This window comes from Actinoplanes sp. DH11 (genome assembly GCF_020873875.1).
GTDB lineage: Bacteria > Actinomycetota > Actinomycetes > Mycobacteriales > Micromonosporaceae > Actinoplanes.
The window spans coordinates 1-57,206 of sequence record NZ_JAHWGU010000043.1 but is presented as its reverse complement, the minus strand read 5'-3'; the positions used below and the strand labels follow the sequence as shown (position 1 = coordinate 57,206).

Below are 57,206 nucleotides of genomic sequence, written 5' to 3'. Positions count from 1 at the left end.
GGGCCGAGGTGCTCGGCTTCGGGACCGGGCTGCTCAACGTCGGCCTCCTGGTGCGCCAGCACATCCTGAACTGGCCGCTCGGCATCCTCAACGTCCTGCTGCTGATGGTCGTCTTCTGGAGCGCCGGCCTCTACGCCGACGCGGGCCTGCAGGTCGTCTACGTGCTGCTCGGCCTCTACGGCTGGTGGGCCTGGCTGCACGGCGGCCGGGACCGGTCACGGCTGGTGGTCCGGCACACGACCCGCCCGGAGTGGCTTGGTCTCGCCCTGGCCGGTCTGGTCCTGACCGGCGGCCTCTGGCTCTTCCTGGACCGGCTGACCGGCTCCACGGTCCCGCTCGCCGACGCGCTCACCACCGCGCTCTCCCTGCTCGCGACGTACGGCCAGACCCGCAAGCTGGTCGAGAGCTGGTGGATCTGGATCGCCGCCGACCTGATCTACATCCCGCTCTACGGCCACAAGGGGCTGTGGCTGACCGCGATCCTCTACGTGGCGTTCCTCACCCTCTGCGTCCTCGGGCTGCGCTCCTGGCGGGCGGCGCTGCGCGACCGGCGGGCGGTGGCGCCGGCATGAGGTACCGGCACGGCCTGATCGTCGGCAAGTTCTACCCACCGCACGCCGGGCACCACGCGCTCATCGAGACGGCCGCGGCGCTCTGTGACCGGCTGACCGTGGTGGTCGCCCCGTCGTCCGGCGAGAGCATCCCGCTGTCGCTGCGGCTGGCCTGGCTGCGCGAGGCGCACGGCCCGCACGTCCGGTTCGCCGGCGTCCACGACGACCACCCGATCGACTACGCCGACCCGGCGGTCTGGGAACTGCACATGACGGTCTTCCGGGCGGCGGCCGGCACCGACCGGGTGGACGCGGTCTTCTCCTCCGAGGCGTACGGCGCCGAACTGGCCCGCCGGTTCCATGCGCAGGCCGTGCTCGTCGACCCGGAACGCACCCGGGTGCCGGTCTCCGGCACGGCGATCCGGGCCGACCCGGTGGCGCACTGGGACCGGCTCGGCCCCGGCGCCCGTGCCTGGCTGGCCCGCCGGGTGATCGTGGTGGGCGCGGAGTCGACCGGCACCACCACGACCGCTCGTGCGCTGGCCCGGCACTACCGGCTGCGCGGCGGTGTCTGGGCGGCCACCCGCTGGGTCCCCGAGTACGGCCGGGAGCTCACCGAGATCAAGCTGCGGGAACTACGGCGCAGCCGGGCCGAGGCGACCGTGTCGACGTCACCTGGGACCGGTCGGACTTCGTGCGGGTCGCTGCCGAGCAGAACGCGGCCGAGGACGCGGCCGCCCGGGCGGGTTCGCCGGTGCTCTTCGGCGACACCGACGCGTTCGCCACCACGATCTGGGAGGAGCGGTACCTGGGCAGCACCTCGGCGGACGTCCGTGCGCTGGTTCGTGACCCGGACCTCTACCTGCTCACCGAGGCTGACGGGGTGCCGTTCGACGACGACGGGCTGCGCGACGGCGAGCACCTGCGGCACTGGATGACCGGCCGGTTCCGCACCGAGCTGGCGGGGCGCGGGGTCCCGTACGCCGTCCTCGCCGGAAGTCATGCGCGGCGCCTGCGCACCGCGATCCGTGCCGTCGACGACCTCCTGGCCGGCGGCTGGCACCTGGCCGCGCCGCTGACGCCCGGCGGCGTGGCGGGGAACACCGCTAAGGGTGCGGCGGTCCAGGTCGATCAGTAGGGGACATCGACCTGGGGGACGGATGCGGAAGACCACGATCGCGATTGCTCTGTCGGCGCTGCCGTTGCTGCTCGGCGGCTGTGCCGCGCTCGGTCTCGGTGACGGGCCGGGCTCGTCGGCGGCGGACGGGAACGCCGGGGAGCCGTGGATCGAGGTGGCGGCCGGTGCGGCGACACCGAGCCCGGTCCCGACCCGTGGCAAGGCGGCAGCGACGGCCGAGCCGGCCGTCTCGACGCCCGCTCCGGACCCCGCCTGCACCAAGATCTGGCCGCGCACCGAGCCGGTTCTCATCCCGGTCGAGGTCACCCCGGGCGCGGGCTCGCTCAAGGTCGAGTGGCCCCGGCAGTACGACTCCGACTACCGGGTCACGGCGGTGCCGCAGGAGCTGGTCAGCGGCCCGCAGCCGGAGCCGGAGTGGCAGGCCGTGGCCCCCGGCACGGGGTGCTCGGTCAGCACCACGATCACCGGGCTGATCCCGGGTGCGGCCTACATCGTCTGGCTCGACGCGCCGAACACCGGCTACGACACCGACGGCACCCGGCACCTCTACAGCGGTCGCTCCGGAGTCGTCTACCCGAACTAAGCCAGGCCCGGCAGTCATCACCGGCTGCGCCCGGCCCGGTCGTCACCACTCGCTGCCGGCCCGTTCGACGGTGAGCACCTCCAGCCCGGCCGGCCCCAGCCGGTACTTGGTCATCGTGGTGAGCGCCGGCCCGTAGACGTGCACGCTCACCGCCGGCCGGTTCGACCGGTTGGTCATCCGGTGCACGTGGTGTGCGCCGAACCGGCGGCCGGCGCCTTCGCCGAGCTCCCGGGAGTGCACCCGGGCCCCGCCCGCACCGGTCGCGACGGTGTCCTCGGTCAGGCTGCCGCGCAGGACGTGGAACGCACCGGCCGAGCCGCCGTGGTCGTGGATCTCGGTGCCCTGCCCGGGCATCCAGGTGAGCAGCCAGACCTCGTGGTCGTCGGCGCCCGCGAGCCGGTGGTACCAGCGCTCGGAGCGCTGGAAGCGGGGTGCCACCGGCCACTGCTCGGGGGCGGCGGCGAACTGCCGGGCGACGGCGAGGTGGTCGAGACGGAGATCGGTCACGGTCACGGTGTCCTCCTTGACATACATACTCTATAGACCTGATAGGTTTTACCACACGATCGGGTGCCCCGGTCCCGGACTCGCGGGATTGCTCCCGAGAAGGCCGGAGTGCGTACCGAAAGAGGCTTGGAGAACTTCGCCTCTTTCTCGGACTGGCGCGAAAACTTCGTTGCGCAACGACGCCGACACGCTGCGTCGAAACGGCTGGGCGTTCTGTCACCGAAACGGCCTACCCCGTCCGCCGTAACGGTGGAAATACCTGCTCAGGGCGGTCCGTGCGGCATCGAGGCGGCTATATGGTGAGGCGCGCCGCCGAGAGCCGGTTGCCGGGAGTGCCCGCCTCGCGGCGCTCCGAAGCCCCGATGAACGAGGACGGACACGTGTTGAAGTCACGCCGCGGTCTGCTCGCGGCCGGTCTGACCGCAGCCGTGATCGGCACGATCGGAGTCGTGTCGACGCTCAACGCCGGCGCCGAACAGATCCCCGCCGCGCCGGAGCCCGCCGCGGCGCCGGCCGACCCGGCGGACGCGGCCTCGGAGGCGCCGCCGGCCCTGCGGCCGCCGGCCAGCCTGCCCTGGGGTGGGCGGCCACACAGCGTCCGGACCGGGCGGGACGGCGCCAGCAGTAAATCGCTCAAGGCGGCCGGCCTGACCGCGGCGGCCCCCGACGAGGTGACCGAGGAACGCGGCGAGGAGCACGCGCCGAAGGGCCGCACGTCGCGGAACACGTTCCTCAAGTCGGCGAAGACCGACGTGGTGCCGCCCGAGCCGCCGCCGACCGGCAGCCCCGGCGCGGAGGTCGGCAAGCCGACGGTCAACTTCCTCTACAGCGTGGGATCGCAGGCCGCCGTCTCCGACGGTGCTTACGCCAACCTCACGATCAGCAAGCCGAAGCTCGCGAAGACTGATTACCACTCCCTCGCCGAGATCGCCGTGCAGTCGGCGGACGGCGCCCAGATCGTCGAGGTCGGCTGGACCGTCGACCGGACGGTGAACGGCGACGACGACCCGCACCTGTTCGTCTACCACTGGGTGGACCGCAAGCCGACCTGCTACAACACCTGCGGCTTCGTGCAGTACAGCAAAAACATCGCGCCCGGCGACGTGCTGGCGCAGGACCGTGCCGCGCGGTTCGGGATCCAGTTCTTCAACGGCGCCTGGTGGGTGGCGTTCGACAGCGAGTGGGTCGGTTACTTCCCCGGCCAGATCTGGGACGACACGTTCACCAAGAGCGGACTGGTGCAGATCTTCGGCGAGGTCGCGGCGGCCAGCCCGAAACCGTGCACCGAGATGGGCAACGGCCGGGCCGCCGGCGACGGCGGCGCGGCCCGGATCGGCAGTGTGTCCTACCTCAACGGTCCCGCGATCGAGATGAACGTACGCGCTACGAGTGACGTTTACGCGGTGTCCAAGATGAGCACCCGGACGTTCCGGTACGGCGGCCCCGGAGCCTGCTGAGCAGCACCTTCGCCCGATGCCCGGCCCTCGCACGAGGGCCGGGCATCGTCGGTACCGGCTTCCACGGGACAGCAGGTGAACCGGACCGCGTGCCACGATGTACACCCGGGTGGCCGAGGGGAACCCGATGGGAGCTGGCGCCGATGAAGCGACGGGTGAGCCCCGACGAGCAATTGATGACCGCGCTCTACACCGAGCACTACGCAGTTCTGATCAACTTCGTGTCGCGCTACGTGTCCGACCGCCACAAGGCCGAGGACCTGGTGCAGGAGACACTTCTGCGGGCCTGGAAGCACATCGACCATCTGGATCCCGAACCGGGACGGACCAGGTCGTACCTGCTGACCATCGCCCGCAACGTGGTGACCAACGCCTGGCGTGCGGAACAGCGCAGGCCCCGGCTGGTCGCCGACGAGAACGCGGTCAATTCGGTGCCGTCGGCGGACAACGTGGATCAGATGGTGGAAGGCTGGCTGGTGGCGGAGGCGCTGGAGCGGCTCTCGCCGGAACACCGGGCGGTGATCCAGGCGATGTATTACGAGGGGCAGAGTGTGGCCGACGCCTCGCGAAAACTGTCGGTGCCGGAGGGGACGGTCAAGTCGCGCGCCTACTACGCGGTCCGCGCGCTGCGAACCGTCTTCGAGGAGATGGGGATGCTTCGATGAGCGCCTGGAACGAAGCGGAGGGGCGTCATGAGCGATCTTGACGAGCACGGCAGCCTGCACCGGCTGCTCGGCGGCTACCTTCTCGGCGGCCTCGATGAGGCCGACACCGACCGGCTCGACGAGCACCTGCGGGACTGCGCCGACTGCCGCGCCGAACTGGACCGGCTGGCGCCCGTACCCGAGATGCTCCAGCACCTGCCGGACGCGCGGCACCTGGGCGGTGGCGTCCCGCTCGCGGTCAGTCCGGCCGCGCGGCCGAGCTCGCAGAACATCGAGGGCCTGCTGAGCCGGATGCGGGCCGAGAAGCACAAGGAGGTCCGGGTCAACCGGACGCGCTGGCTGGTGGCGGCGGCCGTGGTGCTGATCGCCGCCGCGGCGATCGGTTACGGGGTCTTCACCAACACCGGCGCGCAACAGCAGGGCCCGCCGGAGGCGTTGCCGAGTGTGGAACTGCTCACCGCCCGGTTCGAACCGGCCGCCGGCAGCAGCGTGACAGGTTCCGCGGTGATCACCCCGAAGGTGTGGGGGGTGTCGGTGGCGCTGGATGTCAGCCGGATGAGCGGCGAGGCGCCGTTCCTGTGCCTGGTGCGCACCAAGGCGGGCGCGACCGAGCAGGCGGCGGTCTGGGGTGACACGCCGGACGACAAGGCCAAAGTGGTGGGCGGCAGCTCGGTCAAGGTCACCGACCTCGATGCCATCCTGATCACCGACAAGAACGGCAAACTGATCGGCACCGCCCCGGTGGTGTGATCAGGCGGCGTGGCCCGCCGCGGCGGACTGCTCGCCCCGCCGCGGCACCGCGCCGGGCAAGGATCGCCGGGCGGCGAGCGCGGCCGCTCGGGCCAGGGCCGCCGCGCGCAGCGCGGCAGCGGCGCACGGCCGCATCAGCGCATCCATCCGGTCGGTGAGTTCGGCCCGGCTGAACGGTTTGGGCAGGAAGTCGTCGGCGCCCTCGCGCAGCGCTGTCATGATCAGCTCTTGCTGCACGTCGGCGCTGATGATCATGACGGGCATCGCTTCGGTGCGCGCGTCCGCCCGGATCCGCCGGCACAGCTCGACGCCGGACTGACCGGGCATCCGCATGTCGACCAGGGCGGCGTCGATGCCGCCGCCGGCCAGCGCGGCGGACGCCTCGGCCACATCGGCCGCGGCCACCACGTCGTGGCCCATCCGGCGCATCGCCAGGGTGAGCAGTTCCCGATGGTCGACCTCGTCGTCAACGATCAACACGGTGGGCACGTCGAACCTCCGGGACGTCTGGCCTGGCTGCCATCCCATGTTCGGCAGCGGACGACGACCACTGAGCCGCAACGGAGCTGCATAGACTCGGAAACATGCGTGCTGCCGTTTTCGCCGAGCCCGGTCCCGCCGCTTCCGTCCTCAAGATCACCGATCGTGCCCTGCCACGGGTGGGCGCCGGGGAGGTCCGGGTCCGGATCGTCCTCTCCGCCGTCAACCCCACCGACACCGGCACCCGGGCCGGTCGCGGCGTGCCGGACGGGGTCTCCCCGCCCCGCGTGCCGAACCAGGACGGCGCCGGGGTGGTCGACGCGGTCGGGGAGGGCGTGACCGGTCTGGAGGCGGGTGACCGGGTCTGGGTGTGGGACGCCGGTTACGGGCGGGCGGACGGGACGGCGCAGGAGTTCGTGGTGCTGCCCCGGGCCCAGGTGGTCCGGATGAACGACGACGTCCCGTTCGAGGTCGGCGCGGCTCTCGGCATCCCGGCGCTGACGGCGCACCGCTGCCTGACCGTGGCCGCCGACGGTCCGGCGCGACTCGCCCCGGGCGCGCTGTCCGGCCGGACCGTGCTCGTCGCGGGCGGCGCCGGTGCGGTCGGCAACGCGGCGATCCAGCTCGCCAAGTGGGCCGGCGCGACGGTGCTCACCACTGTCAGTTCGGCGGAGAAGGGGCGGCTGGCGACGGCCGCCGGAGCCGATGCGGTGATCAATTACCGGGAGGAGGACGTGGCCGACCGGGTCCGTGCCCTGAGCGCGACCGGCCCGCACGTCGTCGTCGAGGTGAGCACCGAGAACCTCGACCTCGACCTGGACGTGGTGGCGCCGGGCGGCAACATCGCGCTCTACGTGCCGGGCACGGTGACCGTGCCGAGTTTCCGGGCGATGCTGAAGAACGTCAGCCTCGACTTCGTGCTCACCTACACGACCACGCCGCAAGAGAAGGCGGACGCCGTGGCGGCGGTCGCCGAGGCGGTCGGCACGGGGGCGTTCCGGGTGGGCGCGGAGGCCGGGCTGCCGATCGTCAGGTTCCCCCTGGACCGGATCGCGGAGGCGCACGAGGCGGTCGAGAACCACGCGGTCGGCAAGGTCGTCATCGAGGTGACCGCGCCCTGAGCAGCAGCGCGTCCGCGACCCGCTCCACACCCTTGCCGTCGACGGCGGCCCAGCCACGTGCCGCGACCGCCGTCCGCCGCGCCGGGTCGGTGAGCAACTGCCGCAGGGTGCCGACGGCCTCGTCGCCCAGCTCACCGAGACGGCCCAGTCCGGCGGCGTAGCCGTGGGCGACCGTCCGCTCGTACCCCTGGATCTGGTTGTCGACCACCCAGATCAGGGCAGCCGCCCGGCCCAGGCAGAGCAGTTCCCAGGTCGAGGTGCCGCTGGCGCTGATCACCAGGTCGGCGCCGGTGAGCAGTTTCGGCAGGTGATCGGTGGGCCCGATGATCTCGAAGTGCTGGCCGGGCCCGGCGTCCACCGCGAGCAGTTCGTCGCGCAGGCTCTCGTCGGCGGCGATCACGGTGGCGTCGAAGGCGGCCGCGGTCCGGGTGAGCAGGCGCGCCACGTGCGGCGCGGCACGGTAGGCGTCGGTGCCGCCGAAGAAGGCGACCACCTTGGGCGTACGGGTGGACGAGTGCACCGGCGCCACCACCGGCCGCAGCTGCCGCACCGCCGATCGCAGCAGCGCGTAGTCGAGCCCGGCCAGCCGGACCTCCCCGTCGGTCAGCACGGCGTCGAGGTTCTGGTCGACGTAGATGTCCGCCGACTGGCCACGCGGGTCGCCGTCCACGACGGCCAGCACCGGGAACCCGGCCGCACGCACCGCGGCGCTCTGCTGCGGCGCCAGCGTGTACGAGTCGACGACAAGCGCACCCAGCTCCAGCCGCCGTGCCGCCGCGACCAGGCCGACCGCGTCGTAGGGCGCCGGGTGCCAGGGCAGTCCCCGCTGTTCCAGCTGCGCCTCGGCCCAGGCCACCCCGCCCAGGTCGGCGAGGAAGTGCACGTCCACGCCGCGGGCCGTCAGCTCCTCGGCGAGGGCCACGCACCGGACCAGATGGCCCACCCCGGTACGCGGCCCCGCATCGCACCGAATCCCGATGTTCACGCCTGGTCCAGTTCCTTCTGCCGCACGTGGGCGTTGAGCGCGGCCAGTTCGGGCTGCTCGTCGAACCAGCCGGCCAGGGTCCGGATCGGCACCGGTACGTCGCCGAAGTGGTCGATGACGGCCTCGATCAGCTTCCAGTCGTCCTCGGTGTCCAGGGTGAGCCGCAGGTGGGACAGGTCCGGCTGCGCGGTCAGCCCGATCACGTCGAAGTCGTGCGGGTGCGAGTAGATGTACGACGTCACGTGCGTGCGGTGGTGGTCGTACGCCAGCTTGTCGATCTCCTTCAGCACGGTGGCCCGGACCACCTCGACGTCCAGGCCGCGCGGCAGCGTCCGGGTGATCGACGTGGTCAGGTAGTCGACGCCGCTCGCCGCGAAGACCCGGGTGGCCCGGGCGACGAGGTGCGGGTCGAGCAGCGGGCAGTCCGCGGTGAACCGGAGCACGGTGTCGGCCGACCGGGTCTCCAGGACGCCCAGGAACCGGGTGAGCACGTCGTCGACCGGGCCGCGGTGCCAGGCCACGCCGATCCGCTCGCACTCGGCGACCACCGCGTCGTCGGCGGCCTCGGTGGTGGTGGCGACGACGAGGTCGTCCAGGACGCCGCTCTCCCGGGCGGCGCGGACCACCCGGTCGAGGACGGTCCGGCCGGCGAGGCGGCGCAGCACCTTGCCGGGGAGACGGGTGGAGCCCATCCGGGCCTGAATGATGCCGAGGGTCGTCATTGCTGTCCTTTTCGGAGGCTGTTGCGGGCTTTGCGCGCGAGGCCGAGCCCGGCCTTGGCGGCGCGGAAGCCGAGCGATCCGCTGAACGCGGCGATCTGGACCTTGGCGCGGCCGAGTTCCGCGTCGCGCTTCTCCAGTTCGGCCTCGAAGAAGCGGCTGCGGGCCTCGGCGTCGTCGAGCCGGCGGCGCAGCTCGTCGATCCGGGCGGTGAGTTCGCGGCGGCCGTCCGGCGCGCCGGTGGGACCGGGTGGTTCGGGGGCGGCCGCCAGCCCGGCCGCGCCGGCGAGCACCTCGGTCAGCCGGGCCATGTCGGTGACGGCCGGCCAGGGGTGGGCGTAACCACCGGCGTCGAGGGTGTGCGCGAACCGGGCGAGCGCGTCCGGCTGGTCCGGCCGGCCGGGGTCGAGCACGGTGTATCGGTCGCCGTCCACGAGCACGTTCCCGGCGGCCGTCGTGGGCAGGGCGGCCATCCAGCCGGTGAGCAGCCGGCGCAGTCCGGGCAGGTCGTGCCCGAGTGCGGCCGTGAGCAGCGCCTCCTCGAGCAGCCGGCCGGCGGGCAGCGGCAGGGTGTCGCGGGTGCCGTCCGCCGTCCGTCGCGACCACGTGCCGTCCGGCTCGCCGATCACCTCGACGACCGTGCCGGCACTGCGGTACAGCGCCGGCGCCAGCGGCACGGTCACCGCTGGGCGGGTGGCGAGCTGGGCGACGGCTATCCAGGCCGGTGCCAGCTCGGCGCCGAGACCGCGGCGGACGGCGGCGCCGGCCAGGCGCCGCGGGTCACTCAGGACCGGCTTTCCGGCGTACGCGTCCGCGACCGCACCGCTCGCCAGGGCTGCGAGCGCGTCGAGGGGCCCGTAGCGCAGGGTCTCCGGGGTGGCCAGCAGGGTGGGATGTGCCGGGTCCGGCCAGGCGGCGGCGAGTCCGGAGACCGGCAGGCCCTCGGCGCCGAGCGCGGCGGCGAGCCGGTCCGGCCGCCCGGGCGCGGTACCGAACTCGCCGAGCGGGCGCCACTCGCCGGTGCCCGGCGCGGTCGGGGTGCCGGGGTCGGCGAGCCGGTGCACGCCGAGCTCGTTCTCCACGGTCAGCAGCAGGGTGCCGCCGGGACGCATGACACGTTTGAGGACCCTGACCGATTCGGCCCAGTCGTACTGGGGGCCCTCCGGTGAGCAGAGCCGGCCGGTGCCGTCCAAGGCCACCACGGCGTCGTACCGGTCCTCGCCGGTCAGTTTCGCCAGCGTGCCGCAGAGCACGGTGAAGCCTTGCGCGGACAGCGCCTCGGCGTCCGGCTGGGAGCGGAGAAGGCAGGTGACGGTCCGGCCGTCGGCGAGCGCCTCGATCAGCCCGGGCTCGTGCGGCCCTGCCACCAGGACGTGCGCACCGGCGGGGAGCCGGCCGGCCAGGTGCCGGTAGAGGTCGCCGCCGGCCGCCGGGAGCCGCTCCGCGAACTCCGGCATCTCGCCGCCGATCATCCGGATCATGCCGCCTCCCGCATCTCGCGGCCGGCGGTCCAGCCCAGCACGGCCCGCAGTTCGGCCGGCGAGGCCAGGTGACCCGCGCCGAGCTCGGCCATCGCGGTGGCCCGGGCGGCCGTCACGTCCGGGTTCGTACCGTGCAGTTCGGGCCACTCCCGCGGGATGCGCCGGGCGGTCGGCCCGTCCTCCTTGGCGAGGCGCATCGGGTTGCCGTAGACGGCCGGTTCGCACCCGGCCGCGACACCGTAGAAGACCGCGCTGCTCAGCCGGTTCGAGGCGACCCGGCGGTGCCGGCGCAGCTCGGCCAGCTGCTTGTGCAGGAACCGGGCGTCGGTCTGCATCCGCATGTAACCGCGGTAGCCGTGGCAGATCACCCGGCCGGCCTTCTCGTACGCGGCCCGGATCCGGGCGTCCCGGAACTCGTGCCAGTACAGGCAGAAGGTGATCGGGCCGGGCTCGGTCGCGACGATCTCGTCGATCAGCCGCTGGTGGTCACCGTCGACGTGCTGGCCCTCCCAGCCGTGGAACGGGTACCAGATGGTGCCCTCCCGCTCCCCGCCGGCGTCCGGATCGGACTGCGCGGAGGCGGCATCCGGTTCGGACTGCGCGGAGAGCAGGTAGAGGAAGGGCGCGCCGATCACCGTGGCCAGTGGCCGGTTCATCGACCAGGCCCGGCGCCGGGTGCGCTCGGACCAGACGAAGATCGGCCGGCCGGGCGCGTACGGCGTACCGGCGCCCAGCCCGTCCACCACGTTCCAGCCGTGCTGCAGGTACCCGTCGATCCGCGGCGGATCCGCCGGGTCGAGCCCGCAGTACTCGGCGAGGACGTGGGCGTGACCGTAGAAGTGGTTGCCGTGGTGCACCCGCTAGCTCCCGAGGATGCCGCGCAGCGTCTCGACCACGCGGTCCTGGTCGTCGTCGCTGAGGTCGGCGAAGAGCGGCAGGGACAGCTCCTCGGCGTAGAAGGCCTCCGCCACCGGGCACATGCCCCGCCGGTACCCCAGGTCCTCGAAGACCGGGTGCCAGTAGACCGGGATGTAGTTGACCTGCACCCCGATGCCGGCGGCGCGCATCCGGTCGTACAGCTCCCGGCGGCGGCCGCCGAGGACGCGTACCGGGTAGAGGTGGCGCATCGGGTCGCTCTCCGGCCGGTGCGCCGGAAGGCGCAGGCCGGGCACGTCGGCCAGCAGCGCGTCGTAGCGGGCCGAGAGGTGCGCGCGGCGGACCTTGAACTCGCCGAGCCGGCGCAGCTGCGCGCTGCCCAGCGCGCAGAGTACATCCGGCAGCCGGTAGTTGAGGCCGAACTCCGGCACCTCGTACCACCAGCCGCCCTCGTCGGGGTGGCGCAGGCCGTCCCGGACCACGCCGACCGTACGGAACGCGCGCAGCCGGGTGATCAGCTCCGGCCGGGTCGACGCGACCGCGCCGCCCTCGCCGGTGGTCAGGTTCTTGGTCGGGAAGAACGAGAACGTGGTCAGGTCGGCGAGGGTGCCGACCGGCCGTCCCTTGTAGAGCGAGCCGATCGAGTGCGCGGCGTCGCCGAGCAGCAGCGCGCCGCTGCTCTCGCCGACTTTGCGCAGCCTGTCGTAGTCGGCCGGCACACCGGCGTAGTCGACCGCGGCGATCACCCGGGTGCGCTCGGTGAGAGCGGCCTCCACGGCGGCCGGGTCGAGGTTGGCGGTGTCCTCCTCGACGTCGGCGAAGACCACCTTCGCACCGAGCATGGCCGCGCCGGACGCCGTGGCGACGAACGTCATCGGCGTCGTGACCACCTCGTCGCCGGTCGTCACGCCGGCCGCCGCGTAGGCCGCGTGCAGCGCCGTCGTGCCGTTGGTGACCGTGACGCAGGGCGCCCCGGTCACCGCGGCCAGGTCGGCCTCGAACTCGGCGACACGCGGACCGGTGGTGAGCCAGTCGCTGCCCAGCGCCGCGACGACCGCCTCGACATCGGCGGCGTCGATCGACTGTCGTCCGTAGGGCAGCATCAGTTCTCCGCGAGCAGGGCGCGCATGTCGTCGACCGAGAGCCACAGGTCGTTGTTGTCGGAGCGGTAGTTGAAGCCGTCCGCGACCGGCTCGCCACCGGCCGGCGCCTCGTAACCCCAGCTCGCCGCGACCGGCTGGACCACGTAGCGGTCCGGGAAGCGCAGCGTGCGGCGGCTGTCGTCGGCGGCGATCATCTCCTCGTGCAGCTTCTCGCCGGGCCGCATGCCCATCTCGTGGGTGGGCGCGTCCGGCGCGACGGCCTCGACCAGGTCGAGGATGCGCATGCTCGGGATCCGCGGCACGTAGAGCTCGCCGCCGTGCATCACGTCGAACGAGTCGACGACGAACTTGACCGCCTGGTCCAGGCTGATCCAGAACCGGGTCATCCGCTTGTCGGTGATCGGCAGGCTCTTGCCCTCGGCGGCCAGCTTCCGGAAGAACGGCACGACCGAGCCGCGGCTGCCCATCACGTTGCCGTAGCGGACCACGGCGAGGCGGGTCGGGTGCGTGGCGGCGTAGTGGTTGCCGGCGATGACGATCTTGTCGGCGGCCAGCTTGGTCGCGCCGTACAGGTTGATCGGGCTCGACGCCTTGTCGGTGGAGAGCGCGACGACCTTCTTGACCTCGGCGTTGATCGCCGCGTCGATCACGTTCTGGGTGCCGTTGATGTTGGTGGCGACGAACTCGGAGGGGTTGTACTCCGCGGTGTCGACCTGCTTGAGCGCGGCCGCGTGGACCACGTAGTCGATGCTGTGCATGGCGCGCGCCAGGCGCTCACGGTCGCGGATGTCGCCGATGAAGAAGCGCAGCCGGGGGTCGTCGCCGAACATCTGGCGGACCTCGTACTGCTTCAGCTCGTCACGCGAGAAGACGACGATGCGAGCCGGGTCGAGGTGGGTCAGCGCGTACTTCAGGAAGGCCTTGCCGAACGAACCGGTGGAGCCGGTGACAAGGATCGAGGAGCCGGCGATTTCAGACACGAGTTTTCTCCGCAGGGGTTCAGCGATGGCCGGTACGAGCCGGAAGCATAACCAGAGGATTCGCTATTTCCAGAGTGGCGAAGAAAGGCCAATGCGAGTTCATTCTCAGTTAAACCGGCATTGGTCGCGACGACGGTGGACCTGCGGGAAGGTAGGAGTCCTCTAACCACCCCCCATTGGAGTTGTACCGTGACTGAGCTGCAGAGACTACGCGACGCGTTCCGTACCGCGCTCGATCTTCCGGCGGACGCGCCCGTGGACGACCTGCGCTACCAGGACAACGAGAAGTGGGATTCTCTCGCTCACATGTCGTTGGTCGCGGCTATCGAAGATGAATTCTCGGTAATGATTGATACCGACGATGTCATCAATATGTCCAGTTTCGGCGAGGCCGTGCGAATCCTCGGTAAATACGGGGTGGACGTCAAGTGAGTGTCGCCCTGGTGACCGGGGCGTCGCGCGGCATCGGCCGGGCCACCGCGCATCGTCTCGCCGAGCAGGGCTACGACCTGGTCCTGCACGGGCACCGCGCCGACGGCGTGGCCGAGGCGGCCGAGTCGCTGGCCGCCAAGTTCGGCGTCACCGCCGTGCACGCCGCCGGTGACATCGCGGACCCGCAGACCAGCAAGGCCCTGGTGCGCCTCGCCTTCGAGACGTTCAAGCGGCTGGACGCGCTGGTCGTCAACGCCGGCACGCACGCGGCCGGGATGCTGGGGATGACCGGCGACGCCACCATCGAGCGGCTCTTCGCGGTGAACGCGGCGGGTGCGGCGTACACGCTGCAGAACGCGGTCCGGCTGCTCGCCCGCGCGCCGCACGCGTCGGTCGTGCTGACCGCCTCGATCACCGGTACGCAGGGTGCGGCCGGTCAGGCCGTCTACGCCGCGTCCAAGGCGGCCGTGGTCGGCCTGACCAGGTCGGCCGCGAAGGAGCTCGGCCCGCGTGGCGTCCGGGTCAACGCGGTCGCGCCCGGCTTCATCGCCACCGACATGCTCGACACCCTGGACGAGGCCGGTCGCGCCGAGCGGATCGCCGGCACCGCGCTGGGCCGCCTCGGCACCGCCGAGGACGTCGCCGACGTGATCACCTTCCTCCTTTCCGACCAGGCCCGCTTCGTCACCGGCCAGGTGATCGGAGTGGACGGGGGACTGACGCTGTGAACCTGCTGCACCCGGACGCCCGCGTCGTCGACGCGGCCACCGGTGACGAACTGACAGCCGGCCTCATCGACCGGGCGGCTGCCGAACTCGCCGGTGAGCGGCTGCTGTTCCTGCCGATGCCGTCGACCGTGCCGGCCGTCGCGCGCTACCTGGCCGCGCTGCGCCTGGACATCCCGGTGGTCCTGCTCGACCCGGAGGGCGACCACACCGAGCTGATCCAGCGGTACGCCACCGACGAGGTGCACCCGGACCTCGCGCTGCTGCTCACCACGAGTGGCTCCACCGGCAACCCGAAACTGGTCCGGCTCTCCCGCTCGGCGGTGCTCGCCAACGCCCGGCAGGTGGCCGAGTCGCTCGGCGTGACGGGTGACGACGTGGCGATCACGACGCTGCCGCTGTTCTACTCCTACGGCCTGTCGGTGCTGCACTCGCACCTGCTCGCCGGCGCGACGGTGGTGCTGGAGCGGACCGGGATCATGCAGCGCGACTTCTGGACGGCGGTCGACGAGCACCGGGTCACGTCGCTGGCGTTCGTGCCGTACCAGTACGAGATGCTGCGCCGGCTGCGCTTCGATCCGGCCAAGCACCCGTCCGTGCGGACCCTCACGCAGGCCGGCGGCCGGCTGCGCGCCGAACTGATGACCGATTTCGCCCAGCGAATGTCCGACGCGGGCGGCCGGCTGTTCGTGATGTACGGCCAGACCGAGGCCGCCCCCCGGATGGCGACCCTGCCGCCGGACCGGCTCGGCGACAAGCTGGGCTCGGTCGGCCTCGCGATGCCCGGCGGCGCCTTCGCCATCGAGGACGACGAGGTCGTCTACCGCGGGCCCAACGTGATGATGGGGTACGCGGAGAGCGCTGCCGACCTGGTCCGCGGCGACGAGCAGGGCGGCGTGCTGCGCACCGGTGACCTGGGCCGCCTCGACGACGAGGGTTTCCTGTTCATCACCGGCCGGCTCAAGCGGATGGGCAAGGTGTTCGGCGTCCGGATCAACCTGGACGACGTCGAGCGCGAGTTCCCGGTCGCCGCCGTCGCCGGTGACGACCGGCTGCACGTCTTCGCCGAGGGCATCACCGCGGACGACGCCCGGGCGCTGCGCACGAAGGTCGCCGAGTGGCTCGGCACCCACTTCACCGGGGTCGACGTCCGCCCGATCGAGGCGCTGCCCCTGCTGCCGAACGGCAAGACCGACTACCGCGCCCTGGAGGCGTCGCTGTGAGTGTCTTCACCCTGTCGCAGGCCGCCAAGGAGGAGGTCCTGCTCAAGGAACTCTCCTCCCTCACCGAGCATCACCGGGCCAACTGCGAGCCCTACGACCGGATCCTGTCCGCGTCGGGATTCTCCGCCGCGGCGACCGTTGCCGACCTGCCCTACCTGCCGGTGCGGCTCTTCAAGAACCTCGAACTCAAGAGCATCCCGGACGACCAGGTCTTCAAGGTCCTGACCTCGAGCGGTACGACTGGCGAGGTCAGCCGGATCTACCTGGACAAGGCGGCCGCCGCCGAGCAGCAGCGCCGCCTGGCCGCCACGGTGCAGAGCGTGCTCGGCCCGAAGCGGCTGCCGATGCTGCTCGTCGACACCAAGGCGATGCTCAAGGACCGGCGCTCCTTCAGCGCCCGCGGCGCCGGCGTGCTGGGCATGTCGACCTTCGGCCGCGACCACGTCTGGGCGCTCGACAACGAGGGGATCGTCGACCTCGACGCCATCCGCGGCTTCCTCGCCAAGCACGGCGACCAGCCGTTCCTGATCTTCGGGTTCACCTTCCTGGTCTGGCTGCACCTCTACGAGGTGGCCCGGGACAACGGGCTCGACCTGAGCAACGGCATCCTGATCCACTCCGGTGGCTGGAAGAAGCTCGTCGACCAGGCCGTCTCGCCGGACGAGTTCCGGGCCCGGCTCGCCGGTGTCGGGCTGACGAACGTGCACAACTACTACGGCATGGTCGAGCAGATCGGCACGATCTTCCTGGAGGGACCGTCCGGTGGCTCGCTGTACTGCCCGGACTTCGCGGACGTGGTGGTCCGCGACCCGGAGACCTGGGCGGAGCTTCCGCCCGGCAAACCGGGTCTGCTGGAGGTGGTGAGCACGCTGCCCACGTCGTACCCGGGGCACGTCCTGCTCACCGAGGACCTCGGCGTGGTGCACGGGATCGACGACGGGGACTGGCCCGGCAAGCGGTTCTCGGTGCTCGGCCGGTTGCCGCGCGCCGAGGCCCGGGGCTGTTCGGACACGTATCGGAGCGCGGCGTGATGCAGTTCAGATTCGGTGCCGAGGGCGAGCTCACCGCGCCGTCGCAGGACCGGCTCGCGGTCGGCGACCCGAGGGTCGTCGACTTCCTCGCGAAGCTGGCCCGCAAGCTGCTGGCGCCCGCGGTGGCCCGGCGGCACCCCGAGCTGGGTTCGCTCGGCTACTTCCTGCGCCCGGCCGAGCTGCACCGGGCCGTGGAGCGGATGCGGCGCGACGACGCGCTCGTCTTCCCGCGGGGCAACGTCTTCCACCTGCCCCCGGCGAACGTGGACACGATCTTCGTCTATTCGTGGGCGCTCTCGGCGCTGGCCGGCAACCACAATGTGGTCCGGATCTCGTCGCGGTCCGCGGGTGCGGCCGAGGTGATCCTGGAAGCCATGAACGCGGTCGAGGCCGACCCGGTGATCGCCCGTACTCAGCGGATGGTGACCTACGGGCGGGACGACGCGATCACCGGCGCGCTGAGCAAGTGGGCCGACCTGCGGGTGATCTGGGGTGGCGACGCCGCCGTGGACGCGATCCGCAAACACCCGCTGCGGCCGTCGGCCCGGGACCTGACCTTCCCGGACCGGACCAGCTGGGCGGTGCTGTCGACGGCGGGGTGGCGGGCCGCCGACCCGGCCGCGCGGCGCACCGCGGTGGTCGGGTTCGCCAACGACGCGTACTGGTTCGACCAGGCCGCCTGCTCCTCGCCGCGGACCGTGTTCCTGGTCGGCGGCGACGGTGCCGGTGTCCGCGCCGAGTTCCTTGACCTGCTGCTGGAAGTGGTCGAGGCGCGCGGCTGGACGGTGGATCCGGCGATGGCGGTGGAGAAGCGGGTCAACGCGTACGGCCTGGCCGCCGTCGGTGCCGCAGCCGCGCTGGACTTCCCGGACAACCGGATCACCGCGATGACCCTGACCGGCACCGAGCGGGCGCCCCGCCGCTGGATCGGCGCCGGCGCGTTCCCGTTCGCCGAGGCGGACTCGCTCCTCGACCTGGTGCCGGCGATGAACCGGCAGGACCAGACGGTGAGCCACTTCGGGTTCACCCCGGCCGAGCTGCAGGCCTTCGCCACCGAGCTGGGTGGCCGTGGCGTGGACCGGATCGTGCCGTTCGGTTCGGCGCTGACCTTCGGCGCGATCTGGGACGGCTACGACCTGCCCAGCGAGTTCACCCGGTTGACGGCGCTGCAGCTCTGATGACGACGCTCGCTGAACCGGCGTCGCCGGCCGCGCCGGCCACCTCGCCGCAGGCCTCGCCGGCCCTCGGCCGCAGGCTTCTCACGCTGGTGCCGTGGCTGCTGCCGGCGATCTCCGCCTTCTGGGTGCTGCACGACTACGACACCCCGGACCGGCAGATCGCCCTTTACGCCGGCTACCTGCTGCTCGCCGTCGTCGTCCCGGGCACCCTGGTGTTCCGGGCGGCGTTCGGCAGCCGGGGCAACCTGCCCGAGGACCTCGGGCTGGGCGCCGCGACCGGCCTGGTGGTCCTGCTGGCCGGGTGGGCCCTCGCCGCAGCGACAGGCCTGCAGCACCTGCTGCCCGGCTGGCCGGTCCTGGTCGCCGTGCTCTTCCTCGCGGTGCCCGGCCTCCGGCGGCACTGGCGGACCGGCCCCGGTGAGCCGCTGCCCGCCGGCTGGTCGTGGGCGATGGCGATGGTGCTGTTCCTGGTGACGCTCTGGGGTGCGACGGTCTTCCGCACCGTCCCGCTCCCGCCGTCCACAGTGGAGATCTACCCGGACCTCTACTACCACCTCGCGCTGGTCCACGAGATGACCCGCTCGATGCCGTTCCAGGTGCCGCAACTGGCCGGCGAGACCCTGCGCTACCACTATCTCTCCGACGCCGACATCGCCACCGGCAGCATGATCACCGGGATCCCGGCGGTGACCGTGTTCTTCCGGCTCTGGCTGCTGCCCGTCGTCGCGATCGCCGTGGTGGTCTTCGCGGCCCTGGCGCGCGGCGTGACCGGCCGCTGGTGGACCGGTCCGGTGGCGGCCACGCTCGGCTTCGTCGCGCAGGCGGTCTCCGTCGGCGGCGTGGCCAGTCCGCCCGGCATCGGGCTGCCGATCACGCTGCTCAGCCCGTCACAGACGTACGCGATGCCGCTGATCGGCCTCTTCGTGGTGATCGCCGTGGACGTGCTGCGCGGCCGCCCGCCGCGCTGGTGGGGCTGGGCCCTGCTGCCGCTGCTCGCGCTCGCCTGCGCCGGCAGCAAGGCGAGCGTCCTGCCGCCGCTCGCGGCCGGTCTGCTGCTGGCCGGCGCCGTCACCCTGGTCGTCCGCCGCACGGTTCCGTGGCACACGGCCGGCCTGCTCGCGGTCGTCGGGTTCGGCATGGTCGTGGGCCTGAAACTCTTCGCCGGTGGTGGCGCCGGCACCCTCCAGCCGCAGTTCCTCGGCACACTGCGCTGGTTCCTGCCGTACCAGGACGTCGTCGGGATCCCGGACGACGTGCGCTGGGGCGGCCTCGTGCCGGACGGTCTGGAGGTCGCCGGCACGGCCGCACGCTGGTTCGTGGCCTGGACGATGCTCTGGTGGCTGCTGGTCCAGGCCCCCCGGCTGATCGGCCTCGCCCTGCCTCCCGTGGTGCGGTGGCGCCGGCCCCGGCAGTGGGCCGACGACCAGGTGCCGTGGCTGCTCGGCGGCATCGTGGTGGCCGGCGTCCTGGCGATGTGGCTGCTCTGGCACCCGTCGGCCAGTCAGATCTACTTCTACAACGCGGTGCTCCCGGTCTGCGGCGTGCTGACCGCGTGGGCGCTCGCCGACCGGGTACGCGGCTGGCGGGTCCCGCTCGCCGGTGCGGTCGCCGGTGCGCTGTGGGAAACCTTCGCGCCCCAGGTCACCCGGCCGGCCGAGACCACCGAGGGTGCCTGGGCGTGGGCGATGGCCGTACCCCTGCTCCGCACCGCCGCCCTCGTCGCCGTGCTCTCGCTGATCGCCGTGCTGATCTGGCGGGGGCGCGCCGCGCGGTCCCTGACCGCGGCGCTCATCGCGGCGGTCGCCGGTGCCGGGACCGTCGGCGCGGTGTCCCGGACCGTGGAGACGCTTAACGCGCCGCCCGCGGTCAAGGCGCGTGAGAACGTCGCGGTCACCGCCGCCGAGATGCGGGCGGCGTTCTGGCTGGAACGCAACGCCGGCGAGGAGGACCTGGTCGCGACGAACGTGCACTGCATGCCGATGAACACCAAGCAGTGCAACGCCCGGGCGTTCTGGGTCGCCGGGCTCGGCGGGCACCGCACCCTGGTGGAGAGCTGGGCCTACACCGACCGGACAGTGGGCGCGAACGGCGTGAACGGGCTGAAATACTTCTTCCAGCCCGCCCCCGACCCGGCGGTGTACGCGCTCAACCAGCGAGTCTTCCAGCAGGGCAACGCGGCCGACGTGGCGCGGCTGCGCGACGAGTACGGGGTGCGCTGGCTGTTCGCCGACACCGCCGCCGGCAAGGTGGCCGGTCCGGCGCTGAAGGCGGCGGCCGAGGTCGTGCACCGCCAGGGGACCGTGACGATCTTTCGGCTGCGCTGAGGGTCGGGTTATCCCTACCTTTGATCGGGCGGTCCGCAGGATCGGAAGGGGTGGCGCCGATGCCTAGGGTCGAAGACATGACAACGACCTATGCCGGCGCCACCGCCGCCCCCGCGCCCGCCCGGCGGTTCCTGCGCCAGCTGGGTGTCGACACGCAGTACGTGCTCCTCGGCTTCCCGATCGGCCTGCTCACGCTGGTTCTCTTCGTGACCGGCTTCGCCGTCGGGGTCGGCACGGCGATCATCTGGATCGGGTTGCCGATCCTGGTCGCGACCCTGGTGATGTCCCGCGGCTTCGCGATCGTGGAGCGGTCCCGGATGGCCCCGGTCCTCGGTCGCCGGCTGCCGCACCCGATCTACCGCACGGCCACCGGCAGCGGATGGCTGCGGCGCTCGCTCAGCCCGCTCCTCGACGCGCAGGCCTGGCTCGACATGGTGCACGGCGTCTTCCGGTTCATCCCCAGCACAATCGCGTTCTCCTTCGTGCTGGCCTGGTGGGCCGGTGCGCTGGGCGGGCTCACCTACCCGCTCTGGGACTGGGCGCTGCCGCACCCGCCGGAGAACTACGAACTCCCCGAGATGCTCGGCTTCGGCGACACCGCCGCCGCCCGGATCCTGCTGTACCTCGCGGCCGGTGCGTTCTTCGCGGTCACGCTCTACCCGGTGGTGCGGGCCGCCGCGCTGCTCGAGTCGGCCTTCGCCTACAGCATGCTCAACGGGGTGTCCCGGCTGCGCCACGAGGTCAGCGCGGCGAACGAGGCCCGCGACGTGGCCCAGCAGCAGCGGGCAGCCGCGGTCTCCGCCGAGGCGGTCGCGCTGCGCAGGCTGGAACGCGACATCCACGACGGCCCGCAGCAGCGCCTGGTCCGGCTCGCCATGGACCTGGGCCGGGCCGAGCAGCAGTTCAGCACCGACCCGGAGAAGGCCCGGGCCACCGTGGCCGAGGCGCTCGCACAGACCCGGGAGACCCTGGACGAGCTGCGCGCCCTGTCCCGCGGCATCGCACCGCCGATCCTGGTCGACCGTGGCCTGCAGGCGGCGCTGACCGCCCTCGCCGGCCGGTGCACCGTCCCCGTCGACCTGGACGCCCCGCCGATCGACCGGCTGGACCCGTCGATCGAGTCGACCGCGTACTTCGTGGTGGCCGAGGCCCTGACGAACGTCGCGAAGCACAGCCACGCCAGCGAGGTCCAGGTGAGCGTGGAACGCATCGCCACCGGCCTGCTGGTCACGGTGGCCGACGACGGGGTGGGTGGCGCGAGCCTCGCCAAGGGGCACGGCCTGGCCGGACTCGACGACCGGGTTCGGGCGGCCGGCGGCGTCCTGGCCGTGGAAAGCCCCGAGGGGGAGGGAACCCGGCTGACGGCGGCCCTGCCGCTCTGACAGAGTGGCGGCATGCGCGTGGTTATCGCCGACGATGCGGTGCTGCTGAGAGAAGGCCTGGTACGGCTCGTCGAAGAGAACGGCCACACCGTGGTGGCGGCCGTCGGCGACGGGCCGTCCCTCGTTGAGTCGATCAAGGAACACCGTCCGGACGTCTCCATCGTGGACGTCCGGATGCCGCCGTCGCACACCGACGAAGGGCTGCGCGCCGCGGTGGAGGCCCGCGCGGCGGTCCCGGGCAGCCCGGTGCTGGTGCTCTCCCAGTACGTCGAGGTGTCGTACGCCGACGATCTCCTGGCCGACCGCCGCGGCGCGGTCGGTTACCTGCTGAAGGACCGCGTCTCGCTCGTCGCCGAGTTCCTGGACGCGCTGACCCGGGTCGCCGAGGGCGGCACCGTGCTCGACCCCGAAGTGGTCGGCCAGCTGCTGGTCCGGCGCCGGCGCGACGACCCGCTGCGCAGCCTCACCCCCCGCGAGCGCGAAGTGCTCGGCCTGATGGCGGAAGGCATGTCGAACACCGCGATCGCCCGCAAGATGGTGGTCACCGACGGGGCCGTGGAGAAGCACGTCCGCAACATCTTCACGAAGCTCCGCCTGCACCAGGACGAGGAGCAGCACCGGCGGGTGCTGGCGGTGCTGGCCTACCTGCAGACGTAGGGCTGGCACTACCCCGCTCCGGGGGGCTCGCAGGATCGATGTCCGACCACGGACTTCATAGCGTCATCACCATGGAGAACAGGGACAACGTCAAGGGGATCGCGGCCCGTGTCGCGATGTGGAGTGCCCGCCACCGGGCCCTCGCGATACTCGGCTGGGTCGCCTTCGTCATCGCGACGGTGGCGCTGAGCAGCCAGGTCAGCACCGAGAAGGCCAACTACGCGCTCGCCGGGCACGGCGAGTCCGGCAAGGCCGACCGCATCGTCGAGGAAGCCGGCTTCCCGAAGCAGCCGGCCGGCGAGATGGTGCTGATCCAGAACCGGTCCGGGAGCGACCGGGTGACCGCTGCGGAGGAGGTCACCCGGGCGCTGTCGACCACCGCCGACGTCGGCGAGGTGCAGCCGCCGATCCAGTCCGCCGACGGCCGCTCGACACTCATCACCTTCGAGATCGAGGGCGACCAGGCGACCGCGAGCGAACGGGTCGGCCCGGCCCTGGACGCGGTGGCCGGCGTCCAGGCCGCCCACCCGGACCTCTACATCGCCGAGGCCGGCGACGGCAGCGGCGACAAGCTGATCGGCGATGAGCTGGAGGCCGGCCTGACCCGGCTGTCGCTGCTCTCCATCCCGGTGACCCTGGGCATCCTGCTGGTGGCCTTCGGCGCTGTCGTGGCCGCACTGCTGCCGGTGGCGCTGGCCGTCATGTCGGTGGTCGCGGCGATCGGCCTGATGGCCGTGGCGAGCCGGTTCGCGCCGACGGTCGACGAGACCACCCACGTGATGCTGCTGATCGGGCTGGCGGTCGGGGTCGACTACTGCCTCTTCTACATCCGCCGGGAACGCGACGAACGGCGCAAGGGCGCCGACCCGCACCGGGCCCTGATGATCGCCGCGCAGACCTCGGGACGGTCGATCTGGGTCTCCGGCCTCACCGTGATGATCGCGATGGCGGGCATGTTCATCACCCGCGACGTCGTGTTCGTCAGCTTCGCCACCGGCACCATCCTGGTGGTCGCGACCGCCGTGCTCGGCTCGCTGACCGTGCTGCCGGCCCTGCTCTCCGCGCTCGGCGACCGGGTCGACGCCGTCAAGATCCCCGGCCTCTACCGCCGGAACAGCGAAGGCCGGTTCTGGAACGGGCTGCTCAAGCTGGTGCTCGCCAAGCCGCTGATCTCCGCGCTGGTCGCGGTCGCGGCCCTCGGGGCCATCGCCGCGCCCGCACTCAACCTGGAGACCAAGGGCCAGCGGATCCAGGACGTGGCACCGGACTCCCAGGTCGTGCAGGCGTACGTCGCCATCGGGGAGGCCTTCCCCAGCAAGACCACCCCGGCCCGGATCGTGGTCACCGGCGACCCGGTGCGCAACGCGGACTTCGACCGGGCGCTCGCCGGCCTGAAGTCGGCGGCCGCGGCCAGCGACGGCAAACTTGTCGAACCCATCGACGTCGACGTGAACCCCGCCGGTACGGTCGCGGTCGTCTCCGTCGGCCTGAGCGGCAACGCCGACGACGCCGCCGCGGTCGACGCGCTCAACCTGCTCCGCGACCGGGTGGTACCGGACACCTTCGGACCGGCGGCCCTGGTCACCGGCGTCACCGCGGAGAGCGTGGACTACAACGTACGGCTCGAGGAGAGCCTGCCCTGGGTCTTCGCGTTCGTGCTCGGACTCGCCTTCGTCCTGCTGCTGATCTCGTTCCGCTCGGTCGTGGTGGCACTCACCGGCGTCGTGCTGAACCTGCTGTCGGTGGCCGCCGCCTACGGCATGCTGGTCTGGGTCTTCCAGTACGGCAACCTCGAGAAGCAGCTCGACTTCGTGGCCGCCGGTGCCATCACCAACTGGATGCCCCTCTTCCTCTTCGTCATCCTTTTCGGACTGTCGATGGACTACCACGTCTTCGTGGTGAGCCGGATCCGCGAGGGCCACGACCGCGGCCTGCCCATCCGGGAAGCCGTCCGCGAAGGCATCGGCCGCACCGCCGGCGTCATCACCAGCGCCGCCGTGGTCATGGTCGCGGTCTTCGCCCTCTTCGCCACCCTGCCGCTGATCGCCACCAAGGAACTCGGCGTCGGCCTGGCCGCCGCCGTCCTCCTCGACGCCACCATCATCCGAGCGGTCCTGCTGCCCGCCGTGATGACACTGCTGGGCCGGGCGAACTGGTGGCTGCCCCGCGGCCTCCGGTGGCTCCCGGAGATCGCCCACGAGCCGCCGCCCGCGCCGGCGCCGGCCCCCGCCCGGGAGCTGACCCCCACCCCCTGACCCACCCGGTCCCCGCCGCCGGGCCGGGACCGACCCGCCCGGCCTCCGCCGCCCGGCCGGGACCGACCACCCAGATCTTTCCGCGCGCCGGCCCCGCGACGGTCCACCGACCGTCGCGGGGCCGCTTGCACCTCGCGTCCCGGCTCCTTCGCGTCCCGGCTCCTTCGCGGCCCGGCAGTCAGGTGATTCCGTGCCGTTCCTGCCCGGCCGCGGCGATCGGGCTCGCCCGACCTGGTGAACGTTTGCGGTCAACGCGCCATGGACGCTGCGATGCCCACCGGGCGCATCGTCGTGGGTGCGGCAGCGTCGGCAACGCGCTGCGTGGGGTGCGCGTGGCGTTGTTGATCTGCCGGCGTAGGGAAATCGCGGTCATACCCCCATGATCACCGCGATTTCGCTACGCCAGCAGATCAACATCTCGACACTGACGGCGCGTCCGGCGTCACCGGGCCGGGACAGGACAGGACAGGGGCACGGGTTGACGCGCGGGCGGTGCCGGTCGGGGTGACGAGCTCACCGCAGCGGTCCGGTCCGGAGAGGGCTGGCGGAGGCGTAACCCGCGCGGTCAGGCGACGACCTCGTGCCTGTGCACCCGGTGATCGGGACGCTGCGGTCTGGAGGGCGGGCGTGGACCGTCAGGTGGTGCGGGCTGACGGGACGGGATGGTTGCGGTCGGGTGCGGGGCAGCCCGTACCCGGAGAAAGAAAAGCGCGCGGCGAGCCGCCAAGGACTCGCCGCGCGCTGTGGTGGTCGGCTACTCGTCGGGCTGGGCGGGCAGGCCCTTCGCCTTCTGGGCCTTGTGCCAGCGACGCGAGGCCGCGGCCGCTGTCCGGCGCTGGCGGCGGCGCTGGCGTGCCGCTCGCAGGTCGCGGCTGATCAGGCGGTAGGCGGTGCGGGAAAGGGTGAGTGCGCGGCCCGCCCAGGAGGCGCGGTAGAACTGGATCTCCCAGTCCATCTTGCTGAGCCAGCGGTCGCGCGAGGCGATGATGTCCTCGGTCCACTCCATCATGTGCAGCAGGTGGCTGGTGTGGTAGCGCTGCCGCCACAGCGCCTCGGTGAGTTCGCGGTACCCGACGACGTCGACCGGCACGGTGCCCGGCTGCACCGCCAGCAGGTTCAGTTTGTGGTCGTGCTGTTCGGCGGGGCGCAGGCCCAGTTCCGCGGAGTCGATCGCGACCTGGAGGTCGACGGCGGTGCGCAGTTCGGGTTCGGTGACGCCGCGGCCGGCCATGCCGAGCAGGATCGTGGTGAGGTCCATGGCGCTGGAGGTGATCGGCCACGGGTGCGGGCGGGCGCCGGTGATCAGCCGGACGGCGAACTGCCAGAGGGAGCGCACCAGGGCGGTTCCGACGGGTACCGGCTCGGTGGGTTCCCAGCGCACGGAGAGGACCACCGGGCCGTCCCGGGTGATCAGCACGTCGGAGACGTCGGCGACCGCGACCCGGCCGCTCAGCATCCCGTCCCGGGCCTGGTCCCGGATCCACTCCTCGAACTGGATGACTTCCTGGCGCAGCCGGCGCACGTCGTTGGCGGCGCAGAGTTCGAGCAGGCGGTCCTCGAGCAGGTACCCGTCGGCGGCCGCGACCGCCGGCATCCCGGTGCGCCGCAGGCCGGCCCGTTCCACCGGTTCCGTGAGCGGCACCAGCAGTTCCGGGTCGCTGTCCGCGTTCACGCCGTAGGTGAAGGTGCCGTGCACGTCACCCACCAGCACGTCGTGCCCGGTGAAACGGGATTCCTCGGAGCCGGTCGCCACGACCAGCCAGCCGCAGGCGACCGCGTCCTCGGCGCCCGCCCGCAGGGCCCGGCCGGCCAGCCGGCGCGGGTCGCTGAGCACCGGGCGACCCCGGTACGCCGTCGTGAACGCCTGCGCCACCGCACTGCCCAGCCACGGGCGCAGCGGCGACGACGTGTCACCGAGGATCCGTTCGCCGATCAGGACGGCGGGTGCCGCCGGGTCGGGGAAGGCGGCGTAGGAGGCCTCCACGACCAGTCCGGCGTCGGTGAGGCGGCCGGTGAGTTCGGTCCGGGAGGCGGGACGGCCGGCGTCCAGCTCGTCGGTGGGGTACCAGTCGGCGTCCGAACCTTGCCGGCTCTCCGCTCCCAGGTGGACGGTGTGGTGCACGCCGAAGTGGTTGTCGTGCATCAGGATCAGGGTGCCGTCGGCGTTCACCGCGAGGGCGAGCCGATCCAGCATCGCGCCGACCGGCATCTGCTCGCCTTCGGCCGAGTTGAGGCGACTGACCCCGTCCACGGCGACGACCAGGTCGAACTGGTCGGGTTCCAGCTTGCCGAGGGTGCCGGCGAGGACGGTGACGGCAGGGTAGGCCGCGGCCACCTCCTCGGCGTCGACGAGCGACCGCAGCAGCCAGGTCACCGAGGCGCCGCTGCCGGCGAGCACGTCGATCAGCTCGTCGGAGTGCGGGCCGGCGACCAGGACGGTGCGTCCCGGCCCGGCCTGAGCGGCGAGCAGGTACCGCAGCAGGCCGCCCGAGGGCTGAGCCGGGCCGCGCTTCGCGTCCCGGTCCGACCAGGAGAACATCTCGCCGCCGATGCGCCGCAGGTTGTCCAGCGGCGGTGCGGCGACGACGGCGGCCAGGTCGACGGGTTCGGCGGGGACGAGGGCAACCGGACGGTCCGGCATCACGCGTGCCTCTCCGTGGCGGCGGGACGCCACTTGATGTCTTCCGGCAGCCTGGGGTCCGGCTGGTCGGTGAAGGTGCGCCAGTTCTTGTCGGCAGGCCAGCCGAGCAGGGCGCGCAACTCGTCCGGGGAGGCGAGCTCGTCGGCGCCCAGCTGTTCCCGGGCGAGCCGGTGGCAGGCTTCTTTGTCGGTCTCCTGGCCGTAGACCTCAGGCCATTGGCGGTGCAGCCGCGGCTCGCCGCCGAACTGCGGGTCGGCGTTGTCGAGCACCATCGGGTCGCCGTAGACGGCGACTTCGCGGCCGGCGAGGGAGCCGTACCAGATGGCGCTGCACAGCCGGTTCGAGATGACCCGCCGGTGCCGCCTGATCTCGGCCAGCTGACCGGTCAGGAAGCCCCGGTTGTGGTCGCGCCACCAGAACCCGCGGTACCCGTGGCAGATCACCCGGAACCCGGCTTTCTGGTAGAGGCGGCGCACCGATCGCATCCGGTACTCGTTCCAGTAGAGGCACGCCGTGACCGGACCGGTCTCGGTGGCCTTCACCTCGTCGATGAGCCGCTGGTGGTCACCGATGATCTGCTGGCCCTCCCACCCGTGGAACGGGTAGAAGATGGTGCCCTCGCCGGGCGTGCCGTCGTCGGGTTCCAGTTCCAGCAGGTACGCGAAGGGCGCACCCACGACGACCACGTCCCGCCGGCCCTGTGACCAGGATCGGCGACGGGTCTCCTCGGACCAGACCAGGACGCGGCTGCCGCTGACGTACGGCGTGCCCGGTGCGAGCCCGTCGCCGATGTTCCAGCCGTGCTGCAGATAGCCCTGGATGCGCGGCGGGTGCAGCGGATCGGGGATCTGGCAGTATCGGGCCAGGATGTGCGCGTGCCCGTAGTGATAGTTGGCGTGATGCATCCTTTTTCCCGTCCCCCGTACGTTGCCGGTCCACTGCCACGGCGCATCGGACGGAGCGATGGTCGATCAACGTGCGAAGCCGCACGCTATCAGCCGCTGAGCAGGGCTTCGAGCGCTCAATTCATCGCAATCCGCGGATGACTGGAGCTGGTTTATGGCGATTCGCGGCCGCCGTTCACACTCTCGAAGGCCGGAATCGACCGGCACGCCACCGGCGGCACACCGGCACGATGCCCAGAATTCAGATGAACTGTGCCGGGCGGGGCCGGTCCCGGCTCTTCAAGATCCTCGCCTACAGTGGACACTCGTGGCGCCGGGCTCGGCCGATCGGCCCCCGTGCGCCCGGAGACCGGCCGGGGTGGACGCCGCCACGTCCCCCCGGCCGCCGGGCCTCCCCACCGCACCCTTGAAGTGCGCTAACGTCATGCCTGATGGATCTTGACGTGGATCGGCGCGCGCTGGCGGCGGTCGCGGCCGGCGGGGCGATCGGCGCGCTCGCGCGCTACGCCATATCCACGGCCTGGCCCGGCACGCCCTGGGCGACCTGGCTGATCAACGTAACCGGCTGTTTCGCGCTCGGCGTGACATACACCCTGGTCAAGGGCAGGATCGCCCGTGCGTTCCTCGGCACCGGCGTCCTCGGCGGCTACACCACGTTCTCCACCGCCTCGGTGGACACGTTGCACGCCGGCCTGCCGTACCTGGCCGCCACGCTGCTCGGCGCCCTGCTGGCCGTCTGGGCCGGCAGCGCCCTCGCCACCCTGCTCGGATCCCGCCGATGACAGTTCTCGTCGTCGCCCTCGGCGCCGCGGCCGGCGCATCCCTGCGCTACCTCGCCGACCGCCTGATCGGCTCACCGCGCGGCACCCTCACCGTCAACGTCACCGGCTCGCTGATCCTCGGCCTCGTCCTCGGCCTGCCGCTGCCGCCGATCTGGGTGGCCCTGGCCGGCACCGGCTTCTGCGGCGCGCTGACGACGTACTCCACCTTCAGCTGGGAGGCCCTGACGATGGCCCGGCGCGGCGAACGGGCGGCGGCATTCGGCTACGCCGCGATCAGCGTGCTGGCCGGCCTGGGTGCGGCGTGGCTGGGGATGCGCATCTCCCAGATGTACGCGTGAACCGCCGCGCCCCGACCGCAACCATCGGCGTCCCCCCGGCCCGCGCCGACTGACGTCCATGCCCCGGCGCCCGCCGCCGCCGGCCCCGGCGCCGGGCAAGCCCACCCCCGCGCCGGGCAAGCCCAACCCCGCGCCGGGCAAGCCCACCCCCGCGCCGGGCAAGCACAACCCGGCTCGTGGCTCAGCCGGTGACGGTGATGTTCTCCAGGGCGACCCCGGCCGCCTGCTCGACGACGAGCGGGGACCACGAAACGCCCGTCCCCACGCCCGCCAACCGGCAGTTCCGTACCACTGAATCCCGATATTCCAGGACCGTGACCACGCCGTCGATCTCGCTGCGTCCCCAGCCCGCGATCCGCACCGCGTACAACGGTCCCGACCAGGCCACGTCCACATCCGTGATCTCGATCCGGGAACCGATCTCCGGTGACGACACGAACCGGTCGGTGTTGTCGCCGGGCAGCAGCCGGAACCCCATCTCGACACCGGTCAGGGTGGCGCCGGAGACCCGCACGTCGTGCACCGAGCTCAGGTAGAACCCCTCGATCGCGTCCGACACCCGCAGGCCGGCGACGTCCAGGCCGTGCGGGTGGTACGTCGGCCCGACGAGCGTGGACACGTCGCCGCCGACCGCACCCCAGTGCACGGCCAGCCCGGTGTACCCACCCGTGACCGTCACGTCCCGCAGCACCACGTCCCGGACCGCGCCCATGACGCCGACCCCGTTCGCCGTGCGCAACGACCCGTGATCGACTGTCACGCGCCGCACGTCGACCCCGGAGATCCACGCCGGCGCGGCCGGGTAGAGGTATTCGCCGACGGTGATGCCGGTGCCCCGGTCGCCGCCGTGTTCGCCGGGGTCCGACGGCGCCGGCCGCAGGGCGAGATCGCTCACCGAGACGTCGGAGCCGAGGATGTGCAGCACCGGATGCCCGGTGCGTTCGGTGGCGACGAGCCGGGTGGCGGTGTCCGAGACGCCCCGGACGGTCCAGCCACCCGGAACGATGAGCCCGTCGGCGATCGGGTGCGCACCGGCCGGCAGTTCGAGTTTGCCGGGCGGACCGGCGAGCACCTCGGTGAGCGTGCGGTGGTTGGCGACCGGGTCGGACCCGAGCGTCGGGCGCAGGGTCACTGCAGCCGCCAGGCGAGTGTCGGCTGCGGCCGGGCGGCACCCAGCAGCACCGGGTTGCCGGTCGCGCCGGGCATCCGGACCTCGTCGCCGGACAGTTCCACCGCGACCGGGGCGCCGGTGATCAGGTCGGCGGCGACCACGCCGGAGAGCGGGCCGGGCCGTTGCGGCAGGGCGCGGTAGGCGACGCGCCGGGCGGCCCGGGCCGCCTTGAACGCGGCGCGGGCCGGCCGCCGCCGGGTCAGCTTGTTGCGCGGGGTCAGCGGCAGCGGCGGTGCGGCCGGCACCGGACTCGTGATCAGCCGGTGGGTGAGCGCGTCGCCGGGCTGGACGACGGCGAAGTCGCAGCCGGTCGAGCCGCCGGTCAGGGCGACAGGTGCCGGCGTGGTCGCGGGCTCCACCGTGATGCTGTTGAACCGGAGCCCGACGACCGGCCGGGTGGAGACCCGCCCGGCCGCCCAGGACGGTGGCGCGGTCTCGCCCAGTTCGACGAGGAGCAGTCCGTCGCCGTCGAGTTCGCCCTCGGCCAGGTCGAAGGCGAGGGTGGCCTCGGCGCTGGCGGCACCTCGCCAGCCCTGCCGCCGGGCCAGCACGGCGGCGCCGCGGATCCGGCCCTGCGAGCGGAGCACGACGACGCGGGGCAGTTCCGGTGTGGTGCGGGACGGGCGGACCCGGTCCGCCCACCAGCGGGTGCTCACCTCGTCGAGCCCGATCGTGACGGCCACCCGCACCGGACTGCCGGTGCCGGCCACCTTGACGGCCAGGGCACCGAAGTCACCGGTGACCCGGCCGATGATGCCCCGGCCGCGGACCATCTGGTCGACGATGGTGACCGACGGGTGCATGCCGGTGGTGAGCCGCATCGGCAGCTCGGCGGGGACCGAGGGCTCGTCGAAGTCGGTGCGGAACCAGGCGCCGACGCTCATGAGAGGTCGGTCCGGGTGAGCATCGGCTCGCGCCGCGTCCACATCCGCTCGACGGTCTCGAACAGCGGGTCGGCGTCGCTCTCGATGTGCCGGAACGTCGCCCGTACCGTCTTCAGCAGGGTGTTCGCCGGCCACACCTCCCACTGCGGCACGTGCGGGGTGACCACGTCGGCGCCGCTGCGGTAGAGCCACAGCCAGAGCCGGGCCCGGCGCACCTGCTCCTCGGTGACCAGCGACGCGCCGTCGCGCAGGGCGGTGATGCTCTCGTCGAGCGTCTTGAAGTAGGCGTCCGTCGAGTCGACCACCGTGGACAGACCGCAGGAGCTCCACTCGGACCAGCCGGCCTGGACGACCGGGATGCCGTACGCCGGCAGCTCGTTGCTGACACTGCCCCGCACCGTGACACCGAGGTCGGTGAGGCTCCAGAGCGCGTTCTTGCTGATCGCCGCACTCGGCTTGAAGACCAGGTGACGTGCCGGGCGGTGCTCCTTGGCCAGGTTGCCGAAGAAGCCGCTGGAGTCGTAGAGCGCCTGGCTCGGGTGGTCCAGGAACAGCCACTGCGCGTCGTCGCGACCGGCCGCGAAGGCCGCGGTGTCGGTGAACCAGTCGGCGAGGCTGGGGAACAGTTCCCGGTTGGTGCCGAGCGCGTCGGACACGGCGTGGTTGAAGACCGCGACGATCGGCTTCTCCGGGTCGAAACCGAACCGGGCGGCCGTGTGGGTGCGCAGCACGGCCCGTTCGGCCGGGTTGTTCAGGTCGACCGAGGCGGCCGCGCCGCCGCGCCACCAGCTGGGCCGGCCCAGGTTCACCTTGGCCCGCCAGGCGATCAGCTCGGTGGCCCGGTGCAGTTCCTCGCGGCGGGGCCAGAGCTTGGTCTCGAACACGTCGGCGATCTGCCGGGTCAGTTCCTCGCGGAACGTGCCGGTGTGCGTGTCGTGTTCGGGGAAGAGCGCGTACGCCTTGAGGCACCCGGTCTGCTGGGTGTGGATGACCGGCACCGCCCCGCGGCGCGCGACCTCCACGGCCAGGCCCCACTGGTCGTAGTCGACGTGGCTGGTGACCAGCGCGAGCACGTTCTGCCGGAACTGCTCCTCGTAGAAGGCGGCGAGGCTGTCACCGTACCGCTGCCGCTCCGCCGGGGGCTGGGTCCGCAGCCGCGGCAGTTTCGCGAGGCGCGCGTCGGTCGCGGCGACGTAGCTCGAGGTGTCGAAGGTGGGCTTGCGGTCCGCCCGGCGCACGATCTCCCAGACGTCGATCGTCTCGTGCGCGCCGTAGGCGTGGGCGAGTTCCCGGACCGCCGCCACGTCGAAGCCCTGCCACAGCGTCTTCTGCCAGGACTCCTCGACGCCGGTGAGGACGACCAGCTTCGCCGGCCGGATCCGCCGGATCGCGTTGGCGACCGCCAGGTTGCGCAGGGTGACGCGCAGGTCCTGGTGGAACGCCTCGACCAGGATCACCGCGTCGTCGGTGGCCGGGGTGAGGTTCTTCTGCCAGAAGACTTCGGCAGCGGTGAGGAAGTGTTTCCACTCCTGCTTGTTAGCCTGCAGCCACACGTCAGACCAGATCCCAGGTGAGCGGTGTTCCCTTGGCGGCGTCCGACCGGAAGACGCGACCCAGCACGGAGCCGATGGCGTCCGGTTCGAGGCCGCCGGTGGGACGGATGGACCGGACGTTCTTCTCGGTGACCGGCTCGCCGGCCACCACGTCCTCGACGACGTAGAGGGAGCGACGGAACCGCAGCCCCTCCTTCTCGGCCTCGGTCGGGCCGATGGTGGTGGTGCCGAGCGACTGCCAGGCCCGTTCCGATTCCACCACGAGCGCGGCCAGTTCCGCGGGTTCGAGCGAGAAGGCCGAGTCCACGCCACCGTCGGTGCGGCTGAGCGTGACGTGCTTCTCGATCAGCACGGCGCCGAGCGCGACCGCGGCGATCGGGACTCCGATCCCGAGCGTGTGGTCGCTCAGCCCGATCGGCAGCCGCAGCGCCTCGGCCAGCACCGGGATGCGCCGCAGGTTGGTGTGCTCGGGCGGGGCCGGGTAGGACGCCGTGCAGCTCAGCACGGTGATGTCGGTGGCGCCGGCGCTCTGCGCCGCGTCGACCGCCGCGGTGATCTCCTTGAGCGTCGCCATGCCGGTGGAGATGATGATCGGCTTGCCGGTCGACGCGGCGAGGCGGATCAGCGGCAGGTCGGTGATCTCGGAGGACGCGATCTTGTACATCGGGGCGTCCAGCTTCTCCAGCAGGTCGACCGCGGTCGGGTCGAACGGGCTGGAGAACGCGGCGATGCCCCGCTCCCGGGCGCGCTCGAAGATCGGCGCGTGCCAGTCCCACGGGGTGTGCGCGCGGGTGTAGAGGTCGTAGAGGTACTCACCACCCCAGAGCTCGTGACCCTTGGACAGCTGGAAGCGCGGGTGCTTCACGTCCACGGTCAGGGTGTCCGCGGTGTACGTCTGGATCTTGATGGCGTCGGCCCCGGCATCGGCGGCGGCGTCCACCAGCTGCAGTGCCCGGTCGAGCGAACCGTTGTGGTTGCCCGACATCTCCGCGACGATGTACGGCTTCGAATTGCTCATTTCGCTCTCTCTGTCCAGACGACCGTCTTCGGCACCCCGTCGACGATGCGTTCGTATCTGCGCGTCTCCCGGAAGCCGAAGCGCCGGTGGAGCGCGAGAACCTGCTTGTTCTCGGCGAGCGTCTCGCCGCCCAGCGTCTCGAGGCCGAGCGTGCCGAACGCGTACTCGACGGCCTCCTTCTCGAGGCGCATCCAGGCCGGCAGGAGCCGGGGGCCGAGTCCTTCGGTGTCGAGGTAGAACGACCACGTGTTCCCGTTGAAGATCACCACCCCGGCCGGGATGCCGTCCTCCTCGTAGATCAGGACGGTGCCGCTGCGGGCCGCCCACCAGGCGGCGTGCTCGGCGGGCTGGATCTCATGGGTGGTGAGGCTGACCGCTCGCACCGCGGGGTGGTTGCGCCACCCCAGCACGAGGTCACGGTCGGAGTCACGGGCGGGACGAAGCACGCCGTCAACGTAGGGATGTGGTTTGGACCGCCTGTGGCGCAGAGGGGAGGTCCGGGGAAACCACAGGTGTCCGTTCGGTGGATCGGCGCCGCAATCCCGCGATCCGGTAACCCGAGCGCAGGGCGGCGTACATCGCGTAGCTGTTCATCGCGACCAGCCGGTGCTTGATCCCCGGGGTGCCGGCGGGTGGCTGGTAGCCCTCCGGCCGGTGCCGCCGGTACAGCCCGGCGATCTTGCGGAAGAAGGACCGGCGGCGGCTCGGGTGCACCCGGGCGTCGTTGCCGGCGACCACCAGCAGGTGACTGATCATCAAGGTGAACACCCGGGTACGCAGCCACGGCTCGGCCCCGACGCCGTCGAGCCACTCGTGCACCCGGTTCCACTGCTCGAACGCCTCGAAGTGCCGCTCGCTGCGGGTCGCGGTGATCGCTCCGAACCGGCCCACCCGGTAGTGGTAACAGACCCGGTCCAGCACCTCGACGCGCTCGGCGGCGATCAGGACCGGGGTGCTGAACGGCACGTCCTCGTACCACCCGGCGGGGAACCGCAGGTCGTGCTTGGTGAGGAAGTCGCGGCGCATCACCCGGTTCCAGGCCGTGTGCTGCACCCCGAGGAGGTTCTCGCATGTGGCCGGGCCGCGCAGCAGCGGTGAACTGGCGTCGGTCTCCAGGCGGCCGTTCTCGTGCACCCGCAGGTGGTCGACGAGCAGCACGTCGGGCTCGGTCTCGCGCAACCTGTCCAGCACCGCGCGGACCGAACCGGACGGCAGCCAGTCGTCGCTGTCCACGAACCAGACGTACTTCCCGCGTGCCTCGACCAGCCCGGCGTTGCGGGCCAGGCCCAGCCCCACGTTGCTGGAGAGGTGCAGGACCCGCAGATCACCGTGGCGGGCGGCGTACCCGTCCAGCATCGCCCCGCAGGCGTCCGGCGACGCGTCGTCGACCGCGATCACCTCGACCTGTGAGTTCTCCTCGGCGGTCAGCCCGGCACGAATCGACTCGAGGCACTGGTACAGGTAGCCCTCGACCGCGTAGACCGGCACTACGACGGTCAGTAGAACGTCCATGGACAAAACTTCGACCCCGGACGTGAAGCACAGGGGAACCGGAGCTTGCGGGGATCTACGTCACAGACAATTTCGGCGGTCCAACAGGGAAACCCCCATCACCGCCGGGCGGTGCCGGGCGTTGCGCACCCTCATCGGGTACGGGTCTCCGCGCTCGCCTGCTCATTTTCCGGCTCGTTCTCCCGCTTGCTCTCCCTGCGCCGGGAAGAGGAGCTCGTCCATGCCGGCCGTGGTGAGCGGTTCGGCGAAGTAGTACCCCTGTCCGAGCTCGCAGTTGCCATCGGTGAGCTCGGTCAGCTGGTCGAGATCCTCGATCCCCTCGGCGATCGTGGAGAGTTGCAGGGCCTGTCCGAGCTGGATGATCCCGTGGGTCAGCGCGGCCGCCGCCGGCACGTCGCCCACCTCGTCGACGAACGACTTGTCGATCTTGATGATGTCCACCGGGAACCGGCGCAGGTACGCCAGCGAGGAGTACCCGGTGCCGAAGTCGTCGATCGCCAGCCGGACGCCCAGCGCCTTGATCGCCGTCAACCGGCGCAGCGTCTCCGGCCGGTGATCCACGATCAGCGACTCGGTCAGCTCGATCACCAGGCAACTCGCCGGCAGGCCGCTCTCGTCCAGCGCCGAGCGCACCACGTCCGGCAGGTCGGCCCGGTCCAACTGCACCGCGGAGAGGTTCACGCTGACCGTCAGCGGCGGCAGCCCGTCCCGGCGCGCGTTCCAGCCGGCCGCCTGCCGGCACGCCTCCCGCAGCACCCACTCGCCGATCGGCACGATCATGCCGGTCTCCTCGGCGAGCGGGATGAAGTCCAGCGGAGGGATCATCCCGCGCTCCGGGTGCTGCCACCGGACCAGCGCCTCCAGACCCGAGATGTCACCGGTGCGGAGCCGCACGATCGGCTGGAACCGCAGCTGGAACTCGTGCCGCAGCACCGCCCGGCGCAGGTCGGCCTCCATCTCCAGGTGCTTCTGGAAGGACTCCCGCATCGCCGGGTCGAACGCCGCGAACTGGTCCTTGCCCTGCTTCTTCGCCTCGAACATCGCCAGGTCGGCCCGGACCAGCAGTTCCTGGGCGTCCTCCGAGCCGGCCCGCCCGTACCCGACGCCGACACTGCACGTCACGAACGTCTCCCGGCCGTCCAGGTCGAACGGCTCCCGCATCGCCGTGACGATCCGGCGGGCGACCGGAAGGGCCGTGTCCACACCCGCGACGTCCGGCAGCAGCACGGCGAACTCGTCACCACCGAGCCGGGCCGCGGTGTCGTCGGCGCGCAGGCAGTCCCGGATCCGGTCGGCGACCGCGGCCAGCAGCCGGTCGCCCTGCTTGTGCCCGAGCGCGTCGTTGATCACCTTGAACCGGTCCAGGTCGACGAGCAGCGCCGCCACCCCGCCGGACCGGGTGGTCGCGAACGCGCTCTCGGCCCGCGTCATGAACAGCGTGCGGCTGGCCAGCCCGGTCAGCGAGTCGTGGAAGTCGTGGCTCATCTCGCGCAGCGTCCGCGAGTCGGTGATCGCGAGGCTGACGTGCTCGGCGAAGGCCTCAAGGATCTCCTGCGACGGCTTGTCCCATTCGCGCATCCGGGTGTGCGAGCCGACGAACATCGCACCGACGACCACGCCGTTCTCGTGCACCGGTAGCGCCATCAGGCTCTTCAGCTTCGCCCGCACCACCTCCGGCACGGCGATCGGCGAGCTCGCGTAGTCGTCCACCGCGACCAGCTCGTCCCCCATGATCGCCAGGCCGGCGGCACCGAGCGCGGCGACGGGCAGGTGCTGCATGCGGGCCGCGGTCTCGTCCGGGATGCCGTACGAGGCGACCAGGCCGGCTCGGCCCGGGTCATCGGCGTCGAGCACGATCAGGCCGGCCATCTCGACGTCCATCAGCTCGGCGGCCGACTCGGTGACCATGTTCAGCAACCGGGCCAGCGGCTCGCGCCGGGCGATTGCCCGCTGCACCGTACTGAGCTCGTCGAAGAGGCGCTGCCGGCGTTGCAGTGAGTCGATCAGCCGGCCGTGCTCCGCGGCCTGCCGGCGCTCCGCCTCGACCAGCTGCAACGCCTGGAGGCTGAGCTCCAGCACCTGCGCCATGCCGCGAAGCAGGCAGATCTCCTCGATCGTGAACGCGGTGGTCCGTCGCCCGAGCACCAGGGCGCCGGGGGAGTCCCCGCCGATCGGGGCGTGCGTCACCGTGAAGACCTCGGCGCCGATCGTCAGCGAGCTGAGCCGGCCCGCCGCGACCTGGCCGATGGCGTAGGCGGGCACCGCGTCGGCCGGCAACCCGACGACCGCGGCCACACCACCGTCGACCACCAGCACGGCGAGGTCGGCATCGAGCGCGCGTGCCGCGCACTCCACGGCGGCATGCTGCGCAGCGGCCTGGTCGGGCCGGTCCGCGACGACGGTCAGGAAGTCCGTCAGTTGCTGAGTAGCGAGCACGTGGTTGGAGTCGGCGGTGGTGCCGCCCAGTTGAGGAAAAGTGCTGTTGCTTCGTGCCGGCTTGGCATGGCGCTTCGTGCCAACCTGGTCACGAACGGTCAATGGCTGGCTACCCAGTGTTGCGCATGTGGGGCTCGTGCGCTTGGAATGGAGGCCGTGGGCATGCCCGAGGACGATCCGCCGTACGCGCTGGCCCCCGGTCGCCTTGGTGCGGCCTCCGTCACCTTCTTCGGTTTCGCCGCCGCCGCACCCGTCGTCACGCTCACCACCGGCCTCCCGGACGCCCTCGCCGTCGGCGCCGGCCCGCTGGTTCCGCTGAGCATCCTGGCCCTGGCCGTGCTGCTGATGCTGTTCTGCACCGGTCACGCGGCGATGGTCCGCCGGGCTCCGGGCGCCGGGGCCGCGTACCCCCACGTCGCCCGCGGCCTGGGCCGGCCCGCCGGCCTGTGCGCCGCCTGGCTCGCGATCGGCGGGTACCAGGCGATCCAGTTCGGTCTCTACGCGCTGGCCGGCGCGGCCGTCACACCCCTCGCGCAGAGCTGGTTCGGCGTCACCGTGCCCTGGTGGGCGGCCGCCGCGGCGTGCTGGGCCCTCGTCGCGCTGCTCGGCACCATGCGGATCGAGATCGCCGCCGGCGTGGTCGGGCTGCTCGCGGTCGCCGAGGCCGCCGTCCTGGCCGGGCTCGGCGCCAGCAACCTGCTACAACCCGCCGGCGGGCGGATCACCGCGGAGTCGATCACGATCGGCGGCCCGGGCACGCTCGACCGGCCGGCGCTGGGCCTGCTGCTCGCCGCCGGGGTGCTCGCGTTCGCCGGTTTCGAGAGCACCGGCGCCTACGCCGAGGAGACGCTGCGGCCGCGGCGGACGGCAGGGCTCGGGGCGTACGGTGCGGTGGCCCTGATCGCCCTTCTCCTCGGCGGCCTGACCTGGTCCATGATCGTCGCCGCCGGCCCCGGCCGGATCACCGCGGTCGCCGGCGCCCGCGGCACCGAACTCCTCTTCGACCTCGCCGACGAACGCCTGCTGCCGTGGGCGATCACGCTGTCCCGGCTGATCCTGGTCACCGGCGTCCTGGCCGGGATCCTGGCGCTGCACCACGCGATGGCCCGGTACCTGTACGCCATGGGCCGCGACGGCACCCTCCCGGCCGTGCTGGGGCACACGGCCCGCCGTACCGCCGCCCCGCGCGCCGCCTCCCTGACGCAGACCCTGGTCGCCGGCGCCGCCCTCGCCGGCGCGTACGCCGCCGGCGCCGACCCGGGCCCGGCCGCCGCCCGCTGGCTCGTCCTTGGCGGCGCGCTGAGCATCCTCCTGCTGCTCCTGCTCACCTCCCTGGCAACCCTGCTTCACCTGAACCGGACACCGGGCCCGGAACCCGTCACCACCCGCTTCGTCATGCCCGTTCTGTCCACTGTGTCCCTGGGTGGCCTGGTCTACCTGGCGCTCCGCGACCTCCCCCAGATCCTCGACCTCCCCGCCGGCTCACCCCTGGTCACCTTCGTGCCGGTCGCGATCGGCGGCTGCCTGCTGCTGGGGCTCACCCACGCGGCGCTGCTGCGGACCCTGCACCCCATCCGGTACGCGGCAATCGGCCTGAACGGTGCGGCGGTGGTCGTCACGCCCCTGCCCGCCGCGCCTCTGCCCGTCACGCCCTTGCCCGCCGCGCCTCTGCCCGTCACGCCCCTTCCCGCGACGCCACAGCCCGGCGCCATCGCTGAGCCCGGCTTCCCCACTGAGCCCGGCTTCTCCGCTCAGCCCGGCTCGTCAGCCCAGGCGGGCTCGCGCTCGCGGACGGATTCGTTCTCGCGGCATGTGCCGCCAGCGAGCCCTGACGGGTCCTCGAGCCCTGACGGGTCCTCGAGCCCTGACGGGTCCTCGCGGGATGGGCCGCATCCCGACCCCGGCCCGCGTCCGCCGGCGGAGCCGATCCCGTCGGGGGAGCGGGACCCGTCGGGGGAGCCGATCCCGTCGGGGGAGCGGGACCCGTCGGGGGAGCCGGTCCCGTCGGGGGAGCGGGACCCGTCGGGGGAGCCGGTTCCGTCGGCCGAGGCAGGCAAGCGGTCGAAGTCAGGTCGGGCCGGCGGACCGGACGCGGGACCCTTCGTTCCCAGGCAGCGGATGCCGGGCGCCCACCGCCCGGAGCGCGTAGATCGCGAGGTCGGCTGAAGCCGTTGCGCCATGCGATGAATTGCGCTTTTCGGACTGCACTCGCGCTTTTGTCACAGCCCACAGCCACGATGAAAGCGACGTGCAGAAGGCGTCGGCGGGGCGTCCAGCGTGAGATATCCCGGCCGCACCGAGATCGCAAAGGGCGGGGCGGGGTGGCGGCGCCGAGGATGGGGTCGCACGGCGGCGGGGGTGGCGGCGCAGCGGGAGTTCAGGCCGGCGTCAGCCGAAGAAGTCCTGTACCTGGGTGAGCGTCAAATACCCCTGGGGCTCCAGCTCGCGCGGAATGGACGGCAGCGACTTCGCGGTCACCGGTACGTCGTCCGCGTCCGCCGGGGATGCGGAGGGCGCCGGGGTGGGCGGCAGGTCCGGCAGGGCCATCGCCTCACGGATGACCTCGAACATCGTCCGTACCTCGGTCGTCGCCCGCCTGGCCAACTCGTCCGGGTCGGCGCCGACGGGCGGCAGCTCGCAGGTGAAGTTGGCGCGCAGGTGATCGTCGACGCGGCGGATGTCGGCGCTGGGACGAAGGTGGTCGAGCCGCCCCTCGGTTACTATGCCGAGCTCGCAACCGTGCAGGCCGGAGCCGTACCACCACTGCTGCCAGCCCGGGTCGGCGTCAAGGGTTCGTACCGCATGCTGGAGGGCCACCAGGTAGTGCCGCGGCGCCCGGCCGTCCCGAGTTGCCGTCCCCAGCCGCGGGCGGAGCCAGAACTCGTCCATGTCTCGCATGGTGACAGGACATCCGGGTCGAGGGGGAAATTTCGGGCGCGCGCGTCGGAGTGGCCGGCGTGTCGACCGCGAAGTTCCCGGCCGGCCCGCAAACCCGGCCGCATCGAGTCCCGGCGGTTCCGCCCGTGTTCGGCAGGTTGATTGCCGCCGCGCGCGAACCCATCGGGCGACGGGATAGGGGCCGTCGGTGCCGGTCCACGCCGGTCGGCTGTCACTCACGGCTGCCGTGACCGCCCTGCGACGACCGTGGGTGACAGCTGGCCCGCTCGGCTGTCACTCACGGCTGCTTTATCCGCTTCACGACGACCGTGGGTGACAGCTGGTCCGTCGGTGACAGCTGGGGTGACAGGTGGTCCGGTCGGCTGTCGCTGGCGGCTGCTGTGAGCGCTCCGCATGGACCGTGGGTGACAGCCGACCGGTCGGCTGTCACCCACGGCTGTTTTATCCGCGCTGAAACGACCGTGGGTGACAGCTGGTTCGATCGGCTGTCGCCCACGGCTGTTTTATCCGTGCTGAAACGACCGTGGGTGACAGCTGGTTCGGTCGGCTGTCGCTCACGGCTGTTTTATCCGTGCTGAAACGACCGTGGGTGACAGCTGGTTCGGTCGGCTGTCGCCCACGGCTGTTTTACCCGCTCCGAAACGACCGTGGGTGACAGCCGGGCTCGTCGGCGATCGATGACCACGACGTGGGTCCCGGGCCGAAGACCCCCGGGTGAACGTTCGCAGACAACGCAATAGCGCTGCATAAGGAACTTTTGGCAAACGGTGCTATAAACCGGCAGTGGACATCCCAGCCGATGACGCCGCGGTCGCGTCCGTTTTCGAACGGCTCTACGCCGGGCTGCGTCGGATCACCGTGCGCGAACCGTTGAATCTCACTGCCGCATCGACGCTGGCCAGGCTGGTGAGGGAGGGTCCGCAGCGCCTCAGTGACCTGCACCGTCCGGAGGGGGTGACCCAGCCGGCGATGACGCAACTGATCACCCGGCTGGAGCGGGAGGGACTGGCGGCCCGGGGGAGCGACCCGTCGGACGGCCGGGTGGTTCTGGTCAGCGTGACCGATGACGGGCGGGCGGCGGTGGAGCGGCGGCGGGCGGGCCGGGCGGAGGCGTTGTCGATCGTGCTGCAGAAGCTTCCTGCGGAGGACCGGGTCGCGATCGCCGCCGCCCTGCCGGCCCTGGAGCACCTGAACGACCTGCTCCCCTGAGCTCAAAGCGCCCCGGATTCCGGCGGCGCGACGGCCCACGCCCGAAGTAAAGCGGCCGAAGCCCCAGAAGCCTCGGAAACCCCGCAAGCCCCGAGACCCCTAGAGCCCCGGAAGCCCGCAAGCCCGCAAGCCCGCAAGCCCGCAAGCCCGCAAGCCCGCAAGCCGCAAGCCGCAAGCCCGCAAGCCCGCAAGCCCGCAAGCCCGCAAGCCCGCAAGCCGCAAGCCGCAAGCCCGCAAGCCCGGAACCCGGAACCCGGAACCCGGAACCCGGAAGCAGCGCAGCGGTAAGAAAATCCCGCCGCCCCGGCGTGGACTCCCGCTCTATGTCCGATTTGCCCCACAACATATGGGATGAATCGGACACAAGGGGCAATGATGAGAAGATTCTGGGCGGCCGCCACCACGGTCGCGCTCTGCGCAACCGGCGCCACCGTGACCGCGGCGCACGCCGGGACGTCGATCGGCGGGCGCAACGCGGCGGCGATCACCTGGGGTCCCTGCCCGGATGCCGCACTGCAGGCGCAGGGCGCCGAGTGCGGCATGCTGAGCGTGCCGATGAACCATGCCCAGCCGGCCGGCAAGAAGATCCAGCTGGCCGTCTCGCGGATCAAGCACACCGTTCCGGCCGACAAGTACCAGGGCGTCATCGTGGTCAACCCGGGCGGACCGGGCGGCGCCGGCCGGACGATGGCCACCCTCGGCGCGCACGTGCCGAAGGGTGCCGGTGGCGCGTACGACTGGATCGGCTTCGACCCGCGCGGTGTCGGCGCCAGTGTCCCGAAGCTGGCCTGCGACGCCGACTACGCCGGTTACCGGCGCCCGGCCTACGTGCCGGTGACCAACGAGCTGGAGAAGATCTGGCGGGACCGGGCCAAGGCGTACGCGGCCGCCTGCGCCAAGTCCGGCGGCGAGTTCCTGAACCACCTGCGCACCGAGGACTCGGTACGTGACCTCGACGCGATCCGGGCTGCCCTGGGCGCCGAGAAGCTCAGCCTCTACGGCTTCTCCTACGGCACCTATCTGGGCCAGGTCTACGCCACGAAGTACCCGGAGCGGGTGGGCCGGATGGTGCTGGACGGCGTGGTCAACCCGTCGCGCGTCTGGTACCGCTCGAACCTGGACCAGAACATCGCCTTCGACCGGGCCATCAAGATCTACTTCGCCTGGATCGCCAAGTACGACGCGATCTACCGGCTGGGCAAGACCGCCGCGGAGGTGGAGAAGCTCTATTACCGGCAGCTGGACGAGCTGGCCGCCAAGCCGGCCGGCGGGCTGATCGGCCCGGCCGAGCTCACCGACGTCTTCCTCCAGCCGGGTTACTACATCTTCGGCTGGGAGGCGACCGCGCAGGCCTTCTCCACCTGGATCCACAAGAAGGACCATCTGCCGCTCAAGCGCCTCTACGACGACAATCACCCGCAGACCGAGGGCTCGGACAACAGCTACGCCATCTACTTGGCCGTGCAGTGCACCGACGCGAAGTGGCCGTCCGACTGGAGCCGCTGGAAGAAGGACAACTGGCGGGTGCACAAGAAGGCGCCGTTCGAGACCTGGGGCAACGCCTGGTACAACGCGCCCTGCCGGCACTGGGCGGGCAAGGCCGGGAAGCCGGTCGAGGTGTCCGGTGCCAAGGTACCGCCGCTGCTGATGATCAGCGAGACGCTCGATGCGGCGACCCCGTTCTCCGGCGCGCTCGAGGCGCGGCGCCGGTTCCCGAGGTCGGTGCTGATCGAGGGTACGGGTGGCACCACGCACGCCGGCTCCCTCTTCGGCAACGCCTGCGTGGACGACGCGATCGCGGACTACCTCGCGTCGGGCGTACTCCCCAAACGGGTGAAGGCCGACCGGTCCGACCGGGAGTGCGCGCCGATCGCCCAGCCGACGCCGAACGCCGCGATTGGCCGCAAGGCGAGCGCAGCGAGCGAGCGGTTGCGTCTGCAACACCTGATCAGGCCGTGAGCTATGCTCGTCCCCGCGAAGGGGAGTAGCTCCCAATGACGCGGTCGACACACTGACGCTCCGGCGTCCGGCCGCGCGGCCTTTCTCCACGAAAGGCGAGCGAGACCTTCGACCAGGCCGTAAATTCTGCGGCTGGGTCGAGGTCGCCCTGCGCCCAAGCCCCGGTCGCCGTCAACCGGGAGTTTCTGTGGAAGGTTTTCTCGCCGCGCTGGGCATCAGCTTCGCGGTGATCTTCGTGGCCGAGCTGGGCGACAAGTCGCAGCTGATGGCCATGACGTTCGCCACCCGATTCAAGACGATCCCGGTCCTGATCGGCATCACCGTGGCGACCGCCGTCGTGCACCTGGTGTCGGTCGGGATCGGGTACGGTCTCGGCGCCACCCTCCCGACCGGCTGGATCTCGCTGATCGCCGGTGTCGCCTTCCTCGCGTTCGGTGCCTGGACGTTGCGCGGCGACAAGCTCACCGACGACGAGAAGTCCAAGGCGGAACGCTCCACCGGCTCCGCGATCCTCGCCGTCGGCGGCGCGTTCTTCCTGGCCGAACTGGGTGACAAGACCATGCTCGCCACCATCACCCTGGCCACCCAGCACGGCTGGTTCGGCGTCTGGGTCGGCTCCACGGTCGGCATGGTCGCCGCCGACGCGCTCGCCATCCTGGTCGGCCGGTACCTGGGCAGGCACCTGCCGGAGAAGGTGATCAAATATGGCGCCGCCGCGCTCTTCGCTATCTTCGGCATCTGGTTGATCGCCGAGGGTGTGATCGAAGTCCGTTAGGAGGGCGGGGCGTGACCCGATCCGTCGAGATGGCCCGGATCCAGCTGGTCCGCGGCGAGCCGCACGCCGCCGCGGAACTGCTGGGTCCGGTGCTCGCGGCGGAACCGGACGACGTCACCGCGCTGATCCTGATGACCCACGCGCAGCTCGCCCTCAAGAAACCCGAGCTGGCCGAGGAGGTCGCCCGGCGCGCGGTGCGCAACGCCCCCGAGTGGGCGGACGCGCTCGCCGCGCTGAGCCGGGTGCTCACCGCGCTGGAACGGCACGACGAGGCGATCGCCACGGCCCGGGAGGCGGTGCTGCGCCAGCCGGAGAACCCGTACCGGCACAACCGCCTCGCCTGGGCGCTGCTCGAGGAGGGCCGGCACCCGGTGGAGGCCGAGCACGCGGCCCGCGAGGCGGTCCGGCTCGGCCCGGACGAGTCGGACTTCCGGATCACGTACGCCATGGTGATGAAGCAGCTGAACCTGCGCGACCGGGCGCGGCAGGCGCTGCGGGACGCGCTGGCGCTGGACCCGGACAACGCGGTGGCGCAGCACGAACTGGCCGCCCTCGACGTGGTGCACCACCATCCGTTCGCCCTGGGCCGCCTGGCTCGGGGAGCGTCCGGCCTGGTGGGCGCGTTGCGGGCGGACCCGAGCCAGCAGGCGAGCCGGTTCCTGCTGGATGTCGCGCTGCGCCAGTTCCTGGTCTACACGGCGATCATCCTGACGCTGTTGGCGTACCTCGGCTGGCGCCTGGCCGCCGGCTCCGCCACCTCGGCCCGGGTGATCGCGGCGGCCGCGGCGCTGGCACCGGCCGCGTACGCCGGCTTCTTCTGGGCCCGCCTGGACCCGGCCCTGCGCGGCTACCTGCGCGGCCTGCTCATGTCGGGCCGCCAGCGCATCGCGATGATCACGGCCGGGTTCGCCGTCGCCCTGCTGCTCCTCGCGATCGTGGCCCCGGCGGGCTGGCTCCCGCTGCTGCTGGGCACGGCCGCCGCCGCGGGCTTCGGCGTCCGCCTGCTCACCGCGCCCGCCGACGAGCCCGGCGAACCGGGCCGAGGCCTCTCCACCAACTCGCTCTGGCTGATCGTCGGCGTCTGCGCCGCGGCCATCGTGGGCCTCGCGATCACCGACGCGCCCGACCCGGCGTGGCGGCTCGCCGCCTACCTGACGGCTCCGGCGGCCGCCGTCGCCTGCCTGCTGGTGATCTTCCGCCGGCGCCGGGCACATCAATGAGACACCAATAAGACATCAATAAGAAGGAGTACGCCCACACCGCCCCGCCACATCAGGGCCGTCCCCGGCTGCGCCGCTACCGGACTCCTGGCGCGGCCGCACCCGCCCCTTCCGCCCCGCTCCCGGCCCAGCCCGCCTTCCTCCCAGCCTGCCTTTTTCCCGGCCCGGCTTCTTCCGTTCCGGCTTCCTCAGTTCGGTGCTCACGCTGCCGATGTTGACCATGTGACCCCCAGCCACGTGCGACCCGGAGCGGACCGATGACCGAACTGGCCCAATCCTTCCGTGCGGCACCCACCCCCGTGCCCGCAGAACCGGGCGCCACCGTGCCGGGCGCCACCGCCGACGCGTCGGCTCGCGCTTTCGCCGACCCGGCCGACCTGGGCGTCGCCCGCGCCGCCGCCCTCTTCGAGCACATGCAGCCGGACCGTGCCGCCGAGCTGCTGGCCCCGGTGCTGGCCGCCCACCCGGACTCGGCGGCCGGCTGGATCTTGATGGCCCGGGTCCGGCTGGCCCTGGATCAGATGGACACCGCCCTGGAGGCCGCGACCCGCGCCGTTCAGCTCGCGCCGGACGACCCGCGGCCGCTCGCCATCGCCAGCCGCGCGCTGACCCTGCTCGGCCGGCACGACGAGGCGTTGTCCATGGCGTACCGGGCGGTCGTGGTGGAACCGAAGAACCCGCTCTGGCACGACCGGGTGGCGTGGGCGCTGATGGCCGCGGACCGCCAGGTGGCCGACGCCGAGCAGGCCGCGCGCACCGCGATCAGCCTGGACCCGAACGAGGCGCACTACTACTTCACCCACGGGATGGCCTTGGCCGCGCTGGGCCACGTGGACCAGGCCCGCCAGGCGCTGATGACGTCGCTGCGGCTGGAGCCCGGCAACCCGGTCGCCAAGCATCGGCTGGACGTGCTGAACGGCGACGCCGAGCCGGTCGTCGAGAAGAAGAAGCGCCACTGGAAGCTGTTCGGCCGCAAGGAGTAGTCACCTACGCTGACCGCCATGGGCGAGCGGCGGGCGATCTTCAGCGGTTCGGAGTACGAGGAGCGCTACGGGTACGCCCGCGCCGTGCTCGACGGCGACCGGGTGCACGTCTCCGGCACGACCGGGTTCGACTACGCCACGATGACCATCTCGGACGACGTGGCCGTGCAGGCGGAGCAGTGCCTGCGGACGATCGCGGCGGCCCTGGCGGAGGCCGGCGCCTCGATCGCCGACGTGGTCCGGGTCCGTTACCTGCTGCCGGTGAGCCGGACAGCCGCTGCGCCCGACAGCCGCTGCGCTCGACAGCCCTGCGGCCGGTAGCCCGCAAGGTGCCGACATTCGCCTTATCCGGCGTGTGTAAAAACGGCATAACCGATAATTTGGGCATGCGATCATGCTTGCCCACCGCACTACTGGTCATCGTGACCGTTGCCTGCCCCGCACCGGCCGTCGCCGGCGACCCGACGCCGGAGAGAGCCGCGGAGCCGGTGCCCGTCATCATGGCCCGATACGACTTCAACGGCCGCACCACGTCCATCCCGGACGCGTCCGGCAACGGCTACAACCTGCGGATACTGTCGTTCGGCGGCGGCCAGGTGCGCCCGGTCGCGCACGGACCCGGAAATGCCCTGGCCTTCCCCGGCAAGTGCACGAGCGTCGTCTGCCCGCACGTAGCCCTGCAGAGCGCCACCTCGACCGGCCTCAACCCCGGCACCCGGGACATCGCGTTCGGCGCCGACGTGCTGCTGGCGCCGGGGCAGACCAGCCCCGGGCAGAACGTCCTGCAGAAGGGCTACGCCCGGTCGAACAGCCAGTACAAGCTCCAGATAGACGGTGCGGCTGGCCGGCCCAGCTGTGTGCTCGTCGACGTGCGCCGCCCGACGATCCGGATGGTCCGCAGCGCGATCGGCACCGCGGACGGCCGCTGGCACCGCATCCGCTGCGAGCGAACCGGCGGCCGCCTGGACATCTACGTCGACGGCGTCCGGCACGGCTCGACAACCGTGCCGGCGAGCCTGTCGGTCAGCAACGACCGGCCGCTGAGCATCGGCGCGAAGGGCGCCTACCGCGACAACGACCAGTTCAACGGCATCCTGGACAACGTCTGGGTCCGCATCGGCCAGGTATGAGCCCAGCGGGCCGCGCTCCGGGCGGGGTCGTTCACGCGCCGCTCAGGGCGGTCAGCAGCGCCGCGTCCGGGGTGTCACCGGCGAGCTCCCAGGCGAACAACCCGCCGAGTCGCTGCTGCCTGGCATAGGCGACCTTGGCCGCGATCGTCTCCGGGGTGTCGTAGGACCACCACTGTGCGCCGCATCGCGCGTACGCCTGCCCGCCCGCCGTCCCGGTCGGCGGGCACCGGCCCGCCAGCAGCCGGTAGTCCTCGATGCCTTTGCCGTATTTCCCCGGCGCCGGGCCGGTGGCCGTGGCCCCCGGTTCGGCGCCGTCCACGCCCGTCCAGCCGCGGCCGTAGAACCCGACCCCGACCAGCACCTTCGCCGCAGGGACGCCGAGGGCCAGCAGTTCGGCCACGGTCGCCTCGGTGGTCGCCGCCGGCCGCGGGATGCCGGGATAGGCGCTCAGGGCCGAGTGCGCGGCCGTGCGGCGGTCGTTGGGTCCGGTACTGGCGCCGAAGTAGTCGTACGTCATCGCACCGAGCCAGTTCGCGTACCGTGCCGCCCCCGCGTAGTCGGTGGCCCGCAGCTTGCCGACGTCGCCCGGCACCGCCGCCGTGATCAGCGCGTCCGCGCCGAGCGACGCGCGCAGCGCGGCCAGGACGGCGGTGAGCGCGGTGCGGCCGCTGGTGTCGCAGGTGATGCCGCAGGCGTTCGGGTACTCCCAGTCGACGTCGATGCCGTCGAAGAGGCCGGCCCAGCGCGGGTCGTTGAGCAGTGTCCGGCAGGACTCGGCGAACCGGGCCGGGTCGCGTGCCGCCTCGGTGAAACCGGCCGAGCCGTTCCACCCGCCGAACGACCACAGCACCTTGAGCCGTGGATGCGCGGCCTTCAGTTTGCGCAGCTGGCCGAAGCTGCCCTTGAGCGGCGTGGCCGGGGTGTCCGCGACACCGTCCACGCTGTCCGCCGCCGCGACCGGGCGGCCGAACGCGGCCCACTTGTCGCCGGCCGCGCACCGGCCGGCGTCGACCTTGCCGAACGCGTACTTCAGGTGGGTGAGCCGTTTCACCGCCCCGCTCTCCTGCAGGTTCTTCACCCGGAAGTCGCGGCCGTAGACCCCCCACTCGGTGAAGTAACCGGCCACCACCGCGGGCGCCGGCGGCGGTATGGGTGACGGCCGTGGCGGGTCGCCGCACGAGGCGAGAGTGAGGAGCAGTACGAGGAGGATCGCCGACCGGGAGCGCACCGGCCCGAAGCTAGCCGCCGGACACCCGGTACCGCCCCTCAACCACTCGAACGTGTCCTTCGCGACGTCGCGGGGCCAGGGCGGCGCGGCTGTGCGAAGGTCAATTCGTGGCAGTGAGCCGGCACACCGACCCGGACCCGTTCGTCCCGGGCTGGCGCAGTGACCTGCGCGCCCTGTTCGCGTGGCGGCGCGTGGTCACCCGCATGCGCGCCGTGCTGCGCAGCGCGCTCACCACGTTCGTGGTGCTCACCCTGACATTGTGGCTGATGCCGGGGGTGGCCAGCACCGACATCCTCGACATCCTGGGCCTGGTGGTGCTGGTGGCCGCGGTCGGCGCGGTGCTGCGCCCGCTGCTGCTGCTCGGCATCACCGCGCTGGGCGGCTGGGGTGCGATGCTGCTCGGCGTGGTCGCCCAGATCGCGGTCATGGTGATCGCCCTGGAGCTGGACCCGGCCGAGCAGATCTCCGGCTTCCCGACCCTGGTGCTGGCCGCGGTCCTGGCCGTCGTGGTGGCCGCCCTGCTGGACTGGATGGCCGACAGCGGCAGCGACGACACGTTCGTCCGGGAGGCTCGCCGGCTGATGCGCGGTGTCCGCCGCCGCGCCGGCCGCCGCGCCGGCGGTCCGCTGTTCAGCTTTCGCCGGCCGCGTCCCGGCACCGAGCCCGGCCTGCTGATGGTGCAGCTGGACGGGGTCGCCGAGCCGGTGCTGCACTGGGCGGTCCGCGCCGGCAACCTGCCCACCCTGGGGCATTGGCTGCGCAGCGGCAGCCACTCGGTGCGCCGGTGGCACACCGGCCTGCCGTCGACCACCCCGGCGTCGCAGGCCGGCATCCTGCACGGCGCGAGCCGGCAGATCCCCGGTTTCCGGTGGTACGAGAAGGAGACCGGCAAGCTCATGGTCTCCAACCGCCCGCGGGACGCCGCGATCATCGAGGAGCGGCTCAGCGACGGCAACGGCCTGCTCCGGGACGGCGGCGTGAGCATCAGCAACGCGTTCAGCGGTGACGCCGTGACGAACCTGCTCACGGTCAGCCACGCCGCCCTGCCCGGCCGGTCGGCGCGCGGCTGGGCGGCGTTCATGGCCTCGCCGTACGGGTTCACCCGCGCCCTCGTCCTCGGTGTCGCCGAGGTCTTCACCGAGTTGCACCAGGCCCGCCGGCAGCGGCGGCGCAACCTGCAGCCCCGGGTCAGCCGGTCCGGCGCGTTCCTGGCCCTGCGGCCGGCCTCGATGCTGCTGCGCGACGTCAACGTGTCCCTCGTCGCCGAGCAGATGGCCCGCGGTGTCCCGGCGATCTACTGTGACCTGGTCGACTACGACGAGGTCGCGCACCACGCCGGTCCGGCGCGGCCGGAGTCGATGCGTCAGCTGGAAAGCCTGGACGCGATGCTCAGCGTGCTGGAACGCCTGACGCCCGAGGCCGCCCGCCGGTACCACTTGGTGGTCCTCTCCGATCACGGGCAGAGCCAGGGCGCCACGTTCCGCCAGCGGTACGGCGCCACCCTGGACGAGGTTGTGGACGGGCTCGCCGGTGCGGACTCCGCGGCCGGGCTGCGGATGCCGGCCGAGGAGGAGGGCAAGGCCGAGCCGGAGAACACCCCGCCGCCTGCCGTCCCGCTGCTCGTGGTCTCCTCCGGCAACCTGTCGATGATCTACCTGACCCGGTTCCCGCACCGGCTGGACCGGGCCGCGATCGATCACGCGTACCCGCGGCTGGTCGACGGGCTCGCCGCGCACCCGGGTGTCGGCATCGTCGTGGTGCAGACCGGCGAGGGCCCGGTGGCGTACGGTTCGGCCGGCTCCCACCGGTTGCGCGACGGCGTGGTGACCGGCATCGACCCGCTCCTGCCGTACGGGCCGGCCGCCTGCCACGACCTGCTGCGTCACCAGAGCGCGGCCCACGTCGGCGACCTCGTGGTGATCAGTGCCTTCGACCCGGTGACGCACGAGGTCGCCGCGTTCGAGGAACTCGTCGGCTCGCACGGCGGGCTCGGCGGCTGGCAGACCGACGCGATGCTGGTCCACCCGTCCGGCTGGCCGATCGCCCGTGACCTGGACGGCCCGGACGCGGTGCACCGGCAGCTCGTCGAGTGGCTGGTGATGCTGGGCCTGCGAAAACCGGACGCGGGTGCGCTCGGCGCCGGGGACCCGCTGCGTGCCGGAGATCTCGGCCCGGCCCGCTCGGCGCGACTTTCGCCGAGCCGGGAGGGTTAGAGCAATGTGCGTTTTCTGACTGCCCTGCTGCTCGCCTTCTCCCCGCCGGTCCCGGCCGCCGGCACCCGGGACGCCCCCACCTTCAACGGCACGGTCCACGCGGTCGCGTACCGCGGTGACACCGTCTACGTGGGCGGGTCGTTCACGAAGGCGAGCTGGGCCGGTCGGACCTTCCCCCGGCAGCGGCTGGCGGCGTTCGACTCGCGTACCGGCAAGCTGCTGAACTGGGCACCGGCCACGGACGGGACGGTACGTGCCCTCGCCACCGCCGGCGACGCGGTCTACGCCGCCGGGGACTTCCACGTCGTCGCCGGCAAGAAACGGGACGCGATCGCCCGGGTCAGCCCGGTCAGCGGCACCGTGGCGCCGTTCCGGCACGCCGTCGACGGCACCCCGTACGCGATGGCCGTCGGCAACGGCCGTCTCTACCTCGGCGGCAGCTTCACCGCCGTGAACGGCCGCGACCGCCGCAACCTGGCGGCGTTCGACCTGGACACCGGCCGGCTCGACAACGGCTGGCGTGCCTCGGCCGACGACCGGGTGCGCACCCTTGCCGCATCCGGGCGGCAGGTGTTCCTCGGTGGCGCCTTCCACCGGATGGACGGGGTGCGCGGCACGCTGCGGCTGGCCGCGGTGAGCGGCGCGACGGGCGAGCTGAACCGCAGGTTCCGGCCGAAGGTGGCCGCCGAGGTGAACGCGATCGCGCTGGACGGCGACGGGGTGTACGTGGCCACCGGCGGACAGGGTGGCCGGGCGGTGGCGTACACCTTCGACGGCTCGATGCGCTGGCAGCGGGTCTTCGACGGTGACGCGGTCGCGATCGCGACGCGCAAGGGCGTGACCTACGTCGGCGGCCACTTCGACCGCGCCTGCCTGACGCCGCGCAACGGCCCGCAGGGCGCCTGCCTGGACGGTTCCGAACGCCGGGTGAAACTGGCCGCGGTCACCGGAACCGGCCGGCTCACGTCGTGGGCGCCGCAGGCCAACGGCGTGATCGGGGTACGGGTCCTGGGCGTCGGCGCACGCACGGCCACGATCGACGCGGGCGGCGACTTCACCACGGTCGGCGGCGCACCGAGGTCGCGTTTCGCCCGGTTCACGCCGTCTAGCGCAACCGCCGCGCCACCAGCTCGCTGATCCGCCAGTACCGCGACGGAGTGATCCGGGCCAGCCAGTCACCGGCCTTCGCGGCCCGGGTGATCACCAGTCGGGGCCGGCGGGACTGGATCGCCGCCACGATCTGCCGGGCTGCCTCCTCCGGCGGCAGGGTCAGCGCCGCCTCCGCGAACCGGCGTGCCTGCGCGGCCTGCTCACCGTCCGGGTCGAGGCCGCTGACCCGCGCGTTCGCCGCGATCCCGGTGCGCACCCCGCCGGGATGCACCACTGTCACCCCGACGCCGCGCGGTTCCAGCTCGTGCCGCAGCGCCTCGGTGAAGCCGCGCACCGCGTACTTGCTCGTCGCGTACGCCACCTGTCCCGGCGGCGCGAGCAGCCCGAACAGGCTCGACACGTTCACCACGTGCGAACCGGGCCCGTCCAGCAGCTGCGGCAGGAACGCCTTCGTCATCCGGATCACCGCGTGCAGGTTGATCTCCAGCAGCCACTCCACGTCGGCCAGGCTGTTCTGCTCGAACGTCCCGGTGAGCGTCACCCCGGCGTTGTTCACCAGAAGATCGGCACGGCCATGGCGGGCCAGCACCTGAGCGGCCAGGTCGCGGCGGTCGCCGCCATCGCTGAGATCGAGGGTGTACGCGGAGACGTCCGTCGCCCCGAGCTCGCGGGCCATCCCGGCGACCCGTTCCAGCCCGGCTGCGTCCCGGTCCACCAGCGCCAGCACCGACCGCCGTCTGGCCAGCTCGAGTGCCAGGGCCGCACCGATCCCGCCGGCCGCCCCGGTGATCACGCAGGTGCGCCCGGCGAAGGTGAACCGCTGCACGAGTTCCGCCACCTGCTCTTCCGTGTGCTCGGGCTCTGTCGTGTGCTCGGGCTTGCTGGTGTACTCGGGCTTGTGTGCTCGGCCTTGTGTGCTCGGGCTCTTTGTGTGCTCGGGTCGCGGCCGACGGCCGTACGCCCGCCGGGTCTCAGGTCTGAGGTTCTTCGACGGCTGGGGCCGCGTGCTTGGCGCGGCGCCGCCGCAGGTAGCGGAAATGCCAGAAGGCGTACGCCCCGACGGCGAGCGCGACGACCACGACCGCCACCCAGGTGTACTTGTGCGCGTGCGCCATGATCTCGACGATGTGCGTGCCGAGCAGGTGCGCCACCGTGCACCACCAGCCGACCCAGATGGCCGCGCCGATAGCGTTGTAGAGCAGGAACGTGCGCCACGGCATCTTGGTGATGCCGGCGATCACGCCGTTGAGCTGCCGCAGGCCGTCGATGAAGCGGGCCACCACGATGATCCGGTTGCCGCGCCGGGCGAAGAACTTCTCGGCGCGTTCCAGCCGCTCCGGGGTGACGAAGATGTACTTGCCCCAGCGGTGCACAGCCTTGCGCCCGCCACGGAGCCCGATCCAGTAACCGATGTTGTCGCCGACCACCGCAGCCACGAACGAGATGATCGCGACGATCCAGATGTTCATCCGGCCGGCGCCCGCATAGATCGAGGCCGCCACCATGATCGTCTGGCCGGGGGCGGGGACGCCGAAACTTTCCACGCCGATCACGCCGCCGATGGCGAGGTAGCCCCAGCGGTCCAGGATCGGGGCAACGCTGTCCAGAAACCCGGGAAGATCGGCTGAAGGTGGCATCCGCTACACGGTAGCGCCAGCCGGGCGCCGCACCACACGGACCTGTTCCGTTGGGACCGTCAGACCTTTGCCGCCCCGCACCGCCGGCTGTCTCTCTGCCGCAGCGCGTTCCGCTGATCACCCGCCCGGGTAGTCCTCAGAGTCTCGAAAGCCTGAGATCTTGTCGGTCTCTTACCCGATTCGAACCACTTTGAGTGGGTAAATGACTCATACTTTCGGCTAGTCATCCCTGGACCGGTCAGATAGAGTCGGCGTAACCGAACGGACAAGCGCGTCCGGACGGTGTTTAGCCTGCGCTGCTCGAAGGAAATGGACGCCCTTACCGAACACGGGCCCTTCACCGGGCCGGCTCTCCGTAAAGGTGCCAGGGAGGACCACGACATGACCGTGACCGAGACGAAGACGGCGGTGCAGCCGTCGACCGCCGCCGCCGCTGAGGCCCCGGTGGACAGTGCAGCCGAACTGCTCGCCGCCCTGGCAGCAATGCCGGCCGGACACCCGTCGCGCACTTCGCTCCGCGACAAGGCGATCGAGGCCTGGCTTCCGCTGGCTCGTCACCTGGCGCACCGGTATTCGGGGCGGGGTGAGCCCACCGATGATCTGATTCAGACGGCGACGGTGGGTTTGATCAAGGCGGTGGACAAGTTCGACCCGGAGCGTGGGGTCGACTTCGCGGGGTATGCGATTCCGACGATCATCGGTGAGATCAAGCGGCATTTCCGGGACCGGACGTGGTCGGTGCGGGTGCCGCGGCGGTTGCAGGAGTTGCGGCTGGCGATCACCGAGGCGAACAGCACGCTGACGCATTCGCTGGGGCGCTCGCCGACGGTGCCGGACATCGCGGCGCATCTGGGTATCTCCGAGGAGGAGGTCCTGGAGGGGCTGGAGGGTGCTCGGGCGTACAACGCGACGAGTCTGTCCACGCCGATCTCGGCGGATGGCAACACCGAGCTGGGTGACACCCTCGGTGGTGAGGACCACGAGTACGAGATCGCGGAGACGCGGGTGGCTCTCGGGCCGGCGCTGGCGATGCTCGACGAGCGTGAGCAGAAGATTCTGACGCTGCGGTTCTACGGCAACCTGACCCAGTCGCAGATCGCCGACCAGATCGGGATCTCGCAGATGCACGTCTCCCGGCTGCTGACCAAGGCACTGACCAAGCTCCGCGGTCAGCTCAGCGCCGACTCAATCTGATTGCCCTCCCCGGTAACGATGCTGCCGGCCCGGGATTCCCGGGCCGGCGTCGTCGTTTCAGGGGCCTAGTTTTGTCCGCTTCTACGGGGGCAGGTCGCCTTTGTCCGGTCAGAAGCGAACTGGTCGGCCCAGTGCGAAAGCCGCCGCGGCAGGCAAGATGGACGCCATGACCGCACTACCCGCCTCGACGCCGCACGACGGCGCCGTGGAGCTGGGCCGGTGGACGGTCGAGGACTACCACGGCTTGCGGCACCTCCGAGCCGCGCTGCGCCAGGCAGTGAGCGAGGCGGCGTCTCCCCCCGCCCCCTCTTTCGCCTCCCTCGACCTGCAGCCTTCGCAGGCCGAGGTGGCCGCCCTGATGCCGCCCGCCGCAGATCTGTTCCCCACCGCAACACCCGCCGAGGAAATCCCGGAGCCTTCCCCGCTGCTCCCGGCCGCCGAGCCCACCCCGCCGACCCCCGCAGCGCCTTCCCCAGCCGGGTCCTCCCTCGCGGCGCCTTCTCCCGCGGAGCCTCCCGCTGCGAATCCTCGGCCTGGTGCTGCTTCCGTGGGGCCTCCACCTCTGACCCCTCCCTCTGCCGGCTCTCCCTCTTTGGCGCCGGCCTCAGGTGTGTCGCCTGCTGCTGCGCCGCCTGCTGCTGCGCCGCCTCCGCTGGCGTCGGCCTCGGACGCGCCCTCTGCCGGGTCTTCCTCCGAGTCTGTCTTCGCCGCCGCCTCCTCCTCCTTCGCCTCACTCTCTTCGCCGTCCGCCCTTGCCTCCCCGACTTCTCCTTCCGCCTCTGCCGGGGGCGACGCCTCTGCGGGGGGCGACGAAGAGGAGGAGGAAGACGTCGCCGAGCGAATCGCGGTGGTGGCGACCGAGCTCGCCACGAACGCTCTGCGACATGGCCGGCCGCCGGCCGAGATACGGCTGCTCCAAGCGGGCGGCCTCCTCATCGTCGACGCGTCGGACCGTGACACCGAGGGCGAACCCCGATTCGACGTCGAGCGCCCCCTGGGCCAGGGCGGCCTCGGCCTCCTGCTCGCCCGGACGTTCGCGCACGAAGTCGGCTGGTACCGCGCCAACACCGCCAAACACGTCTGGGCCAGCTTCCCCGCCTGACCCCGCTCTGGTCCCTCCCGCGGTCCCGCCGAAGCTCTTTCCGCGGCCTCTCTCCGTCCGCACCCCTCCGCTCCTGGCCGTCGCCCTCCGCCCCTCAACCCTCGTCTCCCCAGTTCCGAGCCTTGGCTCTCGGCTCTCGGCTCTCGGCCCTCGGCTCTCGGCCCTCGGCTTTCAGCCCTCAGCCCTCAGCCCTCAGCCCTCAGCCCTCAGCCCTCAGCCCTCAGCCCTCAGCTCTCAGCTCTTCGCCCTTTGCTCTTCGCCACCGCCCCGGCCCCAAGATCGCTTTCCTGTGGCACGGTGCGTAGTGAAGCGGATACCGACAATGCAATTTCTGCTCAGATTCCACGCCCGTACTCAGCGATCACAGCAGTCACGGATGAGGGAGGGGGGCGATTTGGCGTTGCGAGGGGGACCGGGTAAAGTTCTACGAGCCGGCAGGGAAACGGGCGAGCGAACGAGACCTGAAAGTTGGGGCTCGGAGCGGCCGTCCTGCCAAACCCCGAGATTTGATCACGACGCCAAGTCGTGTAATGTCTCGCGGGGCTCGAACGGAGACCAAGCCGATCGGATTCGCCGAGAACGCGGATTTGACGGGGCGGAAAACGAGAGAGTAAAGTTGAACGAGTGCCCCGGGGAAACGGGCCGCGGATTGCGGATCGTTTTGATGGTGTGCGGTTGTTCTTTGAGAACTCAACAGGGTGCTTG

At 71.8% G+C, this 57,206-nt stretch carries 51 protein-coding genes and 1 pseudogene (1 of these 52 running past the window's edge); 31 read left to right on the top strand and 21 right to left on the bottom strand.

From position 1 onward, the window contains the following. The 4 genes and pseudogenes from pnuC to LPA41_RS38090 all read left to right on the top strand — a co-directional run. On the top strand, positions 1–572 hold the 3' portion of the coding sequence (gene pnuC / locus LPA41_RS38105; RefSeq protein ID WP_229076235.1) for a nicotinamide riboside transporter PnuC. Its footprint begins 55 nt before the window's first position; 572 of the gene's 627 nt are visible here — the last part of the coding sequence; the start codon falls outside the window, past its left edge; the stop codon is at positions 570–572. After that, positions 569–1,135: pseudogene (locus tag LPA41_RS38100) on the top strand (adenylyltransferase/cytidyltransferase family protein); the annotation flags it as partial. The gene pnuC and the pseudogene LPA41_RS38100, both read left to right, overlap by 4 nt. Positions 1,136–1,245: 110 nt before the next feature. Further along, positions 1,246–1,689: an AAA family ATPase gene (locus LPA41_RS38095; protein ID WP_229076228.1), complete on the top strand. Its 444-nt coding sequence runs from the start codon at positions 1,246–1,248 to the stop codon at positions 1,687–1,689. A gap of 22 nt (positions 1,690–1,711) precedes the next feature. Beyond that, a complete protein-coding gene (locus LPA41_RS38090) occupies positions 1,712–2,272 on the top strand; it encodes a hypothetical protein (RefSeq protein ID WP_229076224.1) in 561 nt (186 codons plus the stop codon). Between the two features lie 42 nt (positions 2,273–2,314). On the opposite strand, the gene LPA41_RS38085 is transcribed toward LPA41_RS38090, so the two are convergent. Next, the gene (locus tag LPA41_RS38085; RefSeq protein ID WP_229076222.1) at positions 2,315–2,785 is read right to left on the bottom strand and encodes a cysteine dioxygenase family protein; all 471 of its coding nucleotides are present in this window, start codon (positions 2,783–2,785) and stop codon (positions 2,315–2,317) included. Between the two features lie 374 nt (positions 2,786–3,159). On the opposite strand from LPA41_RS38085, the gene LPA41_RS38080 reads away from it, so the two are divergent. The 3 genes from LPA41_RS38080 (at position 3,160) to LPA41_RS38070 (ending at position 5,651) form a co-directional block, all read left to right on the top strand. Continuing rightward, positions 3,160–4,236: a neprosin family prolyl endopeptidase gene (locus tag LPA41_RS38080; protein WP_229076219.1), complete on the top strand. Its 1,077-nt coding sequence runs from the start codon at positions 3,160–3,162 to the stop codon at positions 4,234–4,236. Positions 4,237–4,379: 143 nt separating this feature from the next. Further along, positions 4,380–4,901 carry a sigma-70 family RNA polymerase sigma factor gene (locus LPA41_RS38075; protein WP_229076217.1) on the top strand — a complete coding sequence of 174 codons (522 nt, stop codon included), beginning with the start codon at positions 4,380–4,382 and terminating at the stop codon, positions 4,899–4,901. Between the two features lie 27 nt (positions 4,902–4,928). Then, positions 4,929–5,651, top strand: coding sequence for a zf-HC2 domain-containing protein (locus tag LPA41_RS38070; RefSeq protein ID WP_229076214.1), 723 nt, complete (start codon positions 4,929–4,931; stop codon positions 5,649–5,651). Here LPA41_RS38070 and LPA41_RS38065 read toward each other — a convergent pair whose 3' ends face one another. Further along, entirely contained in the window at positions 5,652–6,140 is a 489-nt protein-coding gene (locus LPA41_RS38065; protein WP_229076212.1) for a response regulator transcription factor, read from the bottom strand. A 95-nt stretch (positions 6,141–6,235) separates the two neighbouring features. On the opposite strand from LPA41_RS38065, the gene LPA41_RS38060 reads away from it, so the two are divergent. Continuing rightward, entirely contained in the window at positions 6,236–7,252 is a 1,017-nt protein-coding gene (locus LPA41_RS38060; protein WP_229076209.1) for an NADPH:quinone reductase, read from the top strand. Here the strand turns inward: LPA41_RS38060 and LPA41_RS38055 are convergent. From LPA41_RS38055 to pseB, 6 genes are read right to left on the bottom strand one after another with little or no spacing between them, the layout of a single operon-like run. Continuing rightward, positions 7,230–8,237 (bottom strand): PseG/SpsG family protein, encoded by a 1,008-nt coding sequence (locus LPA41_RS38055; protein ID WP_229076206.1) that lies wholly within the window; start codon positions 8,235–8,237, stop codon positions 7,230–7,232. The genes LPA41_RS38060 and LPA41_RS38055 overlap by 23 nt on opposite strands. Then, a complete protein-coding gene (locus tag LPA41_RS38050; RefSeq protein WP_229076203.1) occupies positions 8,234–8,959 on the bottom strand; it encodes a cytidylyltransferase domain-containing protein in 726 nt (241 codons plus the stop codon). The genes LPA41_RS38055 and LPA41_RS38050 overlap by 4 nt, the downstream gene beginning before the upstream one ends. Further along, positions 8,956–10,437, bottom strand: a complete 1,482-nt coding sequence (locus tag LPA41_RS38045) for a hypothetical protein (protein WP_229076200.1) — start codon at positions 10,435–10,437, stop codon at positions 8,956–8,958. The genes LPA41_RS38050 and LPA41_RS38045 overlap by 4 nt, the downstream gene beginning before the upstream one ends. Beyond that, a complete protein-coding gene (locus tag LPA41_RS38040) occupies positions 10,434–11,294 on the bottom strand; it encodes a hypothetical protein (protein WP_229076198.1) in 861 nt (286 codons plus the stop codon). The genes LPA41_RS38045 and LPA41_RS38040 overlap by 4 nt, the downstream gene beginning before the upstream one ends. Before the next feature lie 3 nt (positions 11,295–11,297). Continuing rightward, positions 11,298–12,416: a DegT/DnrJ/EryC1/StrS aminotransferase family protein gene (locus LPA41_RS38035; RefSeq protein WP_229076196.1), complete on the bottom strand. Its 1,119-nt coding sequence runs from the start codon at positions 12,414–12,416 to the stop codon at positions 11,298–11,300. Beyond that, the gene (gene pseB, locus LPA41_RS38030) at positions 12,416–13,396 is read right to left on the bottom strand and encodes a UDP-N-acetylglucosamine 4,6-dehydratase (inverting) (protein ID WP_229076189.1); all 981 of its coding nucleotides are present in this window, start codon (positions 13,394–13,396) and stop codon (positions 12,416–12,418) included. Before pseB ends, LPA41_RS38035 begins: the two co-directional genes overlap by 1 nt. A gap of 189 nt (positions 13,397–13,585) precedes the next feature. On the opposite strand from pseB, the gene LPA41_RS38025 reads away from it, so the two are divergent. The 9 genes from LPA41_RS38025 to LPA41_RS37985 all read left to right on the top strand — a co-directional run bounded on the left by LPA41_RS38025 (position 13,586) and on the right by LPA41_RS37985 (position 24,603). Continuing rightward, positions 13,586–13,828, top strand: a complete 243-nt coding sequence (locus LPA41_RS38025) for an acyl carrier protein (protein ID WP_229076186.1) — start codon at positions 13,586–13,588, stop codon at positions 13,826–13,828. Continuing rightward, positions 13,825–14,556, top strand: a complete 732-nt coding sequence (locus LPA41_RS38020) for an SDR family NAD(P)-dependent oxidoreductase (RefSeq protein ID WP_229076184.1) — start codon at positions 13,825–13,827, stop codon at positions 14,554–14,556. Before LPA41_RS38025 ends, LPA41_RS38020 begins: the two co-directional genes overlap by 4 nt. Further along, positions 14,553–15,776, top strand: a complete 1,224-nt coding sequence (locus LPA41_RS38015) for an AMP-binding protein (protein WP_229076181.1) — start codon at positions 14,553–14,555, stop codon at positions 15,774–15,776. Before LPA41_RS38020 ends, LPA41_RS38015 begins: the two co-directional genes overlap by 4 nt. Further along, entirely contained in the window at positions 15,773–16,807 is a 1,035-nt protein-coding gene (locus LPA41_RS38010) for an acyl-protein synthetase (protein ID WP_229076179.1), read from the top strand. The genes LPA41_RS38015 and LPA41_RS38010 overlap by 4 nt, the downstream gene beginning before the upstream one ends. Beyond that, positions 16,807–17,985 carry an acyl-CoA reductase gene (locus LPA41_RS38005; protein ID WP_229076254.1) on the top strand — a complete coding sequence of 393 codons (1,179 nt, stop codon included), beginning with the start codon at positions 16,807–16,809 and terminating at the stop codon, positions 17,983–17,985. The genes LPA41_RS38010 and LPA41_RS38005 overlap by 1 nt, the downstream gene beginning before the upstream one ends. Beyond that, positions 17,985–20,309: a hypothetical protein gene (locus LPA41_RS38000; RefSeq protein WP_229076177.1), complete on the top strand. Its 2,325-nt coding sequence runs from the start codon at positions 17,985–17,987 to the stop codon at positions 20,307–20,309. Before LPA41_RS38005 ends, LPA41_RS38000 begins: the two co-directional genes overlap by 1 nt. 77 nt (positions 20,310–20,386) lie before the next feature. After that, positions 20,387–21,691 carry a sensor histidine kinase gene (locus LPA41_RS37995; protein WP_229076175.1) on the top strand — a complete coding sequence of 435 codons (1,305 nt, stop codon included), beginning with the start codon at positions 20,387–20,389 and terminating at the stop codon, positions 21,689–21,691. Positions 21,692–21,703: 12 nt separating this feature from the next. Further along, positions 21,704–22,348, top strand: a complete 645-nt coding sequence (locus LPA41_RS37990) for a response regulator transcription factor (RefSeq protein ID WP_229076173.1) — start codon at positions 21,704–21,706, stop codon at positions 22,346–22,348. Between the two features lie 71 nt (positions 22,349–22,419). Beyond that, positions 22,420–24,603 carry an MMPL family transporter gene (locus tag LPA41_RS37985; RefSeq protein WP_229076170.1) on the top strand — a complete coding sequence of 728 codons (2,184 nt, stop codon included), beginning with the start codon at positions 22,420–22,422 and terminating at the stop codon, positions 24,601–24,603. Positions 24,604–25,357: 754 nt separating this feature from the next. On the opposite strand, the gene LPA41_RS37980 is transcribed toward LPA41_RS37985, so the two are convergent. Both LPA41_RS37980 and LPA41_RS37975 read right to left on the bottom strand, forming a co-directional pair. After that, positions 25,358–27,244: a hypothetical protein gene (locus LPA41_RS37980; RefSeq protein ID WP_229076164.1), complete on the bottom strand. Its 1,887-nt coding sequence runs from the start codon at positions 27,242–27,244 to the stop codon at positions 25,358–25,360. After that, positions 27,244–28,149 carry a hypothetical protein gene (locus LPA41_RS37975; RefSeq protein ID WP_229076160.1) on the bottom strand — a complete coding sequence of 302 codons (906 nt, stop codon included), beginning with the start codon at positions 28,147–28,149 and terminating at the stop codon, positions 27,244–27,246. Before LPA41_RS37975 ends, LPA41_RS37980 begins: the two co-directional genes overlap by 1 nt. Positions 28,150–28,580: 431 nt before the next feature. Between LPA41_RS37975 and LPA41_RS37970 the strand changes: the two genes are divergently transcribed. Both LPA41_RS37970 and LPA41_RS37965 read left to right on the top strand, forming a co-directional pair. Next, positions 28,581–28,931 carry a CrcB family protein gene (locus LPA41_RS37970; protein WP_229076157.1) on the top strand — a complete coding sequence of 117 codons (351 nt, stop codon included), beginning with the start codon at positions 28,581–28,583 and terminating at the stop codon, positions 28,929–28,931. Then, on the top strand, positions 28,928–29,269 hold the full coding sequence (locus LPA41_RS37965; RefSeq protein ID WP_229076154.1) for a CrcB family protein: 342 nt from the start codon (positions 28,928–28,930) through the stop codon (positions 29,267–29,269). Before LPA41_RS37970 ends, LPA41_RS37965 begins: the two co-directional genes overlap by 4 nt. Positions 29,270–29,450: 181 nt before the next feature. Here LPA41_RS37965 and LPA41_RS37960 read toward each other — a convergent pair whose 3' ends face one another. The 7 genes from LPA41_RS37960 to LPA41_RS37930 form a co-directional block, all read right to left on the bottom strand. Beyond that, on the bottom strand, positions 29,451–30,401 hold the full coding sequence (locus LPA41_RS37960) for a hypothetical protein (protein ID WP_229076153.1): 951 nt from the start codon (positions 30,399–30,401) through the stop codon (positions 29,451–29,453). Then, a complete protein-coding gene (locus LPA41_RS37955; RefSeq protein WP_229076151.1) occupies positions 30,398–31,324 on the bottom strand; it encodes a hypothetical protein in 927 nt (308 codons plus the stop codon). The genes LPA41_RS37960 and LPA41_RS37955 overlap by 4 nt, the downstream gene beginning before the upstream one ends. Then, positions 31,321–32,877: a hypothetical protein gene (locus tag LPA41_RS37950; protein WP_229076150.1), complete on the bottom strand. Its 1,557-nt coding sequence runs from the start codon at positions 32,875–32,877 to the stop codon at positions 31,321–31,323. Before LPA41_RS37950 ends, LPA41_RS37955 begins: the two co-directional genes overlap by 4 nt. A 1-nt stretch (position 32,878) precedes the next feature. Beyond that, the gene (gene pseI / locus LPA41_RS37945; RefSeq protein ID WP_229076147.1) at positions 32,879–33,895 is read right to left on the bottom strand and encodes a pseudaminic acid synthase; all 1,017 of its coding nucleotides are present in this window, start codon (positions 33,893–33,895) and stop codon (positions 32,879–32,881) included. Next, a complete protein-coding gene (locus LPA41_RS37940; RefSeq protein ID WP_229076144.1) occupies positions 33,892–34,341 on the bottom strand; it encodes a GNAT family N-acetyltransferase in 450 nt (149 codons plus the stop codon). Before LPA41_RS37940 ends, pseI begins: the two co-directional genes overlap by 4 nt. A gap of 4 nt (positions 34,342–34,345) precedes the next feature. Next, positions 34,346–35,407: a glycosyltransferase gene (locus LPA41_RS37935; protein WP_229076142.1), complete on the bottom strand. Its 1,062-nt coding sequence runs from the start codon at positions 35,405–35,407 to the stop codon at positions 34,346–34,348. A 162-nt stretch (positions 35,408–35,569) separates the two neighbouring features. After that, the gene (locus LPA41_RS37930; protein WP_229076138.1) at positions 35,570–37,843 is read right to left on the bottom strand and encodes an EAL domain-containing protein; all 2,274 of its coding nucleotides are present in this window, start codon (positions 37,841–37,843) and stop codon (positions 35,570–35,572) included. A 162-nt stretch (positions 37,844–38,005) separates the two neighbouring features. On the opposite strand from LPA41_RS37930, the gene LPA41_RS37925 reads away from it, so the two are divergent. Beyond that, positions 38,006–40,009, top strand: coding sequence for an APC family permease (locus tag LPA41_RS37925; protein WP_229076135.1), 2,004 nt, complete (start codon positions 38,006–38,008; stop codon positions 40,007–40,009). 222 nt (positions 40,010–40,231) lie between these two features. Here the strand turns inward: LPA41_RS37925 and LPA41_RS37920 are convergent, their stop codons facing one another. Continuing rightward, entirely contained in the window at positions 40,232–40,732 is a 501-nt protein-coding gene (locus tag LPA41_RS37920; RefSeq protein ID WP_229076134.1) for a hypothetical protein, read from the bottom strand. Positions 40,733–41,524: 792 nt separating this feature from the next. Between LPA41_RS37920 and LPA41_RS37915 the strand changes: the two genes are divergently transcribed. The 7 genes from LPA41_RS37915 (at position 41,525) to LPA41_RS37885 (ending at position 48,017) form a co-directional block, all read left to right on the top strand. Beyond that, on the top strand, positions 41,525–41,950 hold the full coding sequence (locus LPA41_RS37915) for a MarR family transcriptional regulator (protein ID WP_229076133.1): 426 nt from the start codon (positions 41,525–41,527) through the stop codon (positions 41,948–41,950). 375 nt (positions 41,951–42,325) lie between these two features. After that, positions 42,326–43,909 carry an alpha/beta hydrolase gene (locus LPA41_RS37910; protein WP_229076132.1) on the top strand — a complete coding sequence of 528 codons (1,584 nt, stop codon included), beginning with the start codon at positions 42,326–42,328 and terminating at the stop codon, positions 43,907–43,909. A 187-nt stretch (positions 43,910–44,096) separates the two neighbouring features. Beyond that, positions 44,097–44,684, top strand: a complete 588-nt coding sequence (locus tag LPA41_RS37905; RefSeq protein ID WP_229076130.1) for a TMEM165/GDT1 family protein — start codon at positions 44,097–44,099, stop codon at positions 44,682–44,684. A gap of 11 nt (positions 44,685–44,695) precedes the next feature. Continuing rightward, positions 44,696–45,904: a tetratricopeptide repeat protein gene (locus LPA41_RS37900; RefSeq protein ID WP_229076126.1), complete on the top strand. Its 1,209-nt coding sequence runs from the start codon at positions 44,696–44,698 to the stop codon at positions 45,902–45,904. A gap of 257 nt (positions 45,905–46,161) precedes the next feature. Then, the gene (locus tag LPA41_RS37895) at positions 46,162–46,887 is read left to right on the top strand and encodes a tetratricopeptide repeat protein (RefSeq protein ID WP_229076124.1); all 726 of its coding nucleotides are present in this window, start codon (positions 46,162–46,164) and stop codon (positions 46,885–46,887) included. An 18-nt stretch (positions 46,888–46,905) separates the two neighbouring features. Continuing rightward, positions 46,906–47,208 (top strand): Rid family hydrolase, encoded by a 303-nt coding sequence (locus LPA41_RS37890; RefSeq protein ID WP_229076122.1) that lies wholly within the window; start codon positions 46,906–46,908, stop codon positions 47,206–47,208. Between the two features lie 65 nt (positions 47,209–47,273). Then, the gene (locus LPA41_RS37885; protein ID WP_229076121.1) at positions 47,274–48,017 is read left to right on the top strand and encodes a LamG-like jellyroll fold domain-containing protein; all 744 of its coding nucleotides are present in this window, start codon (positions 47,274–47,276) and stop codon (positions 48,015–48,017) included. A 31-nt stretch (positions 48,018–48,048) separates the two neighbouring features. Here LPA41_RS37885 and LPA41_RS37880 read toward each other — a convergent pair whose 3' ends face one another. Beyond that, positions 48,049–49,245: a glycoside hydrolase family 18 protein gene (locus LPA41_RS37880; protein WP_229076118.1), complete on the bottom strand. Its 1,197-nt coding sequence runs from the start codon at positions 49,243–49,245 to the stop codon at positions 48,049–48,051. A gap of 203 nt (positions 49,246–49,448) precedes the next feature. On the opposite strand from LPA41_RS37880, the gene LPA41_RS37875 reads away from it, so the two are divergent. Continuing rightward, complete coding sequence (locus LPA41_RS37875) at positions 49,449–51,458, top strand: alkaline phosphatase family protein (RefSeq protein ID WP_374238270.1); 2,010 nt, start codon at positions 49,449–49,451, stop codon at positions 51,456–51,458. 6 nt (positions 51,459–51,464) lie between these two features. Continuing rightward, entirely contained in the window at positions 51,465–52,595 is a 1,131-nt protein-coding gene (locus LPA41_RS37870; RefSeq protein WP_229076114.1) for a hypothetical protein, read from the top strand. Here the strand turns inward: LPA41_RS37870 and LPA41_RS37865 are convergent. Continuing rightward, on the bottom strand, positions 52,564–53,406 hold the full coding sequence (locus tag LPA41_RS37865) for an SDR family oxidoreductase (protein ID WP_229076113.1): 843 nt from the start codon (positions 53,404–53,406) through the stop codon (positions 52,564–52,566). The genes LPA41_RS37870 and LPA41_RS37865 overlap by 32 nt on opposite strands. Positions 53,407–53,539: 133 nt before the next feature. Beyond that, the gene (locus tag LPA41_RS37860; RefSeq protein WP_229076112.1) at positions 53,540–54,205 is read right to left on the bottom strand and encodes a DedA family protein; all 666 of its coding nucleotides are present in this window, start codon (positions 54,203–54,205) and stop codon (positions 53,540–53,542) included. Positions 54,206–54,586: 381 nt separating this feature from the next. Here LPA41_RS37860 and LPA41_RS37855 point away from each other — a divergent pair, with 381 nt between their 5' ends. Both LPA41_RS37855 and LPA41_RS37850 read left to right on the top strand, forming a co-directional pair. Then, positions 54,587–55,399 carry an RNA polymerase sigma factor SigF gene (locus LPA41_RS37855; RefSeq protein WP_374238269.1) on the top strand — a complete coding sequence of 271 codons (813 nt, stop codon included), beginning with the start codon at positions 54,587–54,589 and terminating at the stop codon, positions 55,397–55,399. 847 nt (positions 55,400–56,246) lie between these two features. Beyond that, positions 56,247–56,501, top strand: coding sequence for an ATP-binding protein (locus LPA41_RS37850; RefSeq protein WP_229076111.1), 255 nt, complete (start codon positions 56,247–56,249; stop codon positions 56,499–56,501). The last annotated feature ends 705 nt before the right edge of the window (positions 56,502–57,206 follow it).

What these genes read in the sequence shown, in the direction of transcription:
- LPA41_RS38090 (WP_229076224.1), top strand. Translation starts at nt 1,712, where the DNA reads ATGCGGAAGACCACGATCGCGATTGCTCTGTCGGCGCTGCCGTTGCTG.
- LPA41_RS38075 (WP_229076217.1), top strand. Translation starts at nt 4,380, where the DNA reads ATGAAGCGACGGGTGAGCCCCGACGAGCAATTGATGACCGCGCTCTAC.
- LPA41_RS38070 (WP_229076214.1), top strand. Translation starts at nt 4,929, where the DNA reads ATGAGCGATCTTGACGAGCACGGCAGCCTGCACCGGCTGCTCGGCGGC.
- LPA41_RS38060 (WP_229076209.1), top strand. Translation starts at nt 6,236, where the DNA reads ATGCGTGCTGCCGTTTTCGCCGAGCCCGGTCCCGCCGCTTCCGTCCTC.
- LPA41_RS38050 (WP_229076203.1), bottom strand. Translation starts at nt 8,959, where the DNA reads ATGACGACCCTCGGCATCATTCAGGCCCGGATGGGCTCCACCCGTCTC.
- LPA41_RS38045 (WP_229076200.1), bottom strand. Translation starts at nt 10,437, where the DNA reads ATGATCCGGATGATCGGCGGCGAGATGCCGGAGTTCGCGGAGCGGCTC.
- LPA41_RS38035 (WP_229076196.1), bottom strand. Translation starts at nt 12,416, where the DNA reads ATGCTGCCCTACGGACGACAGTCGATCGACGCCGCCGATGTCGAGGCG.
- LPA41_RS38005 (WP_229076254.1), top strand. Translation starts at nt 16,807, where the DNA reads ATGCAGTTCAGATTCGGTGCCGAGGGCGAGCTCACCGCGCCGTCGCAG.
- LPA41_RS38000 (WP_229076177.1), top strand. Translation starts at nt 17,985, where the DNA reads ATGACGACGCTCGCTGAACCGGCGTCGCCGGCCGCGCCGGCCACCTCG.
- LPA41_RS37995 (WP_229076175.1), top strand. Translation starts at nt 20,387, where the DNA reads ATGACAACGACCTATGCCGGCGCCACCGCCGCCCCCGCGCCCGCCCGG.
- LPA41_RS37990 (WP_229076173.1), top strand. Translation starts at nt 21,704, where the DNA reads ATGCGCGTGGTTATCGCCGACGATGCGGTGCTGCTGAGAGAAGGCCTG.
- LPA41_RS37985 (WP_229076170.1), top strand. Translation starts at nt 22,420, where the DNA reads ATGGAGAACAGGGACAACGTCAAGGGGATCGCGGCCCGTGTCGCGATG.
- LPA41_RS37980 (WP_229076164.1), bottom strand. Translation starts at nt 27,244, where the DNA reads ATGCCGGACCGTCCGGTTGCCCTCGTCCCCGCCGAACCCGTCGACCTG.
- LPA41_RS37975 (WP_229076160.1), bottom strand. Translation starts at nt 28,149, where the DNA reads ATGCATCACGCCAACTATCACTACGGGCACGCGCACATCCTGGCCCGA.
- LPA41_RS37970 (WP_229076157.1), top strand. Translation starts at nt 28,581, where the DNA reads ATGGATCTTGACGTGGATCGGCGCGCGCTGGCGGCGGTCGCGGCCGGC.
- LPA41_RS37965 (WP_229076154.1), top strand. Translation starts at nt 28,928, where the DNA reads ATGACAGTTCTCGTCGTCGCCCTCGGCGCCGCGGCCGGCGCATCCCTG.
- LPA41_RS37955 (WP_229076151.1), bottom strand. Translation starts at nt 31,324, where the DNA reads ATGAGCGTCGGCGCCTGGTTCCGCACCGACTTCGACGAGCCCTCGGTC.
- pseI (WP_229076147.1), bottom strand. Translation starts at nt 33,895, where the DNA reads ATGAGCAATTCGAAGCCGTACATCGTCGCGGAGATGTCGGGCAACCAC.
- LPA41_RS37935 (WP_229076142.1), bottom strand. Translation starts at nt 35,407, where the DNA reads ATGGACGTTCTACTGACCGTCGTAGTGCCGGTCTACGCGGTCGAGGGC.
- LPA41_RS37925 (WP_229076135.1), top strand. Translation starts at nt 38,006, where the DNA reads ATGCCCGAGGACGATCCGCCGTACGCGCTGGCCCCCGGTCGCCTTGGT.
- LPA41_RS37920 (WP_229076134.1), bottom strand. Translation starts at nt 40,732, where the DNA reads ATGGACGAGTTCTGGCTCCGCCCGCGGCTGGGGACGGCAACTCGGGAC.
- LPA41_RS37910 (WP_229076132.1), top strand. Translation starts at nt 42,326, where the DNA reads ATGAGAAGATTCTGGGCGGCCGCCACCACGGTCGCGCTCTGCGCAACC.
- LPA41_RS37895 (WP_229076124.1), top strand. Translation starts at nt 46,162, where the DNA reads ATGACCGAACTGGCCCAATCCTTCCGTGCGGCACCCACCCCCGTGCCC.
- LPA41_RS37890 (WP_229076122.1), top strand. Translation starts at nt 46,906, where the DNA reads ATGGGCGAGCGGCGGGCGATCTTCAGCGGTTCGGAGTACGAGGAGCGC.
- LPA41_RS37885 (WP_229076121.1), top strand. Translation starts at nt 47,274, where the DNA reads ATGCGATCATGCTTGCCCACCGCACTACTGGTCATCGTGACCGTTGCC.
- LPA41_RS37875 (WP_374238270.1), top strand. Translation starts at nt 49,449, where the DNA reads ATGCGCGCCGTGCTGCGCAGCGCGCTCACCACGTTCGTGGTGCTCACC.
- LPA41_RS37860 (WP_229076112.1), bottom strand. Translation starts at nt 54,205, where the DNA reads ATGCCACCTTCAGCCGATCTTCCCGGGTTTCTGGACAGCGTTGCCCCG.
- LPA41_RS37855 (WP_374238269.1), top strand. Translation starts at nt 54,587, where the DNA reads ATGACCGTGACCGAGACGAAGACGGCGGTGCAGCCGTCGACCGCCGCC.